42 protein-coding genes and 1 pseudogene are annotated in these 46,215 nt (G+C 68.6%); 20 read left to right on the top strand and 23 right to left on the bottom strand.

The window, feature by feature from the left end:
• A pseudogene (locus tag ACWF0M_RS35425) lies at positions 1 to 1,610 on the top strand (hypothetical protein); the annotation flags it as partial.
• A 674-nt stretch (positions 1,611 to 2,284) separates the two neighbouring features.
• A complete protein-coding gene (locus ACWF0M_RS35430) occupies positions 2,285 to 2,725 on the top strand; it encodes a YdeI/OmpD-associated family protein (protein ID WP_452240125.1) in 441 nt (146 codons plus the stop codon).
• Here ACWF0M_RS35430 and ACWF0M_RS35435 read toward each other — a convergent pair.
• Complete coding sequence (locus ACWF0M_RS35435; protein ID WP_452240126.1) at positions 2,712 to 5,726, bottom strand: helix-turn-helix transcriptional regulator; 3,015 nt, start codon at positions 5,724 to 5,726, stop codon at positions 2,712 to 2,714. The two genes, ACWF0M_RS35430 and ACWF0M_RS35435, sit on opposite strands and share 14 nt — an antisense overlap.
• 94 nt (positions 5,727 to 5,820) lie before the next feature.
• On the opposite strand from ACWF0M_RS35435, the gene ACWF0M_RS35440 reads away from it, so the two are divergent.
• The gene (locus tag ACWF0M_RS35440; protein WP_452240127.1) at positions 5,821 to 7,257 is read left to right on the top strand and encodes an Nramp family divalent metal transporter; all 1,437 of its coding nucleotides are present in this window, start codon (positions 5,821 to 5,823) and stop codon (positions 7,255 to 7,257) included.
• Here ACWF0M_RS35440 and ACWF0M_RS35445 read toward each other — a convergent pair.
• The gene (locus tag ACWF0M_RS35445) at positions 7,244 to 8,176 is read right to left on the bottom strand and encodes an SMP-30/gluconolactonase/LRE family protein (protein ID WP_452240128.1); all 933 of its coding nucleotides are present in this window, start codon (positions 8,174 to 8,176) and stop codon (positions 7,244 to 7,246) included. The genes ACWF0M_RS35440 and ACWF0M_RS35445 overlap by 14 nt on opposite strands.
• A 295-nt stretch (positions 8,177 to 8,471) precedes the next feature.
• On the opposite strand from ACWF0M_RS35445, the gene ACWF0M_RS35450 reads away from it, so the two are divergent.
• From ACWF0M_RS35450 to ACWF0M_RS35460, 3 genes are all read left to right on the top strand, one after another.
• Positions 8,472 to 10,247 (top strand): acetyl/propionyl/methylcrotonyl-CoA carboxylase subunit alpha, encoded by a 1,776-nt coding sequence (locus ACWF0M_RS35450; protein ID WP_452240129.1) that lies wholly within the window; start codon positions 8,472 to 8,474, stop codon positions 10,245 to 10,247.
• Positions 10,247 to 10,624 carry a VOC family protein gene (locus ACWF0M_RS35455; RefSeq protein ID WP_452240130.1) on the top strand — a complete coding sequence of 126 codons (378 nt, stop codon included), beginning with the start codon at positions 10,247 to 10,249 and terminating at the stop codon, positions 10,622 to 10,624. The genes ACWF0M_RS35450 and ACWF0M_RS35455 overlap by 1 nt, the downstream gene beginning before the upstream one ends.
• 114 nt (positions 10,625 to 10,738) lie before the next feature.
• On the top strand, positions 10,739 to 11,587 hold the full coding sequence (locus ACWF0M_RS35460; RefSeq protein WP_452240131.1) for a peptidylprolyl isomerase: 849 nt from the start codon (positions 10,739 to 10,741) through the stop codon (positions 11,585 to 11,587).
• Positions 11,588 to 11,650: 63 nt separating this feature from the next.
• On the opposite strand, the gene ACWF0M_RS35465 is transcribed toward ACWF0M_RS35460, so the two are convergent.
• The 3 genes from ACWF0M_RS35465 to ACWF0M_RS35475 all read right to left on the bottom strand — a co-directional run bounded on the left by ACWF0M_RS35465 (position 11,651) and on the right by ACWF0M_RS35475 (position 15,518).
• The gene (locus ACWF0M_RS35465; RefSeq protein WP_452240132.1) at positions 11,651 to 12,820 is read right to left on the bottom strand and encodes a glycoside hydrolase family 76 protein; all 1,170 of its coding nucleotides are present in this window, start codon (positions 12,818 to 12,820) and stop codon (positions 11,651 to 11,653) included.
• Positions 12,821 to 12,931: 111 nt separating this feature from the next.
• A complete protein-coding gene (locus ACWF0M_RS35470) occupies positions 12,932 to 14,116 on the bottom strand; it encodes a SpoIID/LytB domain-containing protein (RefSeq protein WP_452240133.1) in 1,185 nt (394 codons plus the stop codon).
• 28 nt (positions 14,117 to 14,144) lie between these two features.
• Positions 14,145 to 15,518 carry an N-acetylmuramoyl-L-alanine amidase gene (locus tag ACWF0M_RS35475; RefSeq protein ID WP_452240134.1) on the bottom strand — a complete coding sequence of 458 codons (1,374 nt, stop codon included), beginning with the start codon at positions 15,516 to 15,518 and terminating at the stop codon, positions 14,145 to 14,147.
• Positions 15,519 to 15,679: 161 nt separating this feature from the next.
• On the opposite strand from ACWF0M_RS35475, the gene ACWF0M_RS35480 reads away from it, so the two are divergent.
• Positions 15,680 to 16,531: a hypothetical protein gene (locus ACWF0M_RS35480; protein ID WP_452240135.1), complete on the top strand. Its 852-nt coding sequence runs from the start codon at positions 15,680 to 15,682 to the stop codon at positions 16,529 to 16,531.
• 51 nt (positions 16,532 to 16,582) lie between these two features.
• Here the strand turns inward: ACWF0M_RS35480 and ACWF0M_RS35485 are convergent, their stop codons facing one another.
• A complete protein-coding gene (locus ACWF0M_RS35485; RefSeq protein WP_452240136.1) occupies positions 16,583 to 17,455 on the bottom strand; it encodes a hypothetical protein in 873 nt (290 codons plus the stop codon).
• Between the two features lie 24 nt (positions 17,456 to 17,479).
• Positions 17,480 to 18,358 carry a hypothetical protein gene (locus tag ACWF0M_RS35490; RefSeq protein WP_452240137.1) on the bottom strand — a complete coding sequence of 293 codons (879 nt, stop codon included), beginning with the start codon at positions 18,356 to 18,358 and terminating at the stop codon, positions 17,480 to 17,482.
• 43 nt (positions 18,359 to 18,401) lie between these two features.
• On the opposite strand from ACWF0M_RS35490, the gene ACWF0M_RS35495 reads away from it, so the two are divergent.
• From ACWF0M_RS35495 to ACWF0M_RS35510, 4 genes are all read left to right on the top strand, one after another.
• The gene (locus tag ACWF0M_RS35495; protein ID WP_452240138.1) at positions 18,402 to 18,866 is read left to right on the top strand and encodes a hypothetical protein; all 465 of its coding nucleotides are present in this window, start codon (positions 18,402 to 18,404) and stop codon (positions 18,864 to 18,866) included.
• Positions 18,850 to 19,317 (top strand): DUF6879 family protein, encoded by a 468-nt coding sequence (locus ACWF0M_RS35500; RefSeq protein WP_452240139.1) that lies wholly within the window; start codon positions 18,850 to 18,852, stop codon positions 19,315 to 19,317. Before ACWF0M_RS35495 ends, ACWF0M_RS35500 begins: the two co-directional genes overlap by 17 nt.
• The gene (locus ACWF0M_RS35505) at positions 19,314 to 20,171 is read left to right on the top strand and encodes a helix-turn-helix domain-containing protein (RefSeq protein ID WP_452240140.1); all 858 of its coding nucleotides are present in this window, start codon (positions 19,314 to 19,316) and stop codon (positions 20,169 to 20,171) included. The genes ACWF0M_RS35500 and ACWF0M_RS35505 overlap by 4 nt, the downstream gene beginning before the upstream one ends.
• A gap of 106 nt (positions 20,172 to 20,277) precedes the next feature.
• Positions 20,278 to 20,502 carry a hypothetical protein gene (locus ACWF0M_RS35510; protein ID WP_452240141.1) on the top strand — a complete coding sequence of 75 codons (225 nt, stop codon included), beginning with the start codon at positions 20,278 to 20,280 and terminating at the stop codon, positions 20,500 to 20,502.
• A 284-nt stretch (positions 20,503 to 20,786) separates the two neighbouring features.
• Here the strand turns inward: ACWF0M_RS35510 and ACWF0M_RS35515 are convergent, their stop codons facing one another.
• On the bottom strand, positions 20,787 to 22,166 hold the full coding sequence (locus ACWF0M_RS35515) for an NAD(P)H-quinone dehydrogenase (protein WP_452240142.1): 1,380 nt from the start codon (positions 22,164 to 22,166) through the stop codon (positions 20,787 to 20,789).
• Between the two features lie 31 nt (positions 22,167 to 22,197).
• On the opposite strand from ACWF0M_RS35515, the gene ACWF0M_RS35520 reads away from it, so the two are divergent.
• Together ACWF0M_RS35520 and ACWF0M_RS35525 are read left to right on the top strand one after the other, a co-directional pair.
• Positions 22,198 to 22,659, top strand: a complete 462-nt coding sequence (locus ACWF0M_RS35520) for a gamma-glutamylcyclotransferase (RefSeq protein WP_452240143.1) — start codon at positions 22,198 to 22,200, stop codon at positions 22,657 to 22,659.
• A gap of 13 nt (positions 22,660 to 22,672) precedes the next feature.
• The gene (locus ACWF0M_RS35525; RefSeq protein WP_452240144.1) at positions 22,673 to 24,298 is read left to right on the top strand and encodes a phospho-sugar mutase; all 1,626 of its coding nucleotides are present in this window, start codon (positions 22,673 to 22,675) and stop codon (positions 24,296 to 24,298) included.
• A 30-nt stretch (positions 24,299 to 24,328) separates the two neighbouring features.
• Here the strand turns inward: ACWF0M_RS35525 and ACWF0M_RS35530 are convergent, their stop codons facing one another.
• From ACWF0M_RS35530 to ACWF0M_RS35545, 4 genes are all read right to left on the bottom strand, one after another.
• A complete protein-coding gene (locus tag ACWF0M_RS35530) occupies positions 24,329 to 24,775 on the bottom strand; it encodes a hypothetical protein (RefSeq protein WP_452240145.1) in 447 nt (148 codons plus the stop codon).
• Positions 24,776 to 24,930: 155 nt separating this feature from the next.
• Positions 24,931 to 25,860 (bottom strand): neutral zinc metallopeptidase, encoded by a 930-nt coding sequence (locus ACWF0M_RS35535; protein WP_452240146.1) that lies wholly within the window; start codon positions 25,858 to 25,860, stop codon positions 24,931 to 24,933.
• Positions 25,861 to 26,006: 146 nt separating this feature from the next.
• Entirely contained in the window at positions 26,007 to 26,903 is an 897-nt protein-coding gene (locus ACWF0M_RS35540) for an alpha/beta hydrolase (protein ID WP_452240147.1), read from the bottom strand.
• A gap of 14 nt (positions 26,904 to 26,917) precedes the next feature.
• The gene (locus tag ACWF0M_RS35545; RefSeq protein WP_452240148.1) at positions 26,918 to 27,478 is read right to left on the bottom strand and encodes a PH domain-containing protein; all 561 of its coding nucleotides are present in this window, start codon (positions 27,476 to 27,478) and stop codon (positions 26,918 to 26,920) included.
• A 46-nt stretch (positions 27,479 to 27,524) separates the two neighbouring features.
• Between ACWF0M_RS35545 and deoC the strand changes: the two genes are divergently transcribed.
• Genes deoC through ACWF0M_RS35565 form a run of 4 tightly spaced genes read left to right on the top strand, consistent with a single transcriptional unit; the run spans position 27,525 to position 31,811 of the window.
• On the top strand, positions 27,525 to 28,481 hold the full coding sequence (gene deoC, locus ACWF0M_RS35550) for a deoxyribose-phosphate aldolase (protein WP_452240149.1): 957 nt from the start codon (positions 27,525 to 27,527) through the stop codon (positions 28,479 to 28,481).
• 5 nt (positions 28,482 to 28,486) lie between these two features.
• Positions 28,487 to 29,923 carry an aldehyde dehydrogenase family protein gene (locus ACWF0M_RS35555; RefSeq protein WP_452240150.1) on the top strand — a complete coding sequence of 479 codons (1,437 nt, stop codon included), beginning with the start codon at positions 28,487 to 28,489 and terminating at the stop codon, positions 29,921 to 29,923.
• Positions 29,913 to 30,785, top strand: a complete 873-nt coding sequence (locus tag ACWF0M_RS35560) for an aldehyde dehydrogenase family protein (protein WP_452240151.1) — start codon at positions 29,913 to 29,915, stop codon at positions 30,783 to 30,785. The genes ACWF0M_RS35555 and ACWF0M_RS35560 overlap by 11 nt, the downstream gene beginning before the upstream one ends.
• Positions 30,786 to 30,818: 33 nt before the next feature.
• Positions 30,819 to 31,811, top strand: coding sequence for a S66 family peptidase (locus ACWF0M_RS35565; protein ID WP_452240152.1), 993 nt, complete (start codon positions 30,819 to 30,821; stop codon positions 31,809 to 31,811).
• A gap of 1,351 nt (positions 31,812 to 33,162) precedes the next feature.
• Here the strand turns inward: ACWF0M_RS35565 and ACWF0M_RS35570 are convergent.
• Complete coding sequence (locus tag ACWF0M_RS35570; protein ID WP_452240153.1) at positions 33,163 to 33,759, bottom strand: hypothetical protein; 597 nt, start codon at positions 33,757 to 33,759, stop codon at positions 33,163 to 33,165.
• A gap of 17 nt (positions 33,760 to 33,776) precedes the next feature.
• Positions 33,777 to 34,787: a serine/threonine-protein kinase gene (locus ACWF0M_RS35575; protein ID WP_452240154.1), complete on the bottom strand. Its 1,011-nt coding sequence runs from the start codon at positions 34,785 to 34,787 to the stop codon at positions 33,777 to 33,779.
• 41 nt (positions 34,788 to 34,828) lie between these two features.
• On the opposite strand from ACWF0M_RS35575, the gene ACWF0M_RS35580 reads away from it, so the two are divergent.
• Positions 34,829 to 35,368, top strand: a complete 540-nt coding sequence (locus tag ACWF0M_RS35580) for an RNA polymerase sigma factor (protein ID WP_452240155.1) — start codon at positions 34,829 to 34,831, stop codon at positions 35,366 to 35,368.
• Here ACWF0M_RS35580 and pepN read toward each other — a convergent pair.
• The 3 genes from pepN to ACWF0M_RS35595 are packed head-to-tail and all read right to left on the bottom strand — an operon-like array spanning position 35,355 to position 39,127.
• Positions 35,355 to 37,802, bottom strand: coding sequence for an aminopeptidase N (gene pepN, locus ACWF0M_RS35585; protein ID WP_452240156.1), 2,448 nt, complete (start codon positions 37,800 to 37,802; stop codon positions 35,355 to 35,357). The genes ACWF0M_RS35580 and pepN overlap by 14 nt on opposite strands.
• A 10-nt stretch (positions 37,803 to 37,812) precedes the next feature.
• Entirely contained in the window at positions 37,813 to 38,190 is a 378-nt protein-coding gene (locus tag ACWF0M_RS35590) for a hypothetical protein (RefSeq protein WP_452240157.1), read from the bottom strand.
• A 10-nt stretch (positions 38,191 to 38,200) separates the two neighbouring features.
• Positions 38,201 to 39,127, bottom strand: a complete 927-nt coding sequence (locus ACWF0M_RS35595) for a LysR family transcriptional regulator (protein ID WP_452240158.1) — start codon at positions 39,125 to 39,127, stop codon at positions 38,201 to 38,203.
• Between the two features lie 82 nt (positions 39,128 to 39,209).
• On the opposite strand from ACWF0M_RS35595, the gene ACWF0M_RS35600 reads away from it, so the two are divergent.
• Together ACWF0M_RS35600 and ACWF0M_RS35605 are read left to right on the top strand one after the other, a co-directional pair.
• Positions 39,210 to 39,953: a sulfite exporter TauE/SafE family protein gene (locus tag ACWF0M_RS35600; protein ID WP_452240159.1), complete on the top strand. Its 744-nt coding sequence runs from the start codon at positions 39,210 to 39,212 to the stop codon at positions 39,951 to 39,953.
• Positions 39,950 to 40,207 (top strand): hypothetical protein, encoded by a 258-nt coding sequence (locus ACWF0M_RS35605; protein ID WP_452240160.1) that lies wholly within the window; start codon positions 39,950 to 39,952, stop codon positions 40,205 to 40,207. Before ACWF0M_RS35600 ends, ACWF0M_RS35605 begins: the two co-directional genes overlap by 4 nt.
• 328 nt (positions 40,208 to 40,535) lie before the next feature.
• Here the strand turns inward: ACWF0M_RS35605 and ACWF0M_RS35610 are convergent, their stop codons facing one another.
• From ACWF0M_RS35610 to ACWF0M_RS35635, 6 genes are all read right to left on the bottom strand, one after another.
• Complete coding sequence (locus ACWF0M_RS35610; protein ID WP_452240161.1) at positions 40,536 to 41,024, bottom strand: YkvA family protein; 489 nt, start codon at positions 41,022 to 41,024, stop codon at positions 40,536 to 40,538.
• Between the two features lie 21 nt (positions 41,025 to 41,045).
• Positions 41,046 to 41,303: an aldo/keto reductase gene (locus ACWF0M_RS35615; protein WP_452240162.1), complete on the bottom strand. Its 258-nt coding sequence runs from the start codon at positions 41,301 to 41,303 to the stop codon at positions 41,046 to 41,048.
• Positions 41,304 to 41,373: 70 nt separating this feature from the next.
• Complete coding sequence (gene xylB / locus ACWF0M_RS35620; RefSeq protein WP_452240163.1) at positions 41,374 to 42,822, bottom strand: xylulokinase; 1,449 nt, start codon at positions 42,820 to 42,822, stop codon at positions 41,374 to 41,376.
• Between the two features lie 9 nt (positions 42,823 to 42,831).
• Positions 42,832 to 44,298, bottom strand: coding sequence for a mannitol dehydrogenase family protein (locus tag ACWF0M_RS35625; RefSeq protein ID WP_452240164.1), 1,467 nt, complete (start codon positions 44,296 to 44,298; stop codon positions 42,832 to 42,834).
• Positions 44,295 to 45,182: a carbohydrate ABC transporter permease gene (locus tag ACWF0M_RS35630; protein WP_452240165.1), complete on the bottom strand. Its 888-nt coding sequence runs from the start codon at positions 45,180 to 45,182 to the stop codon at positions 44,295 to 44,297. The genes ACWF0M_RS35625 and ACWF0M_RS35630 overlap by 4 nt, the downstream gene beginning before the upstream one ends.
• Entirely contained in the window at positions 45,179 to 46,165 is a 987-nt protein-coding gene (locus tag ACWF0M_RS35635; RefSeq protein ID WP_452240166.1) for a carbohydrate ABC transporter permease, read from the bottom strand. Before ACWF0M_RS35635 ends, ACWF0M_RS35630 begins: the two co-directional genes overlap by 4 nt.
• Positions 46,166 to 46,215: the final 50 nt, after the last annotated feature.

Genomic DNA, 46,215 nt, shown 5'->3' on the forward strand with positions numbered 1-46,215 from the left:
ACCGCCGCGCCGACGCCCTCGAGATCAACGCCGACCCCCGCTACACCCAAGAACTCCTCGCCCAAGCCCGCACCCACATCGAAACAGCCCTCCCGGCCACCCCGCCACCCAGCCCCACCAACCCACCCACCCGCCACGAACCCCACGACCACACAACCCCCGACAACCCAGCGACCCCGGACAACCCAGCGACGCCGAACGACCCAGCGACGCCGAACAACCCGCCGGCGCAGGGTGACGCGGCGGCACAGGACAGTCCGGTGACGCGGCAAGACCCGGCGACGCCGAACGGACCGGCGGTGCAGGACAACCCGGTGGTCCAGGACGACCCGGTGGTGCAGGGCGACGACGTGGTGCAGGACGACGTGGTGCTGCCGGGCGATGCGGTGGCGCCGGTTGGTGAGAGTGGAGAGGGCGGGCCGCACGCCGGCCCACTGGACCCACCGCTTCCCGGCGCCCCACGCCTACCAGACCCGCCTGAGCCGCCGGGCTCGCTCAAACCCGATGACCTGCTCAAGCCCCACGACTCGCTCGAACCGCCGGAGTCTGTCGAACTGCCAAACCGGCCCGGGCGATCGGACTGCCTTGAGCCGTCAGGCTCGCTCGAACTGCCCGAGCCGCTCGATCCGGTAGAGCCGGCGGGTCCACCGGACGATCCGTGGCTGGAAGCCGCCGCGCCCTACGACCCCGACCCGCCGACCGACCCCTTCGACCGGCGAACAGCAGCCCAATCCGCGGACGCGGGCAACGAACCCGACCAGGGTTCGGCGATGGATGCCGCCGCGTTGCGGGCACTCCGCGCCCGGCTCGCACAAATCAAGCAGGACGCCTACGCCAACCCGAGCTACCCCACCCACCCCACCAACCCCGGCAGTCCGTACGACCCAGGCGGTCCAGCCAAGCCGGCGTGCCCGGGTACGCCGGCGCGACCGGCACACCCGATCAACGAAACCAAGGGACAGGTCCGTCCAGGATCGGCCCGTGCAGAACAGACACGTCCAGGACCGGCGCGGGCAGGACAGACGCGTCCGGGATCGGCGCGGGCGGGACAGACGCGTCCGGGATCGGCGCGGGCGGGACAGGTACGTCCGGGACAGACCGAGGTCGTCGTGCACCTCACCGACCACACCCTGGCCACCGGCAGCGGTGTACTGCGCGCCGAAAGCATCGGACCACTGCTCGCGGCCCAACTCACCGAACTCATCGGCTACGGCCCCTACACCGTGAAACCGGTCATCGACCTCAACGACGCCGTCAGCGTCGACGCCTACGAGATCCCCACCCGCATCCGCGACCGCGTCAGGTTCACCTACCCCGTCGAACTGTTCCCGTACGGCAACCGTGAAACCACTGGCACCATCGACCTCGACCACATCGAGCCCTACGACCCACACGGACCCACCGGCCAAACCAGCACCACCAATCTCGCGCCGCTGGGCAGGTTCGGGCACCGGGTGAAAACCCATGCCCGCGGCTGGAACGTGCGCCGGATCGACTACAGGACACTCGAGTGGACCACGCCGCACGGGTTCACCTTCCAGGTCGATCCCGACGGCACCCACCGGATCGATCGACGAGCCTCCGGTGAGTCCCCGCCGCATCCAACCTGAGTTGCAACCAGTCGCTGCCCCGCGTCTCATGCACCGCACGGCTTCAGTCCGCGCTCTGCTGCCAGGCCTCGTCTTGTCCACGTCTTGCTCCGCGCCGCCTCAGTCCGCGCTCTGCTGCCGCGCCTCGCCTTGTCCACGTCTTGCTCCGCGCCGCCTCAGTCCGCGCTCTACTGCCGGGCCTCGTCTCGTCCGCGTCTTCCTCCGCTGCCGCTGCCCCCCGCGTCCTACTGCTCCGCGTCCGACTACGCGCCTGCTGCCCCGCGTCGTAGTCCGACCCGCGCCTCGTGCCGTCCGCGTCTGGTGCCGCGCCTGCTGCCTCGCATGCTGCTGTGGCGCGTGCGCCATTCCCGCCCCTATCGGTTTCTGCTGCCGTGCCAGGCGTCGTGCTGTCCGTGTCTGGCCCGCGCCTCGGACTGTCCGCGTCCGGCGCCGCGCCAACTCCCCGGCGGCCTAGTTGCGCGTGGGCCATTCCCGCGCTTCTGTCGGCTTTCTGCTGCCGTGGGTCGTCCTGCCTTGCGTCTCCTGGCCCGCGTCGTGTTGCTGTGCGTCGTCGTTGGCCGCGGATTGTGCTTCCGTGACAGGAGGCTCGGTCGGCGGTGTTCGTCTGGGTCTCGCGGGGCTCGGCGTCTATGTCGCGGAGGGGACCCGGGTCGCGTTCTTTGTACCTTGGAGGTATGGAGACGTTTGAGGGTCGGGTTGTGGTGAATGACGGTGGCGGTGCCTGGGTGGAGGTACCGGGGGAGGTGGTTGCTGCGTTGGGTGGGGGTGGGCGGATTCCGGTGGTGGCTACGTTTGACGGGGTGGGGTATCGGGGGTCGATTGCGTCTATGGGTGGGTGTATGGCGTTGGGGGTGTTGAAGAGCATTCGCGCCGAGTTGGGGAAGGGCGATGGTGACGCCGTCACTGTGACGGTGGAGCGGGATTCCGGTGAGCGGGTGGTGGAGGTGCCGGAGGACTTCGCGGCGGCATTGGCGGAGGCGGGGTTGCGGGAGTCGTTCGACGGGTTGAGTTACAGCCATCGGCGCGAGCACGTGAACGCGATCGTGGATGCCAAGAAGGCCGAGACACGGGCGCGGCGGATCGCGAAGGCCGTGGAGATGCTCAAGCCTTCTTGAGGGAGGCCAGTTCGGTGCGGTTGGAGACGCCGAGTTTGGCGTACACGTGGGCCAGGTGGGTTTTGACCGTGCCGCGGCTCATGAACAGGCGCTCGCCGATCTCGGGGTTGCTGAGGCCCTCGACGGCCAGAGCGACCACCTGTTCCTCGGTCGGTGTGAGGCTGGCCCAGCCGGATGACGGGCGGCCGCGAGCACCGCGGGTACGGCGGGCATAGGCGACGGCCTCGTCCAACGACAGCGCCGGCTCGGGCTGCCCCGGCGATGGCTGTGCGAGTGCCGGGAGGTCCGGGGGCGTTGCCAGGCCGAGTGTCGTGCGGGCGGTGGATGCGGCGGAGGCGAGGCGGGTCGCGTCGGTGGGGCGGTTGGTGTGGGTTGCTAGGAGGGCGAGGGATTCCAGGCTGTCGATGACGTACGTGCGTAGTCCGTGGTCGGCGCGGATTGTCAGGGCCTGATGTAGGAGGTCGGCGGCCTTGTCGGGGTGTTCGGTGATCGCGGTCCGGCCGAGTTGGTCGAGTGCGTCGGCCAGGATCCGCGGGAGGTTGTAGCGACGCGCCAACCCGGCCGCGCGTTCGAGGATCTCGGTCGCGTCCTGTCCGCCGGCGCGCTTCGCAGCGGCGACGGTGGGCAGCAGCATCGCGGGTGCGAACGTCCCGGCGAGCGGGCTGTCCGGCGCGGTGTCGCGGGCCAGCCACTCGACCGCTGCGTCGTACTCGCCGCTCCAGAAGGAGATCAGCCCCATGACTTGACCTAGATTCGGTACGACGGCGCCCGCCGTGTCGGCCAGTTCGAGCAGCGGCCGCATCAACTCGCGTGCTTCGTCGAGGCGGCCCGTTCTGGCCAGCACTGATGCCAGTTGCCCGCGGGCGGTGCCGACGCGGTGGAAGTCGGCGAGCGGCTCGGCGGCGGCGAGGGCGCGTTCGGCGAGCTCGACGGCCTTCAACGGTTCGCCGGTGGAGACCAGGCTCTCGGACCAGACGGTGAGGACGGTCGAGGCGATACCGCGTTCGCCGCTGGTGATCAGACCGTCGGCGGCGCGATCGAGCAGTGGGCGGAGGTCGTCATGGCGATCCCACAGTGAGAGCAGTACGCACTGCAGCGCGACGTTCGCGTTCCGGGCCGATTCGTCGCCGAGACCGTCCGCCAGCCGAACACCTTCCGCCGTCAGATCCCACGCTTTCTGGAAGTCGGTGAAGAACTCGCCGACCGCCACCAGGGCGAGGAAGAGCGAGCGGAGCCGGTCGTCGCCGAGTTCGGTCGCGAGTTCGAGCCCGCGGCCCGCAGCGTCGTACCCGAACGGGTCGACGGTGTCGGCGACTGTCGCGTACCCGTAGAGCAAACGGGCCTGCAGCAACGTTCTGTCGTCCGGCGCGCGGTCGATCGCGCGGCGCAGGTAGCCGATGCCCTCGTTGCCGGTCGCCTGCAGGTTCCACAGCCACCGCAGCGCCGCGGCGAGACGCCGGCCGCGTTCGGGATCATCCGCGGAAAGTCCGTTTTCCAGTGCGGCGCGATAGTTTTCGCGATCCGGTTCGATGAGAGCGCGCCAGGCGTCGCGATCCTTGTCCAGCAAGGGTTCTGCGGCCTCGGCGACCTCGAGGAAATGGTCGAGATGCCGATCCCGTACGTCATCGTCCGCCGTCAAACGTTTTCCGGCGTACTCGCGGATCGTCTCCAGCAGCCGGTACCGCCCGCCCTCGGCGACGACAAGCGATTTGTCGACAAGCCGCGCAAGGACATCCAGTACGGCGCCGCAAACGGCCGATGCGGCGTCGAGGGTGAATCCGCCGGCGAAGACCGCCAGCCGACGGAAGACCTGGCGCTCGTCCTCGTCGAGCAGGTCGTAGCTCCAGTCGATCGATGCGGCAAGGGTGCGCTGGCGCGCCGCGACACCACGAACGTTCTTCGTCAGCAGGCCGAACCGATCGCTCAGACCCGCCAAGATCTGCTCGGGTGTCAGCGTGCGGACCCAGGCGGCAGCCAACTCGAGAGCGAGCGGAATACCGTCCAAACGCACACAGATCGCGCGGATTGCCTGATCGGACTCGATCCGCGCAAGACCGCCGGCGCGCTCGAGAAACAAGGCTCGCGCTTCGTCCGGAGCCAGGGCGGGTACGCGCCAGATCGCCTCGCCGGGCAGGTCCAACGGCTCCCGGCTCGTCGCGAGAACGGATACCTCAGGGCACCCGGTCTGGAGAGCGACGACGAACTCGGCCACACCCGCGATGATCTGCTCGCAGTTGTCGAGGCAGATCAAGGCGCGTTTGGTGCGGAGCTGTCCGATGAGGAGGCGGTCACCGGACTCGATCAGGAGACCGACCGCGGCGGCGACCGTGTCGGGGATCTGCGCACCGTCGGTGACGGCGGAGAGGTCGACCCACCAGACTCCGTCCGGCCAGCGTTCGGCCAGTTGCGCGGCGGTCTGCGCTGCCAGGCGGGTCTTTCCGCTACCGCCTGGTCCGGTGAGGGTGACCAGGCGACTGCCGGAGAGTTGGGTGCGGAGCGCGGCGACCTGGGTCTCGCGGCCGACGAAGGTGGTGAACATCACCGGCAGGTTGTTCGGCACCGCGTCCAAGGACTGCAACGGCGCGGCGGTGGAGGTGAGCTCGAAGACCCGCTCCGGCGAGCCGAGGTCTCGCAACCGGTGCAGGCCGAGATCGATAACGCCAATCAGACCTGCAGCAGTTGTTGCTGTCAGCAACGTCTGCCCCGGATTGGCGATCGCCAGCAGATGCTCGGCATGCCGGACTGCCTGTGTCGTTGAAGGTGCAGTGTGCAGCGCGATCCGCAGCAGCTCGCCAGCAGGCACCTGGGAGGCTGCGTCCCGGAGCGATCGCGCTGCGGTGGTCGCGTCGAGCGGGTCGGCGTACACGAGGACGGGCCATCCGGCGTCCCGGCGTACCAGCTGCTCCCCCGGCAGCTCGGCGGCCAGGCCGGCCAGGCGTGCGTAGGCGGGTGCGCTGGCGGCACCGGCGTACGACGCGATCAGGACTGTCACCCCACCCATGGGCGCCAGTCTGCCATTCGGCTGTGTCGGGTCGCCGTTGTCGACAGTATTCGTTAACCTCCGGAGCAGGGGGTCGAGGAGAGTGAGGAGCCTGATGGCAGACACCACATCGACTGACCACGGACGATTCGCACTACCGACCAAGAATCTGCCCGCACCACAAGTTCGCGACCTTCCCGAGCCGCCCAGCAAGACCTGGAAGATCATCGGCCCCGGCATGGTCGGCGCCGGGGTGGGGCTGGCCTCGGGAGAGTTCATCCTCTGGCCGTACATCTCCAGCCAGGTCGGACTGGTGTTCCTCTGGGGCGCCGTCGTGGGCGTGGTGGTCCAGTGGTTCCTGAACATGGAGATCGAGCGGTACACGCTGGCAACTGGTGAGACAGCGTTGACCGGCTTCAACCGGTACGGGAAGCACTGGGGCCTGTTCTTCGCGATCATGACTTACTTCGCGAACCTGTGGCCCGGCTGGGCGACGAGCTCGGCGAGCATGCTCACCTACCTCTTCGGCGCCGGCAACCCGCGCTGGATCGCGATCGCCATGCTCGTGCTGATCGGGGCGATCCTGACCCTCGCGCCGGTCGTCTACGTGATGCTCGAGCGGCTGATCGCGGTCAAGATCGCGGCCGTCGCGCTGCTCGTCGTCCTCGCGCTCGCGTTTGCGATCCGCGGGAAGACGTACGGCGCACTCGGGGACGCGGTCGCGCACCCGCAGTTCCCGGCCGAGGAGCTCGGGTTCGCGCTGGTGATGGGCGCGATCGCGTACGCCGGAGCGGGCGGCGGCCAGAACCTTGTACAGAGCAACTGGATCCGGGACAAGGGCTTCGGGATGGGCGTGCACGTACCGCGGCTGACGTCACCGGTGACCGGTGAAACCGAGGCCGACCCGACCGCCAACGGGTACACGTTCCCGCCGAACGACGAGAACCTGGCCCGCTGGAAGCGCTGGTGGAAGTTCGCGAACATCGAGCAGGCCGCGACGTTCGTGGCGATCACCGTGGTGACGATCATCTTTACCTCGATGCTTGCCCACGCCACGCTGTTCGGAGACGGAAATGTCAAGAACAACATCGGTTTCCTGAAGATCGAGGGTACGACGCTGCAGACCATCGTCGGCGGCTGGTTCGGCTACCTGTTCTGGGCGATCGGCGCCTTCTCGCTGTTCGCCGCGGCGGCCGGCATCGTCGACTACACGTCCCGGCTGGCGGCCGACATGGTCAAGGCCCGGTACCTGCGCGAGTCCAGCGTCACCGAGTCCAAGCTGTACTTCTGGCTGGTCTGGGGACTGGTTGCCTTCGGCATCATCGTCCTGCTGGCCGGCCTCACTCAGCCGCTGGTGCTCCTGGTGATCTCCGCCTGCACCGCCGGCACGATGATGTTCGTCTACTCGGGCCTGCTCTGGTGGATGAATTCGAGGGCCCTCCCGCACGCCATCCGAATCACCACCTGGCGCTCGGCCGTCCTCTGGTTCTCGTTCCTGGCCTTCGGTTTCCTCGCCGTCTTCACCATCATCGACCAGGTCAAGAAGCTCTAGGGCCGTAGGCCTCCGGGGCGCCGTTCACCGTGGTGAAGAGGGAGTAGACGGACGTGGTGGCGGTCAGGAACAAGCGGTTGCGTTTCGGGCCGCCCCAGGTGAGGTTGCTGACGGTTTCGGGGACCAGGAGCTTGCCGAGTAGCGTGCCGTCGGGGTGGTAGACGTGGACGCCGTCCGCCGCCGACGCCCAGACGCGGCCCTGGGTGTCGAGGCGGATGCCGTCGAAGATGCCGTTGCCGCACTCGGCGAACAGCTCGCCGCCGCTCAGCTTGTCGCCGTCGACGGTGAAGACGCGGATCGTCGCCTCCTCCGAATCGGTGATGTAGAGCAACGACTCGTCGAGTGCGAACGCGAGCCCGTTCGGCCGGTTGAAGTCGTCGGCGACGCGGGTCAGCCCACCGTCCGGCGCGACCCGGTACACATGGCAGCCGCCGGTCTCGATCTCGCCCTTGTACCCCTCGTAGTCGCTGTCGATCCCGTACGCCGGATCCGTGAACCAGATCGAGCCGTCCCGCTTCACCACTACGTCGTTCGGGGAGTTCAGCCGCTTCCCGTCGTACTCGTGGGCGAGGACGGTGATGCCGCCGTGGTGCTCCGTCCGTGTCACGCGCCGGTTGCCGTGCTCGCAGCTCACGAGCCTGCCCTCGGTGTCGCGGGTGTGGCCGTTGGTGTTGCCGGCCGGGTGCCGGAAGACGGAGACCTGGTACGACGTCTCGTCCCAGCGCAGGATGCGGTCGTTCGGGATGTCGCTCCAGAGCAGGTACCGGCCCGCTGCGGAGTACACCGGGCCTTCGACCCAGCGGCCGCCGGTCCACAACCGTTCGAGCCGGCTGTCGCCGCGGATCCCGGCGAACCGGTCGTCGAGCTTCTCCCAGACGGCCGGTGCGGTCCCTGCCAACGGCTCCAGAATTCCCGTCATCACGACTCCTCCTGAGTTGGACCTCTCGGACGGAAGGATATGCGTGGCGCCGCAACGGGGGCACAGAGGTACAGCGCCGTCCCGCCAGGAACTCACCCCACAACCGGACCCGGTCCCCGCAGAGGCCCCTGACGTCCGCCTGCGGGCGCTCCATCAGGTGGACGGAGTGACCAGCACTCAGACAGTCGTCGTCCTGGAGACCTTCTTCGAAGGACAACCCACCGTGGTGTGAGCAACAACCTGCCCCCAGGACGGCTGCTTGACCCTAGACTCGGGCCAGCCGAAGGGAGTTGCTGTGTCCGACAGCTTGCAGATCACCAAGGTGCTGGTCGCCAACCGGGGCGAGATCGCCGTCCGGGTCGTCCGTGCCGCCGCCGACGCGGGGCTGGGCAGCATCGCCGTGTACGCCGACCAGGACCGGGACGCGCTGTTCGTCCGGCTCGCCGACGAGGCCTACGCGCTGGACGGGTCGACACCGGCCGACTCCTACCTGAACATCGGCAAGATCCTCGACGTGGCGGCCCGCTCGGGCGCCGACGCCGTACATCCGGGCTACGGGTTCCTGGCCGAGAACGCCGCGTTCGCTCAGGCGGTGATCGACGCCGGGTTGATCTGGATCGGGCCGCCGCCGTCGGCGATCGATTCGCTCGGCGACAAGGTCAAGGCGCGGCACATCGCCGAGAAGGTCGGCGCGCCGCAGGTCCCTGGTACGCCGGATCCGGTTGCCAATGCCGATGAGGTCGTCGCGTTTGCGCAGGAGTACGGGCTGCCGATCGCGATCAAGGCGGCGTACGGCGGTGGCGGGCGTGGGATGAAGGTCGCGCGGACGCTGGAGGAAATCCCGGAACTGTTCGAGTCGGCGACCCGTGAGGCTGTCAGTGCGTTCGGCCGCGGTGAGTGCTTCGTCGAGCGGTACCTGGACAAGCCGCGGCACGTCGAGACCCAATGCCTGGCCGATGCCCACGGCAACGTTGTCGTCGTGTCGACGCGGGACTGCTCGCTGCAGCGCCGGTACCAGAAGCTCGTCGAGGAGGCGCCGGCTCCGTTCCTGTCTCCTGAGCAGTTGGAGCTGCTCTACTCGTCGTCGAAGAAGATCCTCCGCGAGGCCGGGTACGTCGGCGCCGGGACGTGCGAGTTCCTGGTCGGGCAGGACGGGCTGATCTCGTTCCTCGAGGTCAACACCCGGCTGCAGGTCGAGCACCCGGTCTCGGAAGAGGTCACCGGTCTGGACCTGGTGCGGGAGATGTTCCGGATCGCTCAGGGCGAGGAACTCGGGTACGACGACCCGTTGGTCTCCGGGCACTCGATCGAGTTCCGGATCAACGCCGAGGACGGTGGCCGCGGGTTCCTGCCCGCTCCGGGGACCTTGACGCGCTGGCACGCGCCGTCGGGCCCGGGGATCCGTCTGGACGGCGGGTACGACCAGGGCGAGACCGTGCCGGGCGCGTTCGACTCGCTGGTCGCGAAGCTGATCGTCACCGGGCGGGACCGTCAGCAGGCGCTGGAACGGTCGCGGCGGGCGCTGAAGGAGTTCGTCGTCGAGGGCATGCCGACGGTGATCCCGTTCCACGCCGCGGTCGTCTCCGACCCGGCCTTCGTCGGGACGGACGGGTTCAAGGTCCACACGCGCTGGATCGAGACCGAGTACGACAACCAGCTCACGCCGTACGACGGTCCGACGGCCGAGGCGCCGTCCGACGCCGAGCGCGAGAAGGTCACCGTCGAGGTCGGGGGCAAGCGGCTCGAGGTCGTCCTGCCCGCGGGGCTCGGTGCGATAGGGGCCTCCCCGGCTGCCGGCAACGCGAAGAAGAAGCCGTCGCGCCGGGCAGGCGGAACGAAGGCCTCGGCCGCGTCCGGCGATTCGCTGACGTCGCCGATGCAGGGCACGATCGTCAAGATCGCCGTCGAAGAAGGCGCGACGGTCGCCGAGGGCGACCTGATCGTGGTCCTCGAGGCGATGAAGATGGAGCAGCCGCTGAACGCCCACAAGTCCGGCACCGTCACCGGCCTCAGCGCGGAAGTAGGCGCCACGGTCTCCGCCGGCGCCGTCATCTGCGAGATCAAGGACTGATGCAGGACGAGGAGTACCTGCCGGTTCCGGTGATCGACGCGGTCGCGTTCGACTGTGCGGATCCGGACCGGCTCGGGCGGTTCTGGCAGGCACTGATCGGCGGCGAGCTCCGCCCCGACCAGCACGGCGTCACCGAACTCCACGGCGGCCGGGTCCGCCTGGACTTCGCCCAGGTCCCCGAAGGCAAACAGGTCCGCAAGAACCGCGTCCACCTGGACCTCTACGTCCCCCCGGACACCAAGGACCGCTCGATCGCCCGCGCCCTCTCCCTCGGCGCCACCCGAGCCGACGACATCTACGACGGCACCCTCTGGCAATGCCTCAGAGACCCCGAAGGCAACGAATTCTGCCTCATCTGGGGCGCCGACCACCCGTAGCAGCCCATGTGGTGACCCCGCACCGAGAACCTCACGATTCGGGAGGATTGACAGACAGTTCTCAGGTTTTCGCTGTAGGTTCCGTGCAGGTGTTTCGGTGAGGAGGGTTACTGCATGTCCAAGAAGACCCATCAGCAGCAGCTGGCGGCGCGGAAGGCGAAGCGGCAGGCTGAGCGGGAGATCGAGCGGCGGCGACAGCGGCGGAATCTGGGGATCACCGTGACTGCGGTCGCGGCGGTGGTCGTGGTTCTCGTGGGGGTCTTCGTGGTGTTCGGGGCGGGCGGCGACGACAAGCCGGCCGCGACGCCGTCGGTGGCGGCGCAGAACAAGCCGGCCAGCATCCCGACCGCGATGGCACCGGCGCCGAAGCGGGCGACGCCGCTCGCGTCCGAGGTGAACTGCACGTACAAGAAGTCCACCGAGCCGGCCGCCAAGAAGGTCGATCCACCGGCCAACGGGAAGACCAAGGCGTCGGGTACGTCGAAGGTCAGCCTGAACACGTCCGTCGGCGACCTGCAGCTCACGCTGGACAGCGCGCTCGCGCCCTGCACCGTGAAGAACTTCCTGAGCCTGGTCGGCCAGAAGTACTTCGACAACACCAAGTGTCACCGGCTGACGGTCGGTGAGGGCCTGCAGGTGCTGCAGTGCGGCGACCCGAGCGGCACCGGATCCGGCGGCCCGGGCTACAGCTTCGCGGACGAGGTGTACCCGACGCTGAAGTACGGCCGCGGCATCCTCGCGATGGCGAACTCCGGCGCGAACACGAACGGCAGCCAGTTCTTCATCGTGTACGGCGACGCGTCCGGGTTGACCCCGCAGTACACAGCGTTCGGGACGATCGACGAGCCGAGCGTGAAGCTGATCGACAAGGTCGCGGAGGCCGGCGTCACGCCGCAGAACGGCCCCCAGGACGGTACGCCGGTCACTCCGGTGGAAATCAAGTCGGCAACAGCAGCAGCCTGACCCGTAACGTCCGAAGAAGTGTGGGTGCGAGCCATCGCTTCTTCGGACGTAACGGTGTGGGGGTCAGGCGAGGAGGTGGTACTGCGAACGCGGCCACGCCAGTAGTGCGTGGACCTGGGTGATTCCGGACTGCTGCAGGAGCTCGACCGATCCCTCGCGGAACTTGTAGAGGTTCGTCGCGGGGTCCCGGGTGGTGTTCCAGTTGTAGTCGGCGTACGACTGCATCGCCTTGCGGTACCGGGAATCCGGCGCGACCGAGTCCAGGATCAACAGGTTCTTGAACCAGATCGAGTTGAACGCCGCACCGTTCTTCGCCAGGATCTCCGGTGTGTTGTAGAACGCCAGCGAGGCGTTGGCGACCGACTTCGCGTCGTTCAGGTAGCGGGCGTTACCCGTTGCCTTGAACAACAACACGCCGGCGCCGAGCATGACGCCCTGGTTGTAGCTCCACTGCGTCTTCTCGATATTGCCGGCCAGGTCGATGTGGTCCCAGTACAGCCCGTTCGGCGCGAGCAGGCAGTCCTGCGCCCACTGGTACATCCGCTGGGCCCAGGTCAGGTACGACTTGTCCCGCGTCAGCAGGTACAGGTGCGCCCCGAGCTCGGCGCCCGGGCCGTTCGACACCGTGTTCCGGTCCTGGCTCCACGGCGCCTGCGTCCAGAACACGCCACCGGCGCACGGGTGGGACGCGTCGGTGTCCCAGCCGTGGACGACGAGCGCGAAGATGTCCTTCGCACGAGCGAGTGCAGCACGGTCACCAGTCCGCTTGAACCGCTGGATCAGGTTCAGCCCGATCCACTCGTTGTCGTCGTAGAACTTGTCGCCGCCCTGGCCGTTCGGCGGCCGGACGTACGAGTCGTACCCGGTCGGCGTCGTCCCGGCGTTCCAGTAGAACTCGTACGCCGCAAGCCGTCGATCGGCCTCCGCCGAGCCCTGCCGGCCCGCACCCGGTACGCCGGCCAGGTCCTCCGCCGCGATCGCCGCCTGCGAGTACGGCCAGACGTACGAGTACGGGTTGCTCTGGGTGTTCGGGTACTCCTCGAGCAGCAGCCCCCTGCCGGCGTCGAAGTACGTGTTGATCGCGTCGTACGACGCACGCGCTCGAGCGGCTGCGGTCGGGTCGGTTCCGGCCGGATCGCCGGCGCTGGCCGTGGTCATGGTCAGCGAGCCGAGGACCGCGACCGTGAGCACTCCGGCGGCCACACGAGTTGATATACCAATCTTTCTGCGCATCGACCTGCTCCTCCTGGGCGGTGGTTGACAGCGATGTCACGTTCTAACTGGCGCACGGACACCGCGTCAATGGCTCAGCGAGCAAGCCTTCGCGGACGCCTAGTTGGTATATCAAGGAGTTCGGGCCGGGAAACTGATCCACGCGGACCGGAGGTGGAGCCGGATCCGCACCTGGTCGGCCGTCAGAACACGCTTTCCGCGCGATCCGACCGCCTCGACGGTGAGCGCCCGCCCGCCGCCCGGGCCGACGCCGGTCCGCTTCAGGACCCGGACGTAGCGGATCGACCCGACGTCGAAGACCGCCTGCATCTGGGCGGCCGTCCGCGTCACCGACCACGTCACGTTCGGGTTCCCGTTCTCCGGGTACGCGTCCCAGCCGTCAGCCTTCGTGACTTGGTACGGCGCATCGCCCGCCGCCGTCGCCCCGCCGTTCGACGAGGAGAACTCGGCGATGATCGGATTCCCCTTGTACAGCCGGACCTGTCCCGCGGTCGCCGCGATCGCGTTGTTCGTCGACGTCTCCTCCGAGTCGTACCCGCCGTACACCTGGCAGGACGTGGTGTCGCACAAGTCATACGCTTTCCGCGCCGCGCGGGCCCGGTGGAACACCGAATAGGTGCGCGCGGCAACGGCCTGCGCCTGCAACGCGGCAGGCCGCCAGCTCGACACCGACTCCCGGGGTACGACGCCTCGCAGGTAGTACTCGAGCGGCAGCACGTTCACCGTGTCCAGATGCGCCCTGGACACGTCGATCGCCCGCAGCGCGCCGCGATACCGGCGTACGGCGCCACTCGGCAGCACGAGCCCGATCACCGCCGCGCCCTCGAACTGCGCCATCCCCGTGAACGTCTTGTAGAGCGTCCATTTCCGGGCCTTCGCGTCGTACGAGCTGACCTTCGTGCCGTGTTCGCCGTTCGGGTCGATCGACCACTGGTTCCGAGTCGATGCCCTGGGCAACGGGTAGACCTTGCCGGTGGCCAGCGAGCGAACCGCGAGCCCGCTCACCGCACCGACCCGCACGCCGTCGGTGGTGTCCGCGCTGACCCGGACCCGGATGCTGCCGGTCGCCTTCCCGGTCGTCGTGTCCGGGTAGTAGAAATCGAGGATCTGCATCGCCGGCTTCCCGGCCAGCGCCGCACCCTGCGCGCCGTACTGCGACAATCCGCGGCCGTGCCCGAAGCCGCGCCCGTTGATCGTCGTGTCCGGCGCCGCGGCCGGCACGACCTCGCGGGCCTGGGCGGTCGCGCTGATCAGCGTGGACGACAGGACGACCGCCGCTATCGCACGTTTCCTCATAGTGAGCTTCCCTCATAATGAGCCCAGCTCAAAGTGACCTCCCGTAGACGAGTTGGACGCGGCGCTCGCGGCGGTCCCAGACCAGCCAGCCGCGCTGGAACTTCTGCCGCGACCCGCCCGCGACCTGATAGGCGTCGGTGATCGGCAGCCCGAGCCGCGCGCTGCCGGCCCCGAGCCGCCGGTACCGGGTCCGGAAAGCGCCGGACGTGGAATGCGGGCCGGTGGCAACGGAGTAGAAGACGTCGCGGGTACCGAAGTACGTCGCCCAGCCGGTCCGGGTCCGATGCTCGCCCCAGAACGGCTGGCCGACATTCCGGAAACCGAGTTTCCGCGCGTACTCGTAGATCGGGGTCGAGAAGTTGCCGCTCATCAGGATGTTCACGCGCTGCTTCAGCCAGCCGAGCTTGTTGTACAACTGGGTTCCCGGGCAGGCGGTCGCCTTGGTGTCGCGGTGCCCGGAAACCGTGTGCAGGCGGCTTCCGTCGAGCACGATCGTGGCCAGCGGCGACCGGTAGTTGGCGTCGAGCTTCCAGGCGATCACGCGCGCCGTGGACTCCAGCATCGCCGGCGGCGGGGCGGTCTGCTCGAAGTTTCCGATCACCGCGACGCCGAACGAGTTCGCGTTGAACGACGACGTGTGCGCGCCGAGCACCGGCAAGTGCGCACCGCCGTACCGGCCCTCGAAGACCCGACCGAAGCGGTCGACGAGGAAGTTGTAGCCGAGGTCGCACCACCCGCGGCTCTTCACGTGGTATGCGTACATCGCCCGCACCATCGCCGGGACCTGCGTGCGGGTGTAGTCGTTCCGATCGGCGGTGTGGTGGACGAACGCCGCCATCACAGTCGTCGTGTACTTCGGCCGCACGCACGAGGCACCGTTGTACGCGCGCAGTCGCTCGTCGGCACCCCAGCGTTTCCGGCTCACCATCAACGGCATCGGGTACGGCGCTCTGCTCGCCGCCGCCTCGACCTCGCCGCCCGGGTCCTCGGAATCGGAGCTGAGTACGCCGGGCTGGATCAGAACCACCTTGGCGTCGGACACCGCGCCGGCAGCGGTCACCGCACTCGCCTGCACACCCGTGGCATTACCGACCCACAACGGCTCGGTCCCCGCGCGCTCAATTCCTTCGGCGTCCGATGGATCTGGCCCGTGTTCGTCCTCTACTTGCAGCGGCTGCCAGTCGGTCCATTGCCCGTCGCGTTCGACGCGAACCTTCGCGGTCACTCCCCGCACGCCATCGGGCCAGGTGATGCCGACCATTCCGAACGGTGCGGTTTCGGCCTGCACCGATGGCCCGTCGAGCGGGATCTCCTGATAGGAGGAATCGGGTTTGTCGTGCGGTAGCGGGACCAGAGCAGCCGCCGTCAGTACGAGCGGCAATAGTCGCGCGGTCTTGCCCATAGACAGCCTTCCGGCGCGGAGACGGACAGTCGCTGGGCGGCGCGCACCTCGATTATGCGCTGTCAGTGACCGCTTTCCGGGGATTACGTCACCCTGCGTGGCGTCGCCGATCTTGAGGGATTGGATAGGCTCTCCCTAAAGCCCCCGAGAGAGGCCCGACAATGGAATTCATCCTGATCATCGCCGTCGCGGTGATCGCGGTCCTGGCGTACCGCTCGTACCGTCGGACCCAGCTGCAGACCAAGCAGCAGCACCAGATCACCGCCGCCGAGCTCGAGGCGGTGAAGCGGACCGCCGACGAGGACATCACCCGGTTCGGCGAGGAGCTGCAGGACCTCGACCTGGAGATGGTCGGCAAGGACCTCGGCGATGGTGCACGGCAGGACTACCAACGCGCGCTGGACTCCTACGAGTCCGCGAAGCAGGCGATCGGTCAGGTGACCGAGGCCGACCAGATCAAGCACGTGGTGGAGATCCTCGAGGACGGCCGGTACGCCGCCGCCTGCGTGAAGGCCCGCGTGAACGGCGAGCCGCTGCCGCAGCGCCGCCCGGCCTGCTTCTTCAACCCGCAGCACGGCCCGTCCGTCGTCGACGTGCTGTGGTCGCCGCCGAACGGCGCGCCGCGGGAGGTGCCGGCCTGTGCAGCCGACGCCGAGCGGGTTCGCGCCGGCGCCGAGCCGGACGTCCGCAAGGTGATGGTCGGCCCGCAGCGGGTGCCGTACTGGGAGGCCGGCCCGGCCTACTCGCCGTACGCGCAGGGCCTGTTCGGTGGCGTCGGCGGCGTGCTGACCGGCATGTTCATCGGCACAGCGCTCGGCGGCATGTTCGCGGGCGGCGGGTACGGCGACTACGGAGCCGGCTACGCGGACGGCATGGCCGACGGCGGCGGTGACTTCGGAGACGGTGGCGGCGGTGACGGAGGCGGCGACGGTGGGGGCGACTTCAACCCCTTCGACGGCGGCGACGGCGGCGGCTTCGACTTCGGCGGCGGCGACTTCGGCGGCGATTTCTAAGAACGCGACACGGCCCCCTGACCAGGTTGGTCAGGGGGCCGTGTGCTGTCCTCACTCGCCGAACAGCGGGGTGTTCCCCTCGGCGGTGTTGAGGAAGTAGACCGGGTCCTTGAAGTCACCGGGCACCTTGCCCAGGCCCTTGATCACGGTCGAGGATCCGTTGGCGTGACCAACGGCGTACAGGTAGGCCGAGCCGGTGTCCTTGTCGATCCCGGCGAGCAGCGTGCTCTGCGTGCCGCATTTCTCCGCGACCAGGTAGTCGAAGCTCTGCCAGGTCGAGGTGCGCACCTTCTTGACGACCGGCGCACCGGTGACGGGGATGTGGATCGTGTAGAGCGCGCCACCGTTCGTCGTGGCCAGGAAGGTGTCGTACGTCGCTGTCTCGCTGATCAGCGCCATCGTCTTCACCGAGGAGTAGCCCGGCCAGCGCGTCACGACCCGGCCCGCGTATCGGTAGAGCACACCGTCGCCGCGCAGCCGGTAGTCGGCCGCGCGGTCGCTCTTGCCCCAGTACCACGAGGACTCGATCGCCTTGTAGCCGATGTATCCGACACCGCGGGACTTGAGCGTGGTGAACGGTTTGCCCGCCGCGTCCACGCCGTACGCGCCGCCGTACAGGGTTCCGCTGACGATCACATCGCCGTACCACGTGTAGTCCGCCCCGACACCCAGCGAGATGGTCCAGGTCGACGCGAGCTTCGCGAGTCCCGGGGAGAACATGTGCGGTCCCGTGGACCGCTTGACAGTGGCCGGCGACGTCGCGGTGACGGAGGCGTTGGCCATGTCACCGCCGGCCGTAATCGAGCCGAGGTTGATCTCGCAGGCGGCGGTCGCAGCCGCGGTCGCGCTGCCGGCCGGCACGGTAGCCAGCCCGCCGAGCAGCAGAGCGGAGGCCGCGACTGCGGCAGCCCGGTTCAGTTTCATCGAATGCCCTTCAGGAGTTGGTTGTTATTCGCCGTTTCGCGGCAGTGCGTCGTCGAGACGCCAGAGCGAGGTGACGGGGTCGTTGTAGGTGCCGGGGACCTTGCCCAGGCCCCGGATGACGGTGGAGGTGCCGTTCGCGTGCCCGACGGCGTACAGGTATGCGCTGCCGGTGTCCTTGTCGATTGCCGTGAGCAACGTGCTCTGCGTGCCGCAGCGCTCGGCCACGAGGGTCTCGAAGCCCTGCCAGGTCGAGGTCCGGACCTTCTTCACGGTCGGCTGCAACCGGGTGTCGGCGGGGATGTGGATCGTGTACAGCGCCCCGCCGCGCGTCGTCGCGAGGAAGGTGTCGTAGGTTGCCGTCTCACTGATCAGCGTCATCGCCTTCACCGAGCTGAACCCGGGGTACTGGCGGACGTTCTTCCAGCTGGTCCAGCGGAACAGGACGCCGTCGTTGCGCAGGCCGTAGCGCGCGATCCGGGTCGCCGGTGAGCCGTAGGTGGCCTGCTCGAACATCGTGAACTTCTCCCAGCCGCCCCCGACCAGGTTCGGGTAGGTGTACAGGTCGCCGGTCATCTCGTCGTAGCCCCAGGACACCTGGTACAGGCGTGATCCGAGGACGACGTACCCGTCGTTCGAGCCGGCGTCCCAGCGCCAGGTCGAGCTGACCCGGGCTGCTCCGGGCGAGAACAGGTGAGGTCCGGCGACGGTCTTCGCGGTCGGTGGAGTCCCGGCGGTGATGGTTGTGTTGGGCGCGTCACCGCCGCTCGTCAGCGGCTGGAGCTGCATCTTGCAGGCAGCCGCCGGCGCGGCAGCGGCCGCCGTACCTGGGGCGATGGTTGCCAGGGTGCCCAGGAGTACGGCGGCCGATGCGGCGGTAGAAGCTCGTCTCAGGTAGCTCTTCACACCTCGAACGATGCAGCCACCGCCGCCGAAGTTGCGTCATCTGGTGATCTCGATCGGGACGGACAGCGCCGACCCGGCCGGTGCGCCCCAACCGGAGATCCACGGGCTCGTCACACTCCTTGACCTGATGCTCGCTCTCAGTGATAGTCGTGAGACCAGCAGATCTGAGTTGAGGAGAAATTTCATGCAAACTCCATCGACTGACGACGACCTGACCGTACGCTTCTACTGCAAGGACCCGGGGTCGAAGAGCTCAGATGATTGCCCGAGCTTCTACTCGACCGACCGAGGAAGCTGGGTCGTCCAGGGCCAGGCTCTCGGTGACGAAGTCGGAGCTCAGCTCAGGGGCCTCAAGCCGGAGGAGACCTTCCTCGAGGTTCCACAGGCGCTCATCGAGCGATTCGTGCACATGTACGTCGAGGAGAGGTATGGAGTCGATCTCCGTCCAGCGTCGCAGGGAACTGATTACCCAGACCCGCGATCAACTGAAGTTGGAGCTGCGGGATAACTACGGGGTCGACCAGGAAGATCTCGATGCCTGGCGAGCCGGCGACTACGCCGCGCTGGAGGCTTCCTATGGCGGCTGGCGCGACGAGGTCGCCGCGATGACTGCGGCCGGCCGGACGCTGCGCCGAGTGCGGGTCGTCTCCGAACCGCTGTCGGAGTACCAGCAAATGGCTGTGCGCTTCAGTGGCGCCGCGGTCGAGGCAGGTGAGGACCTGCGATGGCTACCCCGGCGGCTGACCTCGACTCTCGCGTTGCCTGGAAACGATTGCTTCGTCCTCGACGGCAAGCTCGCGATGTTCAACGTCCTCGACGGCGGCAACGAGAGGTTCGAGATCCAGCTGTACGACGAGGTCGAGGTCGTTCGGTTCTGCCTGGCCGCCTTTGAATCGGCCTGGGCGTTGGCCATCCCACATCGCGAGTTTCGGCCAGAGGAAGTGTCACGGTTGCATTGAGCAATGGAGCATCAGAGGCGAGGAAGGCGTTCGCCCTCAAGCTGCGAGACCTGCGACGGGATGCCGGCCTCACCGGCCGGGTGTTCGCCGAGGCGACCGGGATGCACAACACGAAGATCTCCCGGATCGAGCACGGCCGCCAGTACCCGTCAGAGGACGATATCCGCGCGTGGTGCATAGCCTGCGGCGTCGCACGCCGGATCGACGAGCTGATCGCGATACATCGCGAAGTCGAACAGATGTGGAAGGAATACCGCCGCGACCTGCGCAAGGGCCAGCGGCACGTGCAGGAGCGGAGCGGACCCCTCTACGCCAGCACAGGACTCCTCCGCGCGTACGAGGCGATCGTGGTACCCGGCATCTTGCAGACCGCCGGCTATGTGCGAGCCGTGCTCACCATCAACGCTGAACTTCACGACCTGCCACTGGACGAAGTCGAGGGGGCTGTTGAGGCAAGGCTGGTACGGCAGCGGCTGTTGACCCACGGCGACGGGACCAACAGCTACTCGTTCGTCATCGAAGCCAGCGTGCTCGGCAACTGGTTCGGCGGCACCGCGGTCATGCGGGAGCAACTGGACTTCCTGCGCCAGGCTTCCCGCCTGCCCAACGTTGCCCTCGGGATCATCCCGCCCGGCCACCGGAGCATGTGGGGCGGAGAATGCTTCTACATCTTCGACGACCAGATGGTCCGCAGCGAGATGTGGACCGGCTCCTTCAAGACGACTCAGGCCGCCGATGTCACCTTCTTCGAGCGCGCTTTCGACCGTCTCCGACGCCAGGCGGTGTATGGCGACGCAGCCCGCGCGCTGATCGCCGCTGAACAGCAAAATCTGCAAACTGCTGAAAACATCTAGAATCCCCGACCGGCCCGGAGCGAAGGTAGTTGCCTGGCAGGCGGGCGTGCCGCCCTGTAGGCCGCGCCCGCCCGCCACTCCAGTCGCAACGGCCGAGGGAGACCGCATGAGTGAGCTGCACCCAGCAGGGCCTGTCCGACGTCGAGATGCACCAAAGGCTTCTGATCTCGCGGTGGAGCAAGGTGGCGAGCTGAACGACTCCGGCTGGCCCGCGCTGCAGCCCGCCGAACGATGCGACGGGGAGAACCCGATAACCGGCACAGCCTGCATCATCGGCCGGCATCGGGGCTATCACCGCGACAACACCGGTGCGCAGTGGCTGGACGACTGACCAGCGCCCGCCTCGATTGCAGGTGATGTCACGAGCAAGCAGCCGATAACGCGCGACCACCAGCACCCCTGCACCCAGGCCACCGAGTCAGCCGGAGCCTGTGGCCGATTTTGGTTGTTTGGGGAGGGTTACCGGCTGATTCGGGCGGGCGCGGCTCCCCAAACCGGTCGGACTTGCGGCGCACGACATGAGACGTCAGACCGGAGGCTGGATGCGAGTCCATCAGGCGTCCGGTGACTGGCGCGCCCAACTCAGCCACGCGCCAACACTTCTCATCTCTTGTCTCAGCTGCGCAGGTGCAGACGGCGGGCGGCCTCGGCGACCGAGCCGGAGATGGAGGGGTAGACGGTGAAGGACTGGGCTACCTGGTCGACGGTGAGGCGGGCGCCTACCGCCAGGGAGATCGGGTGGATGAGTTCGCTGGCTCGCGGGGCGACCACGACGCCGCCGACGACGATGCCGGTGTTGGGCAGGCAGAAGAGTTTGACGAAGCCGTCGCGGACGCCCTGCATCTTGGCGCGGGCGTTGTCGGAGAGCGGGACCTTGACGACCAGCGCCGTACTGCCGCCGGAGTCGACGACCGCCTGGCTCAGTCCCACGGTGGCGATCTCCGGCGCGGTGAAGACGTTCGCGGAGACCGTTGACTGGTCCAACGGCTGGACGGCGTCGCCGAGCGCGTGCGCCATCGCGATCCGGCCCTGCATGGCGGCCACCGAGGCCAGCATCAGTACGCCGGTGCAGTCGCCGGCCGCGTAGACGCCGCGGGCCGTGGTCCGCGAGACCCGGTCGACCTGCACGAACCCGCCGTCGGTGAGCGACACGCCCGACTCGACCAGGTTCAGGTCGTCGGTGTTCGGCAGCGACCCGACCGCGAGCAGCGCGTGCGACCCCTCGACCTTCCGGCCGTCGGTCAGCGTCACCACGACCCCGTCGCCCTGCCGCTTCACCGACTCGGCCCGCGACTTGCTCAGCACGGTCAGACCGCGCCGCTTGAACACGTCCTCCAGAACCGCTGCCGCGTCAGCATCCTCGCCCGGCAGCACCCGGTCCCGGGAGGACACCAGTACGACGTCCGCCCCGAGCGCGTCGTACGCGCTGGCGAACTCCGCACCCGTGACACCGGACCCGACCACGATCAGCCGCTCCGGCAGCTCGTCGAGCTCGTAGACCTGCTCCCAGGTCAGGATCCGCTCGCCGTCCGGCTCCGAGCCCTTCAGGATCCGCGGCCTTGCCCCGGTGGCGATCAGCACCACGTCGGCGGGCAGCCGCTCGTCGCCGACGACCACGGTCTCCGGGCCGTCCAGCCGGCCGCGGCCCTGGATCACCCGGACCTTGTCGCGGTCCAGCCGCCGCGAGATGCCCTCGCCCTGGGCGGCCGCCAGCGCCTTGACCCGCTTGTTGACGACGGAGAGATCGACACGCACGGAGTTCGCCGGGTCGTCGTCGCCGTCGTCCAGCCGGACGCCCAGCTCCCCGGCCTCTTCCACCTCGGTCATCACCTCCGCGGTGGCGATCAGGGTTTTGCTCGGTACGCAGTCGGTGAGCACGGCGGAACCGCCGATCCCGTCGGAATCGACGACCGTTACCTCCCCGCCCAGTTGAGCAGCCGCACTGGCCGCTTCGTACCCGCCTGGACCGCCTCCGATGATCACAACTCGCGCCACGAGAGGTCATTCTTCCGTATCCTCTGATTCCGTGACCCTGTACGCCGCGTTTGCGTCGAATCTGGACCCGAACCTGATGTCCGAGCGGTGCCCGTACTCGCCGCTGCGCGGGACCGGCTGGCTCCCTGGCTGGCGGCTCACGTTCGGTGGCGAGGAGCTCGGCTGGGAGGGCGCGATGGCCACCGTGGTCGAGGATCCGGCCGACCCCACCAACCAGGTCTTCGTCGCGCTGTACGACATCCACCCCAAGGACGTCGAGCGGCTGGACGAGTGGGAGTGGATCGACCAGGACGTCTACAGCAAGATCCAGGTCCGGGTGCAGACCCTGGACGGCGCGCAGCTGGCCTGGATGTACGTGCTGAACGCCTACGAGGGCGGCCTGCCCTCGGCCCGCTACCTCGGCATCCTCGCCGAGGCCGCTGAGGCGGCCGGCGCCCCGGACGACTACGTCGCCGACCTCCGCGCGCGCCCCTGCCAGTCGTCTGGGCATTAGCTATCGTGCGGTAGTGACCGAAGATCTGAAGGCCGCCGCCGAAGCCTGGCTGAGCGAGGACCCCGACCCCGACACCCGCGCCGAGCTCCAGGCGCTGCTGGACGCCGGGGACTCTGCAGAACTGACCGACCGCTTCTCCGGGACCCTGGAGTTCGGTACGGCGGGGTTGCGCGGTGCCGTCGGCGCCGGACCGAACCGGATGAACCGGGTCGTCGTGATCCGCGCCGCCGCCGGACTCGCGGCGTACCTGAAGGCGAAGGGGCTCACCGACGGCCCGGTCCTGATCGGGTACGACGCCCGCCACAAGTCGGACGTGTTCGCGCAGGACACGGCGGCTGTGATGCGCGGCGCCGGCCTGGACGCCGTACTGCTCGACCGGCCGGCCCCGACGCCGGTCGTCGCCTTCGGGATCGGGCACCTGCACGCGGTGGCCGGCGTGGTGGTGACCGCGTCGCACAACCCGCCGCAGGACAACGGCTACAAGGTCTACCTGGGTGACGGCTCGCAGATCGTGCCGCCGGCCGACGCCGACATCGCTGCTGCGATCGCCGCGGTCGGCCCGCTGGCCGACGTACCGCGTGGCGACGACTGGCAGACGACCGGGGACGACCTGCTGAACGCCTACCTGGACCGGATCGCCCAGCTGGTGCCGGCCGATGCGCCACGGGACCTGAACGTCGCCTACACGCCGCTGCATGGCGTCGGGCGGACCCTGGTCGAGGCCGCGGTCGCCCGGGCGGGGTTCGCCGCACCGCAGGTGGTCGCGTCGCAGGCCGACCCGGATCCGGACTTCCCGACGGTCTCGTTCCCGAACCCGGAGGAGCCGGGCGCGATCGATGCCGCGCTGGAGCTGGCCCGTTCGATGGGGGCGGACATCGCGGTTGCGAACGACCCGGACGCGGACCGGTGCGCAGTGGCGGTCCCAGGCCCTGAGGGCTGGCGGATGCTGCGCGGCGACGAGCTGGGCGCGCTGCTCGGTGAGTTCCTGCTGTCCGCACGCCCTGACGGCGTGGCGGCGTGCTCGATCGTGTCGTCGTCGCTGCTCGGCAAGATCGCGGCGTCGTACGGCGTCCGGTACGTCGAGACGCTGACCGGGTTCAAGTGGATCGGGCGGGTGCCGGAGCTGGTCTTCGGTTACGAGGAGGCGCTCGGGTACTGCGTGGACCCGGCGGCGGTGAAGGACAAGGACGGCGTGTCGACGCTGGTCCGGGTGCTGCAGCTGGCAGCGCAGGCGAAGGCGGCGGGACGCACGCTGCTCGACCTGCTGGACGATCTCGCGGTCAAGCACGGGCTGCACGCGACCGACCAGCTGGCGGCGCGGGTCGAGGATCTTTCACTGATCGCCCAGGCGATGGACCGGCTCCGCGCGACGCCGCCCACGACACTCGGGGCGTACACCGTCGAGCGGATCGACGACCTGAGCAAGGGGTCGGAGTCACTGCCCCCGACCGACGGGCTGCGGTACACACTGTCCGACGGCGCACGCGTGGTCGTGCGCCCGTCCGGGACCGAGCCCAAGCTGAAGTGCTACCTGGAAGTGGTTGTGCCGGTCAGCACCGATGTCGCTGATGCTCGGCGCCGGGCAGGCGAGGACCTGTCCGGCATCAAGCAAACGTTGTCGACCGCGCTGGGTCTGTAGCTGGGAGCACCTGGCGGGTGGCTCCCCGGCTCAGCGAGCTGCCGCGGCTTCGGCCTGCTCGGTGTGCAGGGAGCTCTGCAGTGACGAGTGCAGGATGCGGAGCGTGCTGGTGGACTGCATCAGCGCGTCCCGCTCGTCCGGGTTCCGGTTCGCCAGTGCGGTGATGTCGTTGATGCTGGCCTCGATCCGGGCGATCCGGTCGGCGACCGAACCCTCCTGGCTGCTGGCCTTGCGGATCGCGTCCGACGTGACTGTCCAGACGTCCTCCTTGTCGTTGGTCCGCCGGGACATGTCCACCATCTGGCTCAGCGCGGCGAGGTCGTGGGCGACCTGGGTGCGCTCCACCGGCGAGGTGATGCCCGCGGTCGCCTGGCGCAGCCGGGTGACGTGCCCGGACAGCTCCGACCAGGTGCTCCGGCCGCTCTTGATCTTGTCCAGCACCTTCGCGTACTCGGTGTTGAACTCGTCGTAGTTCACTGTGACTCCTGCCGTTCGATGCTCGACTCAAGAACTCTAGGGCGTCCGCACCCGAAACAAGTAACCACACGATCGCAGATCGTGCAGGTGTCGCCAAAAAGAAACAGCCGCCCGGTACGCCAACGCGTACCGGGCGGCTGAGTTACGTACTTACGTCAGGAGACGTAGGCAGAGGATGCGTTGAAGGTGTTGCAGTTGCCCGCGACGGCGTAGCTGCGCGCCGCGTTGAAGCCGGCGAACGACCAGAACCGGTGGTTCTTCAGCGAGCCGTGGTCACGGACACCACCCGGCTGGTCGCCGGAGTTGGTGACGACGTAGACCCACTGCTGGTAGAGGCCACCGCTCATCGGGTAGTAGCGCTTGTTCGCGGCGATGGCGGCCGAGCCGAAGCAGGACGCCTGCAGCTCACGACGGCGGCTCTCCTCGAGCTGCGCGGCGTACGTGCTGAAGGCGCGCTGACGCTGCCAGGACGCGTTCAGGATGCCGGTCAGCCACTGGATGTGGTGACCGTACTCGTGCGAGAGGGTGTTGGTCGCGTACGCCCGCGCCAGGGTCGGGCTCGACTTCCAGAAGCTGATGATCTGGCCGGTCGGCATGTAGATCCAGGACTTGCCGTTGTACGCGCAGTAGAACGCGGTGTCGGTGACCGTGCCGCAGTACGAGTTGATCGTGCGGGCGGTGGTGACGACCAGCTTCGGGGCCACCTTGTACGCCGCACCGGCCTGCTTCAGCGGCAGCGCCCACTCGGCGTAGGTGCAGCGGAACAGCTGCGAGAGGTACGCGTTGACGCCGGTGTAGGTGCGCAGCGAGACGTTCACCTCCTTGCACTTCGACGGGGTGATCGGCCCCGTCTTGTACAGGCGGTTGTAGCGCACGACGTTCGTCAGCGACGACTTCGCTGTCACACCGTCACCAGCCGGCGGGTTGCCGATCACGTAGGCAGTGCCGTCGATCGGCGCAACCGGCGTGGCAGTCGTCGCTGCAGCGGCCGTGGCCACCGTCTTGGTCGTGCTGGAGGTCTGCGCGGCCTGGGCGTTCGGCAGTGCCAGCGCGGCAAAGCCGGCCAGGGCACCGACGGTGGCCATGCCACGCAGGGTGTAACGGGAGAGGTTGACCATGAGCTCCACTCTCGATGTGTCTAGGGACCTGTCGGACCAATCCTGGAGTGCACAGGGGTTCACTCGGGGGCTGGACACCGGCTCTGACGCCGCGATTCACGCCACAGTTCCCTTCAACGGCCGACTTTTTCGCCCAGGAATCGCAGCTGGTCAGGAAGCATGCGCCGCCAGTAGCCAGGAGTGTGTACGCCGGCCTGCTGCCCGCCCGACGCCCGCAACTGCTCGCGGAGCTCCCGTGCGGCGTCGGCGAACGGGTCGTCGCGGCCGCAGTCGATGCGGACGGCAACATCCCTGAACCCGCTCGGCCGGTCGAACACCTGGCTGCGTTCGAAATCCGCGGCGTCGTCGAACGCTCCCGGTTGTGCGTCGGCGTACCGGCGCCACAGCGCCGGGCTGAGTGCACCGACCGCGACCGCTCGCGCGGACGGGCCGACCCGCCGCTGCCAGTAGTGCAGGGCCACCCACAGCAGGGCGCCGTACCCGCCCATCGACCAGCCGAGGACGCCGAACCTGCTGGTCCGCAGGCCCTTACGGGCCAGTAGGGGAAGGAATTCCTGGTCGAGCATGAACCCGGGATCGTTGCCGTCGGCCCGGCGATGCCAGTAGCTGTCCCGGCCGCCGTCCACCGTCGCCAGCGCGAACGGCGGCGTACCGGCCCGGACCGCGGCGGTCAGGTACCGGTCGATGCCGAGGTCGTTGACCGCCGATGTGTGGTCGCCCCCACGACCGTGCAGGACGAGGACGACGGGCAGTTCTGCCGATGCGTCGTACCCGTCCGGGTAGATGACGCTGTAGCCGACCGTCGTACGGCGACCGAACGAGTCGAAGCTCCCGGACACCACCGGACCGGCGGGTACGTCGGGTACGACGCCGTCCGGGCCGGTGAGACCGAGCAGGTCGTGCACCCGCGCGCGGCCTGGGATCACGCCCGTTTCCAGGGCAGCCACCGCGGCGACACCGGTCACTGCGGCCGCGGCGCCGGTGAGGACGAACGCGCGCCGGGTGAGCACGCGCCGGTCGACCGTCAGCGGACCACGGCCGCGATCACGGCGATCACGGCCAGGACGCCGAAGACGATCAGTTCGGGCCGCGCCCAGCCGCTGACCACGTCACCCTCGGACTTCGCGGCGTACTGCTCCTGGTGGTGCTCGATCCGGTTGACGACGAATTCGGCCTTGGAGATCGAGCTGTCCGCGGCGAGCTTGCGGCCGCCGACCCGTTGCTTCCGAAGATCGCGCATGACCAGTTGGACACCGGGGGCGCGGAAACGGTTGCCGTCGGTGTGCACCCGGAGGATGTCGGTCATGTCAACGCCGCTCACCTTCGACCATGGGATCCGGTGGTCGCGCAGGTGGTTACGCAGCAGCAGGTGGTCGGGGCTGAGGGTGACGGACGGCCGGATCAGGCCGACGTACGCCAGCACCATGAACATCCCGATCACGCTGCCGACCAGCAGCCCGGTCGCGGTCCGCCACTCCAGCAGTACGTCGACCAGGCCGAGCGCCCCGATCACGATCACGATGGACCCGGTGATCCGGTTCGAGGCGGACAGGTACTGCTCGCTCTCCGGCGATTTCGACTTCACCCGCACAAAGTAACCGGCTCTCAGAATCGGCACTAGACTGCCAGGGGTGACCACACTCGACAGCGGCGTCGACAGCTTGGCCGACGTGACCTCGTCCGAGGATCGGCTGCGCCGGTTCCTGCTCGGGCTGCCGGGCGTCGACCAGGTCGGCGCGGAGGCCCGCGCGGCCACCCTGAGCACCCGGTCGATCAAGACCACCGCCAAGGCTTACGCGCTCGACCTGGCGATCTCGATGATCGACCTGACCACCCTGGAGGGCCAGGACACCCCGGGCAAGGTGCGGGCCCTGTGTGCGAAGGCGAAACGGCCCGACCCGGCCGACCCGACCGCTCCACAGGTCGCCGCCGTCTGTGTGTATCCGGACCTGGTCGCGACCGCGAAGCACGAGTTGAACGGCTCCGGTATCAACGTCGCGAGCGTCGCGACCGCCTTCCCCAGTGGACGTTCCAGCCTCGCGATCAAGATCCAGGACACCAAGGACGCGGTCGCGTCCGGCGCCGACGAGGTCGACATGGTGATCGACCGCGGCGCCTTCCTGTCCGGGCGGTACGCGATGGTCTTCGACGAGATCGCCGCGATCCGCGAGGCGGCCGGCGACGCGCACCTGAAGGTGATCCTGGAGACCGGCGAACTGGTCACCTACGACAACGTCCGGCGGGCCTCCTGGCTGGCGATGCTGGCCGGCGCCGACTTCATCAAGACCTCCACCGGCAAGGTGTCCCCCGCCGCCACGCTGCCCGTCACGCTGGTGATGCTGGAGGCGGTCCGCGACTACCACGAGGCCACCGGACTGCACATCGGCGTCAAGCCGGCCGGCGGCATCCGGACCGCGAAGGACGCGATCAAGTACCTGGTCACCGTCAACGAGACGGCCGGACCGGACTGGCTGGACCCGGAACTGTTCCGCTTCGGGGCGTCCAGCCTGCTGAACGACCTGCTGATGCAACGCACCAAGCTGGCCACCGGGCACTACCCGGGCCCCGACTACTTCACCTTGGACTGACAGGCATGAGCAGATTCGAGTACGCACCGGCCCCCGAGTCGCGGGCGATCGTCGACATCAAGTCGTCGTACGGGCTGTTCGTCAACGGCCAGTTCGTCGAGGCGACGGACGGAAAGCCGTTCAAGACCATCTCGCCGGCGTCGGAGGAGGTGCTCGCGGAGGTCAGCGAGGCCGGACCGGCGGACGTCGACAAGGCCGTTCGCGCGGCCCGCAAGGCGTTCGACAAGGTCTGGGGCCCGATGAGCGGCAAGGACCGGGCGAAGTACCTGTTCCGGATCGCGCGGCTGATCCAGGAGCGCTCGCGGGAGCTCGCGGTGCTGGAGTCGCTGGACAACGGCAAACCGATCCGGGAGTCCCGCGACGTGGACATCCCGCTGGTGGCCGCGCACTTCTTCTACTACGCGGGCTGGGCCGACAAGCTCGAGTACGCCGGTGCCGGCGACGACCCGCAGCCGTGGGGTGTCGCGGGCCAGGTGATCCCGTGGAACTTCCCGATGCTCATGCTGGCGTGGAAGATCGCGCCGGCGCTGGCCGCCGGCAACACCGTCGTACTGAAGCCGGCCGAGACGACGCCGCTGACCGCGCTGGCGTTCGCAGAGATCTGCCAGCAGGCGGATCTGCCGCCGGGCGTGGTGAACATCGTCACTGGCGCCGGCCGCACCGGACAGGCCCTGGTCGAGCACCCGGACGTGAACAAGGTCGCCTTCACCGGGTCGACGGCGGTCGGCCGGGCCATCGCCAAGTCGGTCGCAGGCACTGACAAGGCGGTCACGCTCGAGCTCGGTGGCAAGGCGGCGAACATCGTCTTCGAGGACGCGGCGATCGACCAGACCATCGAAGGCATCGTCAACGGCATCTTCTTCAACCAGGGCCACGTCTGCTGCGCGGGTTCGCGGCTCCTGGTCCAGGAGAGCGTGTACGACGAGGTGCTCGCGCGACTGAAGCGCCGGATGGGTACGTTGCGCGTCGGCGATCCGCTGGACAAGAACACCGACATCGGCGCGATCAACTCGGCGGCCCAGCTGGCGAAGATCCGCGAACTGTCGCAGATCGGCGAGGACGAGGGCGCCGAGCGCTGGTCGCCGGAGTGCGAGCTGCCGACGCACGGCTACTGGTTCCCGCCGACGGTCTTCACCGGCGTGTCCCAGGCGCACCGGATCGCCCGCGAGGAGATCTTCGGCCCGGTGCTGTCCGTGCTGACCTTCCGGACCCCGGCCGAGGCGGTCGAGAAGGCGAACAACACCCCGTTCGGCCTGTCCGCGGGGATCTGGACCGAGAAGGGTTCCCGGATCCTCTGGATGGCGAACCAGCTGCGCGCCGGCGTGGTCTGGGCGAACACGTTCAACCGCTTCGACCCGACGTCGCCGTTCGGCGGCTACAAGGAGTCGGGCTACGGCCGCGAGGGCGGTCGCCACGGTCTGGAGGCCTATCTTGCCCACTGACACGCAAAGGCTCGAGGTGCGCAAGACCTACAAGCTCTACATCGGCGGCGCCTTCCCCCGCAGCGAATCCGGCCGGTCGTACGTCGTGAACAATGCCAAGGGCAAGTTCCTGGCGAACGCGTCGCAGGCCTCCCGCAAGGACGCCCGGGACGCGGTCGTCGCGGCCCGCAAGGCGTTCAACGGGTGGCACGCGCGGACGGCGTACAACCGCGGCCAGGTGCTGTACCGGATCGCCGAGGTGATGGAAGGCCGGCATCAGCAGTTCAGCGCCGAGGTCGCCGCTGGTGAGGGCCTGTCGATCTCGAAAGCTCGTGCGGTCGTCGACGCGTCGATCGACCGGTGGGTCTGGTACGCCGGGTGGGCCGACAAGCTCGCCCAGGTCGTCGGCTCCTCGAACCCGGTCGCTGGGCCGTACTTCGACTTCTCGTTGCCCGAGGCAACCGGTGTGGTCGCGGTGCTCGCTCCGCAGGACTCCAGTCTGCTCGGTCTGACCAGTGTGATCGCGCCCGCGATCGTCTCCGGCAACACGGTTGTTGCGGTCTCGTCGCATCTGCGCCCGTTGCCGGCTGTGACGCTGGGCGAGGTGATGGCGACCTCCGACGTACCGGGTGGCGTAGTCAACCTGCTCACCGGGTCGGCGTCCGAGATCGGGCCGTGGCTGGCGTCGCACGACGACGTCAACGCGATCGACCTGTGCGGTATCGAGTCCGAGGACGAGGCCCGCGACCTAGAGATCGCCGCGGCCGGAAACCTCAAGCGGGTACGCCGTCCCGCCGAGGAAGACTGGTCCGCGGACCAGGGCCTGTCACGCCTCACGCAGTACCTCGAACTGAAGACTGTCTGGCACCCGATCGGAGTCTAGGCAGTGTCTTCAGTGCTGAAGCCAGGTGATCGGGTGGCGATCGTCTCGCCGTCCGGCGGGCTGCCGGAGCTGTTCCCGGCGCCGTACGAGCTCGGACTCCGGCGGCTGCGTGACGACTTCGGCCTGGAGCCGGTCGAGTACCCCACGACCCGCAAGCTCCGGTCGACACCCGAGGAACGCGCGGCCGACCTGCACACGGCCTGGTCCGATCCGTCCGTGCGCGCAGTGCTCGCGTCGATCGGCGGCGACGACCAGCTCACGGTGCTGAAGCACCTCGACCCCGACGTGTTCCGTGCGGATCCGAAGCCGTTCTTCGGGTTCAGCGACAACACGAACCTGCTGAACTTCCTGTATTCGCTGGGGTTGCCGGCTTTCCACGGCGGCAGCGTGATGGCGCAGTTCGGTCGCGGCGGCGCGATGCACCCGGACACCGAGCGTTCGCTGCGGGCCGCCCTGTTCACCGGCGGCGAGTTCGAGCTGACGCCTGCCACGGGCTGGACGGATCACGACCGCGACTGGGCCGTCCCGACGCATCTCGAGTCCGAGCCGGAACTGTTCGGCGGCACCGGCTGGACCTGGCGGGGCACGACGACGGTGCGCGGCAGACTCTGGGGCGGCTGCCTGGAGATCCTCGACTGGCAGCTCGCCGCGAACCGCTGGATGCTGCCGACCGAGTCGTACGGCGGGGTGCTGTTCTGCGAGACCAGCGAGGAGCTGCCGTCGTCCGACCAGGTGTACCGGATGCTCCGCAACCTCGGGGAACGCGGTCTCCTCGAGCGGTTCGACGCCGTACTCTGGGGCCGCCCGAAATCGTGGTCCATCGGGCAGCCCCTGACACCGGACGAGTCGGCCGACTACGTCTTCGGCCAGTACCTCGCCGTCGACCGCGCACTCGCGGAGTACAACCCGACCGCAGTCGTCGTGAAGGGCCTCGACATCGGCCACACCGACCCCCAGCAAATCCTCCCGTACGGCGGCCACGCCCACATCAACCCAACCGCACAACAAATCACAGTCACCTACTGACACCGGCGACGCCCCACCTGCGAGCGCACCCCCGCACACGAGGGGATATCCGATGGTGTTGTGGCTTCTCCGTTGGTACTAGAGGGGAGAACCCACAACACCAGGGGATATCCGGCGCTCCGGTCAGATGTGTGGGCGTCGGTGGCGGTATCCGGAGACTCGCAACAGGCCGTGGAGACCTGAAACCCGACATTCCCTGTCTTCGCCCACCACGTCCTGTCTCCAGTCCCACCGCACCACCGCTCGCCCGCACCGCACCACACCACCGCTGACCCGCATCGCCCGCACCGCACCGCCGCATCCCCACCGCTCGCCCGCACGCACCGCACCACCGCATGCACCGCACCACCCGGTCCGTCCCACCGCCGGCCGAGCGAGCGAGCGCGGCGAGCGCCTCGCACACGAGGGGATATCCGATGGTGTTGTGGCTTCTCCGTTGGTACTAGAGGGGAGAACCCACAACACCAGGGGATAACCCCTCGTGTTAGGGGTTCTCCCCTAGTACGCCAGGAGAGATCCCACAAGACGAGCGGATAACGGTTGGTTTGCCGGGTCCGCGGGTCAATGCCTGCCGGTATCGCCCCGGGTTCATCGCGGGTCCGCCGCTTGACAGGTGCTGCCCTGTCGAGTCGTGGGCTTTGGCGGTCACCTGCAGCCTCGATTCACGACTCGCGGTGTCGAGGGGCAACCAAACGCCACGACTCGACGTGAGGCTGCACGGGCGGCCCGCGTGAGCCGGCGCGGCGGGGAAAGAAATCGTCGTTCCGTGCAACTTTGTTTCCCCGCTCTTGAGGATTGGCGCGGATCGAGCAGGAGTTCTCCCCCACTGACCTCCGTCATTCACGGGGGAGCCCGCGTGGTGGGCAGCGGCCCGCACAACCTGTCCCGGGCCCCTGGTGGGGCGACGACCACCCACACATCGGACAGAAGGCCGGATATCCGGCCTTCTGTCGGATGGGTGGGTGCGTGGTGTGGGCCCGCTGGCGGGTTGTGTGTGCGATGGCGGGGAGTAGCAGGCCGGCGGTGACATAACCCGCCAGTGGCGACCCGCCGACGGGTTGGCATCGGGCTGGCATGAGGCTGCAGCACCGGGTGGCCGGGGTTCGGGTTGGTGGCGGGACGGTTGCTCGCGGCGGGACGGGTGCTTGCGGCGGGGTGATGTGCACGCTCGACAGGTAGTGCACCGGCGAGACGGTGTACGCACGGGCACGTTGACGCTCAGGTGCACTACCCGGCCACCCGACACCTCCTGTCGAGCGTGCACATCACACCAGGCCCCGGCACCGCCCTGGAACCCCGTCGACCACCCACGCATCAGTCACAAGAGCCGGATATCCGGTCTTCTGCTGGGTTAGTGGATGGTGGTTTGGGTGAGGGCGGGGTTGGGGTTGGGGTAGCAGGCGACCGGGGCTGTGGTGGTGATGAACTTCCACTTGATCTTGGCCTGGAAGGTGAGGCCGGGGTCGTCGTAGCTGGTGCCTTGGAGTTTGGTTTCGATGGTGGTGCCGGGGCGGCCGGACTTCAGCCGGACGGTGAGGGTCGGCAGCTGGAAGTTCGCGCCGCCGGGGATCGGGCCGGCGACCTTCACGACCACAGTGGTTCCCTCGAGCTGCACGGTCGGGGTGGAGTTCAGGCCGGAGCCGCCGGTGAGTCCGGCGCTGATGTACGACGAGTTCGCCGGGACCGGGATCCGGAGCGTGAGGTCGCGGACCTCCTTCAGCTTGAAGCCTTTGACCTCGCCCGGGAGCGTTCCGGGTTGGAGGTGGACCGCGATGGTGAAACGGGTGTTGGAGCGGACGACGGCCGGCGCCTGCGCGTCGACGGCCTGCCGAAGCGAGACGGTGTGCCGGCCGAACTTGGTGTCGGCGCGGCAGGCGTAGGTGGCGATCGGTCCACTGGCCGGAGCGAGCAAGGCGAGAGTGACCACAAGACTGCAGAAAGTAGCCATACGACTACTCTATGCAGTCATCGCCCGAAGAGGAACCATCCGCCGACGCCCGCTGCAACGAACACCACGGGCAGGGCCAGCAGGAACCACGCGCGCCTCCGACGCCGTCGCCGTACCGGTGGATCGGTCGCGACGGTCGTGTCGAGGTCCTCGTCGGTGATCGCGGTGCGCTCGACTGCCCGCAGCGGGGCTTCCTGTTCGAGCCGGTACGCCTCCGCCTCGAGGCGTTCGGCGAGCGTGTCCGCGCGCTCCCAGCGGTCGGGCACGCGGTACGCCAGCGCCCGCGCGAAGACGTCGTCGAGCTGCCCGACCGAGTCGTGCAGCACCGAGCGCAGACTCGGCGGTGCCAGGTCGGGGTCCCGGTTCAGTACGTCGCCGATCGAGCCGGCCGAGTACGGCGGATGCCCGGTGACGAGCGCGTACGTGACAGCGCCGACCGCGTAGATGTCCGCGCGCTCGTCGAACCCTCCGTCGCCACGACCCTGCTCAGGAGCCATGTACGACGGCGTACCGACCGCCTGCGTGAGCCCGGAAGCCTCCGCGGCACGTTTCGCCAGCCCGAGGTCGGCGAGCACGATCCGGTGCGTTCCGCCGCCGACCTCGTCGCCCTGCCGCAGCAGCAGGTTCGCCGGGGTGACGTCGCGGTGCACCACGCCCTCGCTGTGCAGAGCGGCCACCGCGCGCGCCAGATCCGCGCCCCACCAGAGCGCGTCCACCGGGTCGAGCGGCCCTTGCCGCAGTACGTCGCCCAGCGTGCCGCCGCCGACGTAGTCCATCACGAAGTACGGACGCCCGTCCGGGAGCTTGCCGAGGTCGAACACCCGCACCACGCGGTCGCTGGAGATCCGCCGCATCAGCCGGGCCTCGGACAGGAAGCGTTCGCGGACGTCGGCGCGCGACGCCCAGTTGTCCGCGAGAACCTTGACGGCCACGTCGACGTCCAGGTCGTCGTCGTACCCCCGCCAGACGGTCGCGAACGCACCCGCGCCGATCTTGTCCCGTAACCGGTACCGCCCGATGACATCCATCCCGGCTATTGTCGACCACAACCAAGCTCAAAAGGGGGAGCATGACCGAAGAGCTGGAAGAACTCGCGGCCCGGGCGGCTTCTGGGGACCAAACGGTGATTCCACAACTTCTTCAGGCCATTCGGCCGCAGGTGCAGCGGCGGGTGGCCAAGTTCCTGCCGTACCGGGAGGACGCCGAGGAGGCGGTCCAGGACACCCTGCTGCAGGTCGCGAACAAGGTGCACACCTTCAAGGGCACCGGTAGTTTCGCGGGCTGGGTGACGATCGTGGCCACCAACCAGGCCCGGCAGACCTACCGGTCGCTGAAGCGCCGAGCGGTCGAGCAGTCCGCCGAGGTGCTGCCGGAGTCGGTCGATCCGCGCACCACCTCGGTCATCGCCGGCTCCCGCCTCGACCTGCTCGAGGCCCTGGAGGCGCTCGAGTCCAGCCACCCGCAGCTCGTCCAGCCGCTCGTGCTGCGCGATCTCGGCGCGCTGTCGTACGCCGAGATCGCCGACGAACTGGACGTCCCGCTCGGCACCGTCAAGGCCCGGATCCACCAGGCCCGGAAGGCCGTCGCGGAACGCCTCACCGTCCGCTGAATGTGCGGCGGATCGCCAGCGCTCGACGGAGGTCGTCGAGGAAGTTGGCCGTCTTCCGCCGGATCCCCGAGTTCACAGACCCATCCGCGACCAGCGCCTCGGCCGGCTCGACCAGGCTCGCGTCGATCGCGTACCGCGGTGCGATCCGTGCCGCGGTCAGGCCGACCACCATGCCGGCCCGGATGTCAGCGGTCGGCGGGATGTCGGTGAAGAACCGCTGGACGTACGGCGCGGTGATCGCCGCCTGCCCCGGATGCCAGAAACCGTCCGCTGCGGCCAGCAGCTCCTGTACGCCGACCGACGGGTCCGTCATGATCCGCGCCCAGGCCGCTTCCTTGCCGTCCGGCAGCGCGGCCCGGCACCGGGATGCCTGGATCACGCCCTCGGTCGACTTGTCCCGATCCAGCTCGGCGTCGATCTCGGCCGCGCCGAACTCCCCGAGCCGAACGAGCCGCAACACCAGCACCCACCGCAGGTCCGCGTCGATCTCGAGACCGTCGGGTACCGCCGAACCGTCGAGCCACGACTGCAGCAACGCGACATCGTTCGTGGTCGAGATCAGGCCGCGAGCCGTCACCAGTTGAAGGCTGCTGCCCGGCGCGGTCGTGGCGAGCTTGCTACCCAGGGCGTCGGCGACCGGTCCGCGCGCCTCGTCGTACTCCAGGTAGCCGCCGAGGACCCGTTCCTCGAGCCAGCGGACCAGTGAGCCGACGGCGACGTCGCTGTCCTCGTGCGGGAGCGCGGCCGTGAAGAGTTCCAGCGCCTGCCGCGGGTCGAGCTCGGCATCGGCGACCGCGTCCCGGATCGAGTTCCAGATCACCGCCCGCGTGGTGCCGTCCGTGATCGTGGGCAGCACCGTCGGCAGGTTGGCGAGGCTGGTCGAATCCAGCCGGATCTTGGCCCACGTGTCATCGCCGGCATCCGGCACGATCACGCCGGAATCGTTGCCCAACGCAACCTCTACCGAGTCCTGGGTGATCACCGCATCCACCACCGCAGCGGATCCGTTCACGTCGTACACCCCGACGCTCAACTTGTGCAGGCGGCGGGACTCGTCCGGACTACTCCGGTGCAGCACGACCCCGGCGCCGGTCCGCTCAGCAGTGATTGTGTCCACGCCGGACGTTCGCAACCATTGGTCCGACCAAGTATCGAGGTCCCGCGCGCCGGCCTCGGTGAGCTTGGCGATGAACTCGTGCAGGTCCGCGTTCCCGTACTCGTGTGCCTCCAGATGCGCGTTCACGCCCTTGAGGAACACGTCGTCACCGAGGTACTTCGCGAGTTGTTTGAGGACCGCCGCGCCCTTCGCGTACGAGATCCCGTCGAAGTCGTCGAGCGACTGCCGCGCGTCCTTCAGGCTGTCCGGCGCGACCGGGTGCGTCGAGCTGCTCTGATCGGTCTGCAGCCCCCACCATTTGCGGACGAACGCGAAGTCGACCCAGTTGCCGCGGTAGCTGGTCGATTCCTCTGCCACGCGGTGCGCCATGTATTCGGCGAACGACTCGTTCAGCCACATGTCGTTCCACCACTTCATCGTGACCAGGTCGCCGAACCACATGTGCGCCATCTCGTGCACCAGGATCCGCGAGCGGGTACTGCGTTCCGCGTCGGTCACCGGCCCGCGGAACACGAGATCGTCGGAGATCGTGACGCAGCCCGGGTTCTCCATCGCGCCGAGGTTGAAGTCCGGGGCGAACACCTGCCAGTACTCGCCGAACGGGTACCGCGCGCGGAACATCCGGTGGTACGCGTCGAATGCGTCGCGGGTGGTCCGGAACAGGTCCTCGGCGTCGCGCTCCAGGTGTTCTTTGAGCGACTGCCGGCAGGCGAGTCCGAGCGGAATCCCGTCGTACTCGGTGCGGATCTGGTGGTACGGGCCGGCGACCAGCGTGACGAAGTACGTCGACAGTGGCTTGGTCTCGGCGAGCGTCCACTCCCCTGGCGCGCTCCGGGTGGCCGCGCCGTTACCGAGGACGATCCAGTCCTCGGGGCACTTCACGGTGACCGTGTACGGCGCCTTGAGGTCGGGCTGATCGAAGCAGGGGAAGTACCGCGGCGCGGACTCCAGGGACGACATTCCGTACGTGTAGACGCGGCCGTCCGCGGCGTCGACGGATCGCTGCAGGCCTTCGCCGTCGACGGCGTACTTCAGCTCCGCGGTGACCACGAGGTCGTTCTCGGCCTGCAGGTCGGTCAGCGGGAAGCGGCCGCCGTCGAGCGCGCCGACGTCGAGAGTCTGGCCGTTGAGCTCGACGCTGATCAGCCGCTCGGGCTTCACGTCCACCCAGCTCGTGGCGCTGGCCGCCCCGAACCGGATTCGGCTGGTCGTGACGAACGTGTCCCCGTCACCGGTCAGGTCGAACGCGACCTCGTACGACCGCAGGCTCAGGTCTGTCGCCCGTTGCCGGGCCTCTTCAACTGTCAACGCACGCATGAACAGAACGCTATCCCGGGTGGGTGCGAGCGGTGGTGGCTGCCAGGGTTGCGACGGCCCGGATCTGGTCGTCCGTCGTGCTCTCCAGCACGTTGGTGATCAGCTCGGCGTCTTCCGGCTCGGCCAGAACGGTCAACACATTCAGTGCGCTGACATGATCGAAGCCGGCCGGAACGTCCGCGCCTGCCTCGACGGGCGGACGGGACAGGATTTCCCGCGCGACCCGTCGTACCTCGTCGGCCATCGGTTCGAGCGGGTTACCGCCACTGACCTGCGTGTACGCCGCGGCCACCTGGTACATGTTCAACGCCCGGCACACCATGCCGATGTTCTGGCTGTGCAGCAACGCACCGAACGCCTGCAGGGGAATCGCCTCGTCCGCGGTCATACCCGAAACGCTAGTCGACGGGATCCGGCTGGAAGAACCGCAGTACCTTGTCCGCGGCATCCGGCCCGGAGGCGGCCGCGTGCAGGTGGGTCGCGAGGAGGTGGGCGGGCTCGGGCGCGTTCGCGGCGTAGCAGAGCAAGTGGTGGCGGGTGGACCAGGAGTCCTGGAGCGGACAGATCTCCACGGCAGTGCTGGCGTCGACAGCTCGACGGGGAACGATCGCGAGACCGGCGCCAGCGGTGGCCAGGGTGATTAGCGCGTGCAGGGTGGGTACGACGGTGCGGTACCGCGGGGCCGGTGCGTGCGGTCCGAGGCGATCGTCCATCCACTGGCTGAGCGGCGAGTTCGGGACGAGGCCGACGAGGGGATGCTCGGCAACCTCGGCGTACGCGATCGAGGCCCGTCCGGAGAGGATGCCGCCGGCCTGGCCGATCACGACCAGCGAGTCGTCGGCCAGCGGTTCGGTCCGCAACTGGGTCGGCTCGTCGTCGAGGATCACGCCGAGGTCCGCCTCACCGGCCGCGAGCAGGCGGACGCTGCGGATCGTCCGGCGCTCGCTCACGTTCACGTCGTACTCCGGATGGTCGCGGAGGAACGTGGCGAGGGCGGCCGGGACGAGCTGGTGCATCGCGGAGCCGCCGGCGACCAGGCGGATCGGCGCTGATCGCGAGACGGCGTACGACGCGACCGCGCTGTCCAACCGGGTCGTCTCGGCGAGCACCTCGCGGGCGTGCCGGGCCAAGGTCGCGCCGGCCGGGGTCAGCCGGACACCGCGACGCTCGCGGATCAGGAGGGGTACGCCGGCCTGCGCTTCGAGCGCTCTGACCCGCGCGCTCGCCGAAGGCAGACTGAGGTGCATCACGCGCGCGCCGCCGGTGATCGAGCCCTCGGCAGCGACGTGGGTGAAGAGCCGGAGATCGTCGAGGTCGTACCGCATGGGATCAGCCTACGGCTCAGACTAAAGCTGGCTACGGGGATCGCGCATTGTGGAGTGCCCGCCGAACCCGGATCCTCGAAGGGTGCTGCTGATCCTCCTGGCCGGTGTCGCGGCCGGCGCGCTGAACGCCGTCGGCGGTGGCGGGAGCTTCGTGGCACTCGCCGCCCTGGTTGCCGCCGGTATGCCGCCGGTCACCGCGAACGCAACCTCGACCGTCGCCCTGCTCCCCGGGAACGCGACCAGCGCGTGGGTCTACCGCCGCGAGATCGAGAGCCCGCCTGAGCCGTCGATCGGCTGGGTGACGCTGGCGAGTGTGCTCGGCGGGGCGATCGGCGCGGGGCTTCTGCTGTTGTTGCCCTCAGCATCGTTTGACGCGGCGGTCCCGTGGTTGCTGGCGTTCGCAACCGTTGTCCTGGCCTTCGGCAAGCGGCTCGCGGCGGCGCTGCGGCTCGGGCGGCCGGGGCCGGCGGTGATCCTGGGCGGGCAGTTCCTGCTCGCGATCTACGGCGGGTACTTCGGCGGCGCGGTCGGGCTGATGATGCTCGCGTTCTGGACCGCGACGACCACCCTCGACCCGGCGCGCGGGAACCCGCTGCGGGTCATCCAGGTCGCGGCCGTCTACCTGACCGCGGGGGCGATCTTCGTGTTCGCAGCCGACGTACTCTCGCAGCCCTTGCATCTGGTCGCGCTGCTCGCGGGTGCGGTGATCGGCGGGTACGCCGGGGCGCACCTCGTCCGGCGACTGCCGCCGAGGATGCTGCGCGGGCTGGTGCTCACCACGGCCGTCCTGATGACCGGGCTGTTCTTCGTGCGGGCGTTCGGATGAAACCCGCACAACTCGCGATGGCCTACCAGGCCTGCGAAGTCGCGGACTTGGCAGCCGCGGCGGTCGAGCTGGAAGATCCCGCGGAGGCCGCGGCGCAAGCAGCCCGGGTGCTCGCGGCGGCCGAGCAACTGGTTGCCGCCGCCAACCGTCTCGGGTCGTGCGAGGTGCCTGAAGATCCTCTGCAGCTCTTCGCCTACGAGCATCCCGAGGAGGCCGCCGAGGACCTCGCAGACTGGGTACGGCGGCGCGCGTAGTTATATCCCGCGCCGGAGATTCGTGCGATATGTCCGGAGTCGGGTGGACGCCCGCCATCCCTCCCCAAACCGGTTCGGGCCGCCGTCCGGCCCCAAACCGGTTTGGGGAGTCCTACCTACCCGAATCGGACAGTGGTGCTCCCCAGTCGGAGCGCGAGGTCCGACCCGGGCGCCGCACAACCTGCTATCGGTGGTCCCCAATCGACCGCAGGCTCCGTCTTTGGGAACCCACCAACCATTTCGGCGGGGTCGAAATGGTTGGTGGGTTCTCAAAGAAGGGGTGCGGGCGGGTCACTGGGAGTTACGCTGCGAATTCGGACGCAGGACGTTAGGGGTTGGCGCGACGCCCGCTGGGCGGCCCGTGGAGCTGTTCGCGCTCGCGGCGCAGGTACAGGCCGGCTGCGGTCGATACGCTCGTGAGCAGCCAGACCACGACTCCCGCGTCGTCGGTGACGCCAATGACCGGCAGCAGGTCCGGGAGGATGTCGATCGGCGAGATCAGGTAGACGAGCGCCAGCAGCCAGAGGAACGTGCGGCTCTTCGGCAGGTCGGCGTACGTGCCCCGGCGTACGTCGCGGAGCAGCCGGGGCAGCGCCTTCGCGCGGTCGATCACGTTCCCGACCGGCACCGGCTCACCGTTGGCGATCTTCCGTCGCCGGACCACCCGCCGGCGCACCACGCCGAGCGCCCCGACCCCGGCACCGATCACGAGCAACCCGATCCCGGCCGCTACGGCAGGCAACCCGGCAACGTCACCGTCCCGGAACAGCAACGTCAGCAGCCCGATCACTCCGAGCAGCCCACCGAAGTACACCATTCACCCACTGTAGAGGGCGTTTCAGCCCACCGGGCTCAACGCAGCGAGGCGAGCCAGCTGCTCCAGGGTCGGTTCGAGCCCGGCTGCCGCAACGTTCTCCTCGAGATGCCGGATCGAGCTCGTACCGGGGATCGGCACCATCACCGGTGACCGGTGCAGGAGCCAGGCCAGCGACAGTTGCGCGGCGGTCGCCGCTACCTCGGCGGCGATCATGCCGAGGAGCTCGGAGCCGGCGTGCTCACCGTGCGCGATCGCACCGCAGGCCTCGTGACCTCCCACCGCGCCGGCTGCGTGGTGCTGTACTCCCGAACCACCACCGGCGAAGCCCTCCTGAACGCCGGCGCCTGACTTAGTGGTTGTACGGGTGGGAGAGGAGCGTACGGGTGTTGGTGAGGACGTGTTCGTAGTTGGCGCGGATGGTGGGGGCGTCGACGGTGATGGCGGGCTCGGGTTTGCCGAGGGGGATATGCCAGGTGGGTGGGGTGGCGGTGCCGGAGAGGGCCCAGGCGGCTTGGCGGGCGGCGCCCAGGGCGACGTACTCGGCCGGCTCGGGGAGGACGACCTCGGCGCCGAGGAGGGCCGGGGCGAGAGCCTGTACGGCGCGGGAGCGGGCGCCGCCGCCGAGGAGCAGGACGCGGTGAACCGGCAGGCCCTGGTCGCGGAGCGCGTCGACGGCGTCGGCGAGACCGCAGAGCAGGCCCTCGACCGCGGCGCGGGCCATCGTCGCGGGCTGCATGGTCGCGCGGGTGAGGCCGTAGACGAGGCCGGTGGAGTGCGGGAGGTCCGGCGTACGTTCGCCGTCCAGGAACGGGAGCAGAACCAGGCCGTCGCTGCCGGGTGAGGTGATCGCAGCCTCGTCGAAGGCGGACAGTTCGAGGCCGAGCATCTGCGCGGTCGCGGACATGACGCGGGCTGCGTTCAGCGTGCAGACGAGCGGCAGATACTCGCCGGTGGCGTCCGCGAAGCCGGCCACCAGGCCGGTCGGGTCCGCAGTCGGGTGCGCCGAGCGCGCGAACGCCGTACCGCTGGTCCCGAGCGAGACGGCGACGTCGCCGGGCTGGAGGTCGAGGCCGAGCGCGGCAGCGGCGTTGTCGCCCGTGCCTGCCGCGATCGCCGCGCCGAAGGAGGTCTGCCCGACGATCTCAGCCGGTCCGGCGACGCGGGGCAGAGCAAGTTGCCGACCGAAGGCGAGCTCGACCAGGTCGGGCCGGTAGCTGTTGGTCGCCGGCGACCACCACCCGGTCCCCGACGCATCCCCACGATCGGTGGTGATCCCATCGATCGCCGAACGGTCAGCAGCCAGCCGATGCGTCATCCAGTCGTGCGGCAGCACGACCGCCGCGGCCCGCCGCGCAGCCTCCCGCCGCACCGCACTTGCCTCGCCCGCGGCTTCGTCTCTCAGCCAGCGCAGTTTGGTGACGGTGAAGGACGGTACGGGGACGGAGCCGACTGCGTCGGCCCAGGCCTGGGCGCCGCCTAGTTCGGCGATGAGTTCGGTGGTGGCGTCCGCGGAGCTGGTGTCGTTCCAGAGGACGGCGGGGTGGACGACCTCACCAGAGTCGTCCAGCAGCACCATCCCGTGCTGCTGACCGCCGATCGCGACCGCCTGGACACCGTCGAGCAGCCCGTCGGACGCGATCTCCCACGCCTTCCACCACTCGGCCGGATCCACCTGGGTGGCGTCCGGGTGCGGCGCCCGGCCCTCGCGAACGACCGCTCCGGTCTCGGCGTCGCACACCAGAACTTTGGTCGCCTGGGTGGAGCAGTCCACCCCGGCGACCAACTTCAGCTCAGTCATACCCCAACACTAGAGGGCTTCGAGGGTGGCGCGGGCGCCGATCTCGTGGAGCGACTTCAGGGCGGCCTTGTACGGCGTGACGAAACGCTCGTCCGACGCCAGGTCCCCGAACAGGTCCGGATCCGAGATGAACACCAGCGGATCCTCGCGGTTGTGCTGCGCGCGCTCGACCAGCATGTCGCGCAGCCGGTCGACGACCTCGATCGGTTCGCCCTGCTCGTCGACGCCCTCGGCGTACCGCGCCCAGGACGCGACCACGAGCACCGACCGCTTGATCTCCCGCCCGGCCGCGAGCTGCTCACGCACCACCGGCAGCAGCCACTTCGGGATCCGGTCCGAACTCTCCGCACACAACCGCGCCAGCGTGTCCCGTACTTCGGGATTCGCGAACCGCTCGATCAGCTGGTGCTTGTAGCGGTCCAGATCGACCCCGGGCACCGGCGGCAACGTCGGCGTACCTTCGTGGTCCATGTAGCCGAGCAGGAAGTCGACGTACAGCTTGTCCTGGCAGACCTCGTGCGCGTACCGGTACCCGTCCAGGTACCCGAGGTAGCACAACGCCTGATGCGAGGCGTTCAGCAGCCGCAGCTTCATGAACTCGTACGGCTCGACGTCCTCGACGATCTGGACGCCGACCTCCTCGTACGGCGGGCGCTCGCCACCGAAGTCGTCCTCGAGCACCCACTGCGTGAACGGCTCGCACACCACCGGCCAGCCGTCCTCGACCCCGAACCGCTCGGACAACGCCTCCCGGTCGGCATCCGCGGTGACCGGCGTGATCCGGTCGACCATGCAGTTCGGGAACCGCACCTCGGTCTCCAGAAACTCGGCGAGCTCCGGATCCTTGAGCCGCGCGAACGCCGCCAGCATCTTCCGCGCGACGTGCCCGTTGCCCGGGATGTTGTCGCACGACATCACGGTGAACGGCGGTACGCCGGCCTCACGCCGCCGGCGCAACGCCTCGACGATGAACCCGAACGCGCTCCCCGGTGTCGCGCCCGGCTCGAGGTCCGCGGCCAGCGACGGATCCGAGGCGTCGAGCTCCCCCGTCACCTGGTTCACGTGGTACCCGCCCTCGGTGATCGTCAGGGACACGATCCGCGTCGCCGGGTCGACCATCCGAGCCAGCACGGCGTTCGGATCGTCCGGCGCGAACAGGTAGCCGATGATCGACCCGATCACCCGGGGCTCGAGCGTCCCGTCCGGATACTTGATCACCAGCGTGTACAACGTGTCCTGGGCGGCCATGACGTCGGCCATCCGCCGATCGTGCGGCAGCACACCGACGCCGACGATCCCCCAGTCCAGCGCTTTCCCCTCGTTCATCAGCCGGTCCAGGTACATCGCCTGATGCGCCCGGTGGAACCCGCCGACCCCGAAGTGCACGATCCCCGGCGTCACCGCCGTACGGTCGTAGCCGGGTACGGCGACGTCGTTGCCCAGAGCATCCAACGAGCCGGCCGACAGTGCCGTCATTTGACCGCCCCCAGCGACAGGCCGCGAACCAGCTTGTCCTGCGCCGCGAAGCCGGCGATCAGAACCGGGAGCGAAACGAGCGTCGCGGCCGCACACAGCTTGGCGAGGAACAGGCCCTGGCTGGAGATGAACCCGACCAGGAAGATCGGCGCGGTCGAGGCCACGACCGCGGTCAGGTTGACCGCGAACATGAACTCGTTCCAGCTGAAGATGAAGCAGATCAGGCTGGTCGCCGCCAGCCCCGGCGTGGTGATGGGCGCGATGATGGAGACCAGCGTACGGACGAATCCGGCGCCGTCCACCTGCGCGGCCTCGAGGACCTCGATCGGCACCTCGGCCAGGAACGATCGCATCATCCAGACGGCGATCGGCAGATTCATCGACGTATACAAGATGACGAGGGTGAACACGTTGTCGAGCAGCCCGAGGTCCTTCACGATCAGGTAGATCGGCAGCAACGCCGCGATCGGCGGCAGGAACTTGGTCGACAGGAAGAAGAACATCACGTCGGTCCACTTCTCGACCGGCTTGATCGACAGCGCGTACGCCGCGGGAACGGCGAGCACCAGCACCAGCAGTGTCGACACGATACTGGCGGTCGCCGAGTTGATCAGGTACGGCGCGATGTCACGGTTGAACAGGTCGCCGTAGTTGGAGAACGTGATCGGTGCGAACACCGACGGCGGATTGGTCGCGGCGTCGGCTTCCTTGTGCAGCGAGGTGAGTACCATCCAGGCGACCGGCGCGAAGAAGAAGAGCGTGACGATCCAGGTACCCAGCGCCCACCACGAGAACCCCGCCTTCGACCCGTCCTGACGCGTGCGCCGGCGCCCCCGGTGACTGGTCGCCGGTGCTGTCTGCGGTCGGTCCACGGTCGTGGTCATCGGGAGATCTCCTCCTTGAAGAGCGACGAGATGGTCCGGAGGGCGAACGTCGCGACGATGATGGTGCCGATGACAACCACCACGCCGGCGGCCGCGGCCTCGCCGTACTCGTACTTGCGGAACATGGTCAGGTAGATCTCGTACGGAAGGTTGGTCGTCGCGGCGCCGGGCCCACCCTGGGTGATCGTGAAGATCGCGTCGAACGTCTGGACGACGTAGATCGAGCCGAGCAGCGACGACAGTTCGATGTACTGCCGCAGGTGCGGCAGGGTGATGAACCGGAACGTCTGGAACGAGCCGGCCCGGTCGATCTTGGCCGCCTCCAGCACGTCATTGGGCTGCGACTGCAGCCCCGCCAGCAGGATCAGCATCATGAACGGCGTCCACTGCCACACCAGCGCGGCGACGACGGACGGCATCGGCATGCTCGACACGTAGTCGATCGTCGGACCGCTCTCGGCGCCGAACAGCTGCCAGATCCAGTTGAGGACACCGTTGAACAGGCCGTAGTCGGGGTTGTACAGCGCGTGCTTCCACAGCAGCGCCGACGCCACCGGCATCACCAGGAACGGCGCGATCAACAGCGTCCGGGCCAAGCCGCGGCCCGGGAACCGCTTGTCCAGCAGGATCGCCAGGCCCAACCCGATCAGCACACTGATGACCACCACCGAGGCGGTCAGTACGACGGTGTTGAGCACGGCGGTCCGCAGCCGTGAGTCGGTGAAGACGGTGCCGTAGTTCCCCAGTGCGGCGAACGACTGGTACCGCCCCAGCCCCACGAAGTTCCGGTCGCCGGGCTGGAGGATGTTCCAATGCAGCAGGGACACCACGATCGTGACCAGGAAGGGGATCTGGGTGATGACAACGGTGAAGATCAGCGCGGGCAGCAGCGGTCCGCGCCGGCGCCACCTCTCGCTCGCACTGCGGGTCTCGGTCATCCGCGTCGGGAGCGTGGACGCGGGCGCGGGCGCAAGAGCAGTCATGGTTCCTCCAGGTGCGGGACCTCGGGCGTGACCGGGTCCCGGGCGGGGGC

The sequence above is a fragment of the Kribbella sp. NPDC055110 genome (genome assembly GCF_053607525.1).

What these genes read in the sequence shown, in the direction of transcription:
- ACWF0M_RS35570 (WP_452240153.1), bottom strand. Translation starts at nt 33,759, where the DNA reads ATGGCTACTTTCTGCAGTCTTGTGGTCACTCTCGCCTTGCTCGCTCCG.
- ACWF0M_RS35460 (WP_452240131.1), top strand. Translation starts at nt 10,739, where the DNA reads ATGTCCAAGAAGACCCATCAGCAGCAGCTGGCGGCGCGGAAGGCGAAG.
- xylB (WP_452240163.1), bottom strand. Translation starts at nt 42,822, where the DNA reads ATGACTGAGCTGAAGTTGGTCGCCGGGGTGGACTGCTCCACCCAGGCG.
- ACWF0M_RS35440 (WP_452240127.1), top strand. Translation starts at nt 5,821, where the DNA reads ATGGCAGACACCACATCGACTGACCACGGACGATTCGCACTACCGACC.
- ACWF0M_RS35635 (WP_452240166.1), bottom strand. Translation starts at nt 46,165, where the DNA reads ATGACTGCTCTTGCGCCCGCGCCCGCGTCCACGCTCCCGACGCGGATG.
- ACWF0M_RS35475 (WP_452240134.1), bottom strand. Translation starts at nt 15,518, where the DNA reads ATGGGCAAGACCGCGCGACTATTGCCGCTCGTACTGACGGCGGCTGCT.
- ACWF0M_RS35470 (WP_452240133.1), bottom strand. Translation starts at nt 14,116, where the DNA reads ATGAGGAAACGTGCGATAGCGGCGGTCGTCCTGTCGTCCACGCTGATC.
- ACWF0M_RS35455 (WP_452240130.1), top strand. Translation starts at nt 10,247, where the DNA reads ATGCAGGACGAGGAGTACCTGCCGGTTCCGGTGATCGACGCGGTCGCG.
- ACWF0M_RS35430 (WP_452240125.1), top strand. Translation starts at nt 2,285, where the DNA reads ATGGAGACGTTTGAGGGTCGGGTTGTGGTGAATGACGGTGGCGGTGCC.
- pepN (WP_452240156.1), bottom strand. Translation starts at nt 37,802, where the DNA reads ATGCGTGCGTTGACAGTTGAAGAGGCCCGGCAACGGGCGACAGACCTG.
- ACWF0M_RS35595 (WP_452240158.1), bottom strand. Translation starts at nt 39,127, where the DNA reads ATGCGGTACGACCTCGACGATCTCCGGCTCTTCACCCACGTCGCTGCC.
- ACWF0M_RS35480 (WP_452240135.1), top strand. Translation starts at nt 15,680, where the DNA reads ATGGAATTCATCCTGATCATCGCCGTCGCGGTGATCGCGGTCCTGGCG.
- ACWF0M_RS35445 (WP_452240128.1), bottom strand. Translation starts at nt 8,176, where the DNA reads ATGACGGGAATTCTGGAGCCGTTGGCAGGGACCGCACCGGCCGTCTGG.
- ACWF0M_RS35605 (WP_452240160.1), top strand. Translation starts at nt 39,950, where the DNA reads ATGAAACCCGCACAACTCGCGATGGCCTACCAGGCCTGCGAAGTCGCG.
- ACWF0M_RS35580 (WP_452240155.1), top strand. Translation starts at nt 34,829, where the DNA reads ATGACCGAAGAGCTGGAAGAACTCGCGGCCCGGGCGGCTTCTGGGGAC.
- ACWF0M_RS35465 (WP_452240132.1), bottom strand. Translation starts at nt 12,820, where the DNA reads ATGCGCAGAAAGATTGGTATATCAACTCGTGTGGCCGCCGGAGTGCTC.
- ACWF0M_RS35535 (WP_452240146.1), bottom strand. Translation starts at nt 25,860, where the DNA reads ATGGCCACCGTCGGTGCCCTGGCCGGCTTTGCCGCGCTGGCACTGCCG.
- ACWF0M_RS35610 (WP_452240161.1), bottom strand. Translation starts at nt 41,024, where the DNA reads ATGGTGTACTTCGGTGGGCTGCTCGGAGTGATCGGGCTGCTGACGTTG.
- ACWF0M_RS35435 (WP_452240126.1), bottom strand. Translation starts at nt 5,726, where the DNA reads ATGGGTGGGGTGACAGTCCTGATCGCGTCGTACGCCGGTGCCGCCAGC.
- ACWF0M_RS35625 (WP_452240164.1), bottom strand. Translation starts at nt 44,298, where the DNA reads ATGACGGCACTGTCGGCCGGCTCGTTGGATGCTCTGGGCAACGACGTC.
- ACWF0M_RS35575 (WP_452240154.1), bottom strand. Translation starts at nt 34,787, where the DNA reads ATGGATGTCATCGGGCGGTACCGGTTACGGGACAAGATCGGCGCGGGT.
- ACWF0M_RS35510 (WP_452240141.1), top strand. Translation starts at nt 20,278, where the DNA reads ATGAGTGAGCTGCACCCAGCAGGGCCTGTCCGACGTCGAGATGCACCA.
- ACWF0M_RS35485 (WP_452240136.1), bottom strand. Translation starts at nt 17,455, where the DNA reads ATGAAACTGAACCGGGCTGCCGCAGTCGCGGCCTCCGCTCTGCTGCTC.
- ACWF0M_RS35555 (WP_452240150.1), top strand. Translation starts at nt 28,487, where the DNA reads ATGAGCAGATTCGAGTACGCACCGGCCCCCGAGTCGCGGGCGATCGTC.
- ACWF0M_RS35630 (WP_452240165.1), bottom strand. Translation starts at nt 45,182, where the DNA reads ATGACCACGACCGTGGACCGACCGCAGACAGCACCGGCGACCAGTCAC.
- ACWF0M_RS35590 (WP_452240157.1), bottom strand. Translation starts at nt 38,190, where the DNA reads ATGACCGCGGACGAGGCGATTCCCCTGCAGGCGTTCGGTGCGTTGCTG.